The sequence below is a fragment of the Jiangella muralis genome, from assembly GCF_001270745.1.
GTDB classification, from domain to species: Bacteria; Actinomycetota; Actinomycetes; order Jiangellales; family Jiangellaceae; genus Jiangella; species Jiangella muralis.
Map to the genome: position 1 here is coordinate 1 of NZ_KQ434758.1, position 57671 is coordinate 57671.

Annotated in this window: 42 protein-coding genes, 2 tRNA genes and 2 pseudogenes (1 of these 46 running past the window's edge); 15 read left to right on the plus strand and 31 right to left on the minus strand. The window is 68.5% G+C overall.

Annotation, left to right across the window (positions count from 1 at the left end; all coding sequences use genetic code 11):
* Nucleotides 1-65: 65 nt before the first annotated feature.
* Nucleotides 66-281, plus strand: coding sequence for a DUF1963 domain-containing protein (locus tag ACW62_RS15000; protein ID WP_053204933.1), 216 nt, complete (start codon nt 66-68; stop codon nt 279-281).
* Nucleotides 282-684: 403 nt separating this feature from the next.
* On the opposite strand, the gene ACW62_RS15005 is transcribed toward ACW62_RS15000, so the two are convergent.
* Entirely contained in the window at nt 685-1353 is a 669-nt protein-coding gene (locus ACW62_RS15005) for an LppX_LprAFG lipoprotein (protein WP_169792062.1), read from the minus strand.
* A gap of 282 nt (nt 1354-1635) precedes the next feature.
* Nucleotides 1636-2547, minus strand: coding sequence for a hypothetical protein (locus ACW62_RS15010; RefSeq protein WP_157574770.1), 912 nt, complete (start codon nt 2545-2547; stop codon nt 1636-1638).
* Nucleotides 2548-2836: 289 nt separating this feature from the next.
* Between ACW62_RS15010 and ACW62_RS15015 the strand changes: the two genes are divergently transcribed.
* Complete coding sequence (locus ACW62_RS15015) at nt 2837-3202, plus strand: hypothetical protein (protein WP_053204936.1); 366 nt, start codon at nt 2837-2839, stop codon at nt 3200-3202.
* Here ACW62_RS15015 and ACW62_RS15020 read toward each other — a convergent pair.
* The 7 genes from ACW62_RS15020 to ACW62_RS15040 all read right to left on the minus strand — a co-directional run bounded on the left by ACW62_RS15020 (nt 3186) and on the right by ACW62_RS15040 (nt 14698).
* Nucleotides 3186-3803: a hypothetical protein gene (locus ACW62_RS15020; RefSeq protein ID WP_157574771.1), complete on the minus strand. Its 618-nt coding sequence runs from the start codon at nt 3801-3803 to the stop codon at nt 3186-3188. The two genes, ACW62_RS15015 and ACW62_RS15020, sit on opposite strands and share 17 nt — an antisense overlap.
* A gap of 180 nt (nt 3804-3983) precedes the next feature.
* Nucleotides 3984-4118, minus strand: coding sequence for an RNA 2'-phosphotransferase family protein (locus tag ACW62_RS36200; RefSeq protein ID WP_276202955.1), 135 nt, complete (start codon nt 4116-4118; stop codon nt 3984-3986).
* The gene (locus ACW62_RS15025) at nt 4115-4516 is read right to left on the minus strand and encodes a hypothetical protein (RefSeq protein WP_053204938.1); all 402 of its coding nucleotides are present in this window, start codon (nt 4514-4516) and stop codon (nt 4115-4117) included. The genes ACW62_RS36200 and ACW62_RS15025 overlap by 4 nt, the downstream gene beginning before the upstream one ends.
* A 767-nt stretch (nt 4517-5283) precedes the next feature.
* Nucleotides 5284-5754, minus strand: coding sequence for a hypothetical protein (locus ACW62_RS15030; RefSeq protein ID WP_053204939.1), 471 nt, complete (start codon nt 5752-5754; stop codon nt 5284-5286).
* A gap of 8 nt (nt 5755-5762) precedes the next feature.
* Nucleotides 5763-6065, minus strand: coding sequence for a hypothetical protein (locus ACW62_RS34060; RefSeq protein WP_157574772.1), 303 nt, complete (start codon nt 6063-6065; stop codon nt 5763-5765).
* Between the two features lie 168 nt (nt 6066-6233).
* Nucleotides 6234-6614 carry a hypothetical protein gene (locus ACW62_RS15035; RefSeq protein WP_157574773.1) on the minus strand — a complete coding sequence of 127 codons (381 nt, stop codon included), beginning with the start codon at nt 6612-6614 and terminating at the stop codon, nt 6234-6236.
* Nucleotides 6611-14698: a golvesin C-terminal-like domain-containing protein gene (locus ACW62_RS15040; protein WP_053204941.1), complete on the minus strand. Its 8088-nt coding sequence runs from the start codon at nt 14696-14698 to the stop codon at nt 6611-6613. The genes ACW62_RS15035 and ACW62_RS15040 overlap by 4 nt, the downstream gene beginning before the upstream one ends.
* Nucleotides 14699-15492: 794 nt before the next feature.
* Between ACW62_RS15040 and ACW62_RS15045 the strand changes: the two genes are divergently transcribed.
* Nucleotides 15493-15984: a hypothetical protein gene (locus tag ACW62_RS15045; protein ID WP_053204942.1), complete on the plus strand. Its 492-nt coding sequence runs from the start codon at nt 15493-15495 to the stop codon at nt 15982-15984.
* Here the strand turns inward: ACW62_RS15045 and ACW62_RS33175 are convergent.
* The 4 genes and pseudogenes from ACW62_RS33175 to ACW62_RS35255 form a co-directional block, all read right to left on the minus strand.
* Nucleotides 15973-16760: pseudogene (locus ACW62_RS33175) on the minus strand (transposase); the annotation flags it as partial. The gene ACW62_RS15045 and the pseudogene ACW62_RS33175 sit on opposite strands and share 12 nt — an antisense overlap.
* Nucleotides 16761-16885: 125 nt before the next feature.
* Nucleotides 16886-17473: a dihydrofolate reductase family protein gene (locus tag ACW62_RS15055; protein ID WP_053204943.1), complete on the minus strand. Its 588-nt coding sequence runs from the start codon at nt 17471-17473 to the stop codon at nt 16886-16888.
* 65 nt (nt 17474-17538) lie between these two features.
* Complete coding sequence (locus ACW62_RS36365; RefSeq protein ID WP_053204944.1) at nt 17539-18360, minus strand: AraC family transcriptional regulator; 822 nt, start codon at nt 18358-18360, stop codon at nt 17539-17541.
* A 224-nt stretch (nt 18361-18584) separates the two neighbouring features.
* Nucleotides 18585-19338: pseudogene (locus ACW62_RS35255) on the minus strand (IS110 family transposase); the annotation flags it as partial.
* Between the two features lie 326 nt (nt 19339-19664).
* On the opposite strand from ACW62_RS35255, the gene ACW62_RS15070 reads away from it, so the two are divergent.
* The gene (locus ACW62_RS15070; protein WP_157574774.1) at nt 19665-19895 is read left to right on the plus strand and encodes a hypothetical protein; all 231 of its coding nucleotides are present in this window, start codon (nt 19665-19667) and stop codon (nt 19893-19895) included.
* A gap of 501 nt (nt 19896-20396) precedes the next feature.
* Here ACW62_RS15070 and ACW62_RS15075 read toward each other — a convergent pair.
* The gene (locus ACW62_RS15075) at nt 20397-20654 is read right to left on the minus strand and encodes a hypothetical protein (protein WP_053204946.1); all 258 of its coding nucleotides are present in this window, start codon (nt 20652-20654) and stop codon (nt 20397-20399) included.
* Nucleotides 20655-22168: 1514 nt separating this feature from the next.
* Between ACW62_RS15075 and ACW62_RS15080 the strand changes: the two genes are divergently transcribed.
* Both ACW62_RS15080 and ACW62_RS15085 read left to right on the plus strand, forming a co-directional pair.
* Nucleotides 22169-26362, plus strand: a complete 4194-nt coding sequence (locus tag ACW62_RS15080; protein WP_169792063.1) for a LamG domain-containing protein — start codon at nt 22169-22171, stop codon at nt 26360-26362.
* A 48-nt stretch (nt 26363-26410) separates the two neighbouring features.
* Nucleotides 26411-28168 (plus strand): family 43 glycosylhydrolase, encoded by a 1758-nt coding sequence (locus ACW62_RS15085; protein WP_083459783.1) that lies wholly within the window; start codon nt 26411-26413, stop codon nt 28166-28168.
* A 245-nt stretch (nt 28169-28413) separates the two neighbouring features.
* Here ACW62_RS15085 and ACW62_RS15090 read toward each other — a convergent pair whose 3' ends face one another.
* From ACW62_RS15090 to ACW62_RS15110, 5 genes are read right to left on the minus strand one after another with little or no spacing between them, the layout of a single operon-like run.
* A complete protein-coding gene (locus ACW62_RS15090) occupies nt 28414-30105 on the minus strand; it encodes a glycoside hydrolase family 127 protein (protein WP_083459784.1) in 1692 nt (563 codons plus the stop codon).
* Nucleotides 30102-30875 (minus strand): carbohydrate ABC transporter permease, encoded by a 774-nt coding sequence (locus ACW62_RS15095; protein ID WP_053204950.1) that lies wholly within the window; start codon nt 30873-30875, stop codon nt 30102-30104. Before ACW62_RS15095 ends, ACW62_RS15090 begins: the two co-directional genes overlap by 4 nt.
* Nucleotides 30872-31747, minus strand: a complete 876-nt coding sequence (locus ACW62_RS15100) for a carbohydrate ABC transporter permease (RefSeq protein WP_053204951.1) — start codon at nt 31745-31747, stop codon at nt 30872-30874. Before ACW62_RS15100 ends, ACW62_RS15095 begins: the two co-directional genes overlap by 4 nt.
* A 4-nt stretch (nt 31748-31751) precedes the next feature.
* Nucleotides 31752-33038 carry an ABC transporter substrate-binding protein gene (locus ACW62_RS15105; RefSeq protein WP_083459786.1) on the minus strand — a complete coding sequence of 429 codons (1287 nt, stop codon included), beginning with the start codon at nt 33036-33038 and terminating at the stop codon, nt 31752-31754.
* A 26-nt stretch (nt 33039-33064) separates the two neighbouring features.
* Entirely contained in the window at nt 33065-36763 is a 3699-nt protein-coding gene (locus tag ACW62_RS15110; protein WP_053204953.1) for a DUF4082 domain-containing protein, read from the minus strand.
* A gap of 231 nt (nt 36764-36994) precedes the next feature.
* Between ACW62_RS15110 and ACW62_RS15115 the strand changes: the two genes are divergently transcribed.
* Together ACW62_RS15115 and ACW62_RS15120 are read left to right on the plus strand one after the other, a co-directional pair.
* Nucleotides 36995-38023, plus strand: coding sequence for a LacI family DNA-binding transcriptional regulator (locus tag ACW62_RS15115; protein WP_053204954.1), 1029 nt, complete (start codon nt 36995-36997; stop codon nt 38021-38023).
* 464 nt (nt 38024-38487) lie between these two features.
* The gene (locus ACW62_RS15120; protein WP_053204955.1) at nt 38488-39075 is read left to right on the plus strand and encodes a hypothetical protein; all 588 of its coding nucleotides are present in this window, start codon (nt 38488-38490) and stop codon (nt 39073-39075) included.
* Here ACW62_RS15120 and ACW62_RS15125 read toward each other — a convergent pair.
* Together ACW62_RS15125 and ACW62_RS15130 are read right to left on the minus strand one after the other, a co-directional pair.
* Nucleotides 39018-39734, minus strand: coding sequence for a hypothetical protein (locus ACW62_RS15125; protein ID WP_157574776.1), 717 nt, complete (start codon nt 39732-39734; stop codon nt 39018-39020). The genes ACW62_RS15120 and ACW62_RS15125 overlap by 58 nt on opposite strands.
* Nucleotide 39735: 1 nt before the next feature.
* Entirely contained in the window at nt 39736-40467 is a 732-nt protein-coding gene (locus ACW62_RS15130; protein ID WP_157574777.1) for a hypothetical protein, read from the minus strand.
* A 425-nt stretch (nt 40468-40892) separates the two neighbouring features.
* Between ACW62_RS15130 and ACW62_RS34750 the strand changes: the two genes are divergently transcribed.
* Both ACW62_RS34750 and ACW62_RS15140 read left to right on the plus strand, forming a co-directional pair.
* Entirely contained in the window at nt 40893-41165 is a 273-nt protein-coding gene (locus ACW62_RS34750) for a peptidoglycan-binding domain-containing protein (protein WP_053204958.1), read from the plus strand.
* 115 nt (nt 41166-41280) lie between these two features.
* Nucleotides 41281-43527 carry an AfsR/SARP family transcriptional regulator gene (locus ACW62_RS15140; protein ID WP_053204959.1) on the plus strand — a complete coding sequence of 749 codons (2247 nt, stop codon included), beginning with the start codon at nt 41281-41283 and terminating at the stop codon, nt 43525-43527.
* A gap of 177 nt (nt 43528-43704) precedes the next feature.
* On the opposite strand, the gene ACW62_RS15145 is transcribed toward ACW62_RS15140, so the two are convergent.
* The 5 genes from ACW62_RS15145 to ACW62_RS15165 all read right to left on the minus strand — a co-directional run bounded on the left by ACW62_RS15145 (nt 43705) and on the right by ACW62_RS15165 (nt 47593).
* Nucleotides 43705-44538, minus strand: a complete 834-nt coding sequence (locus ACW62_RS15145) for an alpha/beta fold hydrolase (protein WP_053204960.1) — start codon at nt 44536-44538, stop codon at nt 43705-43707.
* A 27-nt stretch (nt 44539-44565) separates the two neighbouring features.
* On the minus strand, nt 44566-44988 hold the full coding sequence (locus tag ACW62_RS15150) for a DoxX family protein (protein ID WP_053204961.1): 423 nt from the start codon (nt 44986-44988) through the stop codon (nt 44566-44568).
* 103 nt (nt 44989-45091) lie between these two features.
* Nucleotides 45092-45934 carry an ABC transporter permease gene (locus tag ACW62_RS15155; RefSeq protein WP_053204962.1) on the minus strand — a complete coding sequence of 281 codons (843 nt, stop codon included), beginning with the start codon at nt 45932-45934 and terminating at the stop codon, nt 45092-45094.
* On the minus strand, nt 45931-46896 hold the full coding sequence (locus ACW62_RS15160) for an ATP-binding cassette domain-containing protein (RefSeq protein WP_053204963.1): 966 nt from the start codon (nt 46894-46896) through the stop codon (nt 45931-45933). The genes ACW62_RS15155 and ACW62_RS15160 overlap by 4 nt, the downstream gene beginning before the upstream one ends.
* A 103-nt stretch (nt 46897-46999) precedes the next feature.
* Nucleotides 47000-47593, minus strand: a complete 594-nt coding sequence (locus ACW62_RS15165) for a PadR family transcriptional regulator (protein ID WP_053204964.1) — start codon at nt 47591-47593, stop codon at nt 47000-47002.
* 387 nt (nt 47594-47980) lie between these two features.
* On the opposite strand from ACW62_RS15165, the gene ACW62_RS15170 reads away from it, so the two are divergent.
* Nucleotides 47981-50644: an NACHT domain-containing protein gene (locus ACW62_RS15170; protein WP_053204965.1), complete on the plus strand. Its 2664-nt coding sequence runs from the start codon at nt 47981-47983 to the stop codon at nt 50642-50644.
* A gap of 31 nt (nt 50645-50675) precedes the next feature.
* Complete coding sequence (locus ACW62_RS15175) at nt 50676-51827, plus strand: hypothetical protein (RefSeq protein ID WP_053204966.1); 1152 nt, start codon at nt 50676-50678, stop codon at nt 51825-51827.
* A gap of 334 nt (nt 51828-52161) precedes the next feature.
* On the opposite strand, the gene ACW62_RS15180 is transcribed toward ACW62_RS15175, so the two are convergent.
* The gene (locus tag ACW62_RS15180) at nt 52162-52542 is read right to left on the minus strand and encodes a hypothetical protein (protein WP_053204967.1); all 381 of its coding nucleotides are present in this window, start codon (nt 52540-52542) and stop codon (nt 52162-52164) included.
* A gap of 286 nt (nt 52543-52828) precedes the next feature.
* On the opposite strand from ACW62_RS15180, the gene ACW62_RS36530 reads away from it, so the two are divergent.
* Together ACW62_RS36530 and ACW62_RS15185 are read left to right on the plus strand one after the other, a co-directional pair.
* On the plus strand, nt 52829-53038 hold the full coding sequence (locus tag ACW62_RS36530; protein WP_083459789.1) for a helix-turn-helix transcriptional regulator: 210 nt from the start codon (nt 52829-52831) through the stop codon (nt 53036-53038).
* A complete protein-coding gene (locus ACW62_RS15185; RefSeq protein WP_083459790.1) occupies nt 53035-54507 on the plus strand; it encodes a tyrosine-type recombinase/integrase in 1473 nt (490 codons plus the stop codon). Before ACW62_RS36530 ends, ACW62_RS15185 begins: the two co-directional genes overlap by 4 nt.
* Nucleotides 54508-54532: 25 nt before the next feature.
* Here the strand turns inward: ACW62_RS15185 and ACW62_RS15190 are convergent.
* The 4 genes from ACW62_RS15190 to ACW62_RS15205 all read right to left on the minus strand — a co-directional run bounded on the left by ACW62_RS15190 (nt 54533) and on the right by ACW62_RS15205 (nt 57279).
* A tRNA-Glu gene (locus ACW62_RS15190) sits at nt 54533-54605 on the minus strand.
* Nucleotides 54606-54693: 88 nt separating this feature from the next.
* Nucleotides 54694-54765, minus strand: a tRNA-Gln gene (locus ACW62_RS15195).
* A gap of 148 nt (nt 54766-54913) precedes the next feature.
* Complete coding sequence (gltX, locus tag ACW62_RS15200; RefSeq protein WP_083459791.1) at nt 54914-56443, minus strand: glutamate--tRNA ligase; 1530 nt, start codon at nt 56441-56443, stop codon at nt 54914-54916.
* 53 nt (nt 56444-56496) lie between these two features.
* Nucleotides 56497-57279 (minus strand): fumarylacetoacetate hydrolase family protein, encoded by a 783-nt coding sequence (locus tag ACW62_RS15205; protein WP_053204968.1) that lies wholly within the window; start codon nt 57277-57279, stop codon nt 56497-56499.
* 71 nt (nt 57280-57350) lie between these two features.
* Between ACW62_RS15205 and ACW62_RS15210 the strand changes: the two genes are divergently transcribed.
* A protein-coding gene (locus tag ACW62_RS15210; RefSeq protein ID WP_083459792.1) for a TRAP transporter permease crosses the window boundary here: on the plus strand, nt 57351-57671 show its 5' portion. The gene runs 1761 nt beyond the window's last position; only the first 321 of its 2082 coding nucleotides appear in the window; it begins with the start codon at nt 57351-57353; its stop codon lies off the right edge, out of view.

Genomic DNA, 57671 nt, shown 5'->3' on the forward strand with positions numbered 1-57671 from the left:
GACGTGCCATGACTTCATCCTCCAACTAATGAAGTCTCCGGACACCCCGGGGCGGTTCAGTCGAGATGGAAGTCGAACAACTGCGCCGCGGACTGGCTGGCGAGCCGTTCGCGTGGGACAACCCAGAGGTCCAATCAGCCGCCTCCAACTGGCAGTTGCTACTGCAAATCGCGTCCGATGACGACGCCGACATGATGTGGGGTGACGTCGGCCAGCTCTACTACCTGGTCTCCGACGCGGAACGGCCAGGCGAAGCGCTCTTCACCTGGCAGTGCGGTTGAGCTGAGACCGATGGGCATTCACATGGTCCTGGCAAGGAGCAACGTGCTGCGAATCATCGGGCGTCAGCGGCCTATGGATCTGCAGTGTTTCCGGTGGGCGCGTACCCGTAGAGCGGCCGTGTTGGTGTGCTGTCCGTGTTTGGAGTCTGCACGACGTCGAGTGCAAGGGCGGTCCGTGTCTGGGCCCTACGAAACCGCGGCGGGTCGTGCGGCAGCGAATCGCAGGCATCTGCCGCGATTCGGGGGGTCGCGGGGACGGGCCTTTCCGCCGCATGTAGGCCGCCTCGGCGGTGTGCACTTGCGCCGATGACGGTGCCGTCCGCCCTCTGGCCGTGCGCCTTGCGAGGGCGTGTACGCGTGTGACCCGCGGCGCTGGCGGGTGCGGCGGCCAACCACCGCTGGGTTAGCCGCCGCTCGGTGCCTCGATATCGACAGCCTCGTTCCAGTGGGTCGCGTTCATCTCGGCCTCGATCCCACCGAGCTCAAATTCGACGCGCCGCATGAGGTCGTCCAACGTCAGGTACAGCTCATAGGTGACCGTCTCCGGCATCCCCGGGACAACCGGATCGCCCTGCGCCTCGGATGCGGCGTCCGTGCTAACCGTGAGCGAGTAATGGCAGACCGGTTCGCCATCGATCTCGTCCTCGCCGACCTGTTCGACCCTCTCGAGGCCTGCACGCCAGGCTGTGAATGAGGAGGCGATATCCATGCTCGCCGCCTGGCTGCGCAGCTGGGCGGCAGCCGGATCGGAGCTGTCGAGCTCCTGATACCTACCTCCGCTGGTCGAGTCGGAGACGAAGAGGCGGCTGTCGACGACGATGAGCGCGAACTCCGCACCATTGGAGCGCATCGTCATGTCCATCTCAGCGCCGGTAGGCGTGTACGCGACGACTGCGTCGATGACGATTTCCTGCCCAGCGCCCGACATCTCCATCGCCACCCGGACCGTGGCGTCCGCCGGCAGCGCCGCCTCCATCGCCGGCAGGAGCGTCTGCTGGTCGTACCCGCAGGTCTCTTCCTCCGCGAGCCGATCACCGCCGCCTTGGCCCGCAGAGCAGCCTGCCAGTGCCATGGCTGCCGGCACCAACACTCCAAAGACAGCAATCCGACGCATCGATGCTCCAATCTCAGGGTGGACGCGCCTGCTGGCCGCCGGGGGTGCCGCACCATGGGACAGTTCTCAGTTGCTAGCGCAGGCGCGCTCAGGTGCCGCGGTCCGGTGCGAGTGGGTAGGCGTGTCGTTGGCCGCTGAGGAGCCGGAGTGCGGTGCGCCCTATCCGTCGATCAGCGGCGTCTCCAGCGCACAGTCGGCCGCGATCGTGAGGTCGAGCTACCAGCGGACTCCAGCGGCTGCTCAACCTAGCGAGTCCTCCAGGCACGACCAGTCTGCGATTTCGGGCGGCAGGGCTGGGTCGAACTCCGGAATGTCGGCGTTGATCAACCAGGTCGATCTGTAGATCGCGTCGTCCGGCACCTGGATCCCGGTAGCCGCCGCGGCGATGTCGGTGTAGTCGACGTGCAGCTCCAGCGGCCCGACGCCGGCCGGCAGAAAGGCGTGGCCGATGGACTCCGCGCCGGCGAGCGTCTCAAGGACGCCTGGGTCGGTCGCGGCCGCGCTCGTCAGTTGCAGTCCGGCTCCGCCGGCCACGGTGATCTCGTACAGCGTGCCGTCCGCGTCGACCCGGACCGGCTCCGGCTCGCCGACGATCGAGCTGAGCACCTCGAACGGTTCGACGTCCCGCGGGTCGACGGGCGCCAGCCCGAACTCGGCCAGGTGATTCCCCTCCGCGTCTCCCAGGTCGACCCACTGCGTCCCGCAGGCCTCCACCGCGGACGGATACCGTACGAGGGTCACAGTGTCGGTGGTGACGAACCGGATCCCGCTCCCCGGGGGCTCGTGGCCGAGCGCTTCAGTCACGGCGGCGGAGTTGCTGATGCTCCGATCATGATACGGAGCGTCACGATCGAACTGCACGATCTCGGTCGCCAGGTTGTTGACCTGGTCACCGTTGTCGGGGCCGAGCCAGTCGGTCTTCCGGTACTGGCCATGCCTGGCCGCGAGATAGGTCTCGACCTCCGCCCACGGCACCGCCGTCGGTGTCGGCGTGGTGACCGGCTCCGGCGCCGGCGTGCTCGGAGCAGCGGACGACGCGACGGTGTCGCCGTCAGTTCCGCACGCGCCCGTCCCGGCCACCAGGAGCGCGGCGAGTCCCGCCAGAAGGCGCGCATGTGCGCCCGATTTGAAATGAATCGAGGGAAGGTGCACCGGCACACCTTAATGCCAATTCGGTGCGGGTCAAGCAAGCGTGCTCGTGTGTGCGAAGACGACGATCTGGACGCGGTCGCGCAGCGCCAGCCTGCGCAAGGATCGCACCGATGTGCGTCCTCACCGTCGACCCGCTGGCGAAGACCGGGCCCGGCGATCTCGGTGTTGGACAGCCCGCGTCCAGCGCTCGCGCGGATCTACGGAGCCGCCTACCGCGCCCACGACACCCAGGACGAGGACACCGTTGATGACGACCGGGAGGAACCGTACGGCCAGTGACTGTGCCCGGATGGTGTTCCGGTGGTGCGTGCGCCAGGTGATGGCCGAGAACGTCGTTTCCAGACCACCGACGCAAACCATCGATCTGGTCGCCCAGGACGTGGATGGCGGCCACCTGCTGGTCATGGTTGAAGATCGCCGCTGTGGGGTGGACCTCAATCAGGAGTCTCAGCTACGAGAGAAGATCAACACCTACGCGGGCTATGTGCTCGACGGAAGACTCGCCCGGCGCGATACCGAAACAGCCGACGGGCCAGTAAGAACCCAGCTCGATTGCGCAGAGACGCCATCGGGCCGCTTCACCCGCATCACCGACCACGCCGCCAAACAACTCGCAGCTCACGGCATCGACTTCCAGGCTAATCCGGCGGGTTGACCTCGAATCGGTCCCGGAATGCTGCGATGAAGGAGCGAAGTTCGACCGCAGCCGCGTCGTCGCGATCACCGAGATCGGATTCGGCCGTATCAAGCATTCCCAGCGAGCGAGCCGATTCGCCGGCGAGCAGCCAAGCCGCCGGGCGCCGGTAGACGAGTTGATGCTCAAACCCCAGATCCTGGTCGAGGAACCGGCAAATCTCCGTGAGCGTCGAGCCTGACTCCATGAACGGAAGTCCGTATTTCGCTATCGAAGCGATGAGGCCTCCCACGCTCCCCGCCGGGTCCACGGCATCCAAGATCCACGCCCTGTAGTGCGATCCAGGCATGAGGTAGCCCAGAGGTGTGCTCACCGTCGGTGGCTGGTAGGCGTGGAACTTCTCTCCGCGCAACTCGGCAACGAGGCGCTCGATGCCCTGGTGCCGGATCCCCACGACCGGGTTGACTTCAACCGCACCGGCCGGGAGGTGCCGGCTGGCTCGGTTCAGGCCGAGCCAGCCGAGCACACCCTCGGCAACCTCACGGGTGAACACCATGCCAACGCGCTTCCTGAAGCCGAGAGATTGAAGCCGGATACTCACCTCGCTGAGGGCCGGATTCACGGAGCCAGGGGCCATGGCTGATACACCGTCCATACGGGCGTGGGTCCCATCGGAACTCCTGGCGTCAATCCTGCTGCCGCTGCGTTTCTGCCTCTCGGAACCGCCCCGCCCGACCGTGTAGCCGGGAAGCCAATCACTGGTTTCGGGGTCAGAGCTGCGCTGGGCCGGTCATGGCGCCGCCTACTCACGCAGCGTCGCCAGGAGCTGGTCGACCGGAGCCCAGCTCTCATCGTCCAACTCGAGTTCGTAGAGCCAGGGCTCGTAGCGAAGCGCGTGAGAGACCACGCGGGTCAGGTCGATGTCGCGCAACGTCACGAGGTCGCTTCCTCTGGAAGCCACTCACAGTCCTCAGCAGCGACCTCGTCTGCCCCCGAGCCATCGATGTAGATCAGGAAATGCCGCATCTTCCACTGGCCCCAGGTCTCGCTCGGCTCCGCGGCCAAGAGCTCACCGATCCAGTCGGACTGTTCGACCTCGACGAGCGCGCCGTACGCGTCTTCGACGTGCCAGGGAGTGCAATGACCCTCGGCCCGGAACCGGTAGGCCCGCACCCGACTGAACCGCAGACCGCCGGCGTACATCGCGCCGTTCCGCTCGTAGGTGCATCCCAGCTCGGCGTTCCCGCCGGGATGGGTGAACACGACGTCCTCGGTGTAGGCCGTCGGCGGCGGCGAGATCGGACCGATCACGCGCTTAGTGCCTTCGGCGTTCACGGAAGCTCCGTCCCATAGCTCGTCAGCCCGTTGCGACGCAGCTGCCCGGCGAGCCGCGCTTCGCATGCCGCTTGGCCGGTCTGATCGATCACGTTCCACCATGACCGTGGGATCCCCGTTTGACGTAGGAGACTCCGTCGTCTCCGCCCCGCGGCACCGGCGCCGGAGGTCCGCGACGAAGCCGAGTCCGGACGCACCCCTGGCTCGCGGCGTGGCCGACGCTCACAAGCCACGGGTATCCTCGCGCAAGCTGAGAACAGAAATGGCTGCGTCCCGCACGCGACTCGTCAGCTGCGAGCATGCGAACGACATCGACGTCCGTCCGGGGGTTTCGAGCGACCCTGACACGAACCGTGTCGTCCTGGTCTTCCGCGAGCGTCCTTAGAAGTTCTGCACTGAGCTTGCGCTTGCCCGCGACCTCCCAACGAACTTCCGGATCCGCGTCCGTAGCCAGCAAATCAAGGATCGAAGCCGGGACTGTCTTGTTGTGGGCAACCCAGCGCCTCATTTCAGGATGAACGCGGATCACGTCCAACCACACCTGTTCGGTGGCCTCGTCGTTGCTCGCACGTGCCTGCTCGACGGGATCGTCGCTTGTACGCAACTGGACGAATTCGGCGGCAGTCTGGATCAATGGAGGGCCTTCCAGGGGATGAAGGTTCCGATATTGCTCTTGTGCTTGCCGTGCCGTCTGTAGGCGGGTCGCGGCAGAGCAGCGTAAAGGGAACCCTCCACGATTCGGGGGAAGCTCACGGGGATCGCCGGCGTCAGCGCGGCACCGAAGCAAGGTCTGTGCCGGCGAACCGCAGTAGAACCTCCTTGCCATCCTCGTCCAGCACGGCAAGCACTTCGTCGCGCAACACGGCGTGTGCCACGACGCCTGGCAACTCCCATCTGGCGGTCTGTTGCCCGTCCAGCACACGTCGTATCGAGGTCTCACATACCAGCACCCAACCGCCGGAGTGCTCGAAGACGAAGATCAAGTCCTCGTCCGTGCTGACCTCAACCACAGGTTCATCGCTCCCAGCCTGCGGAAGACGAATCAGGTCACGAGCCGACCACACGTAAGACGCCCCGGGTCCGGACCCGAACGAGATCGGACGCCAGACCGGCTCCTCGAAGGTCCACTCGTACTTACCGTCCATCGTGATGGTGACCAGCGCACGAAGCGCCTCCGTCTCGGACACAGCGATGCGGAACCACCGGGAGCCGGCGACGAAGATCATTTCATCATCCATGACCAGACTCAGTTCGTCGGGAACGCCGTGATGAATCGGACCGTGCCGTCGTAATCCACCCCCCACGAGGCCGTGATGTCGAAGGTCCGACCACTCGGACCGGTCATTGGGCCACGAACGGTGAACTTCGTTCCGATCTGCACACCCACGCCGTTCAGCATAGGGACAGTACTGGAAGCGTTGCCGAAGTTCGCTGTGAGGTGGTTCCGGAGTGCAGCGCTCATCCCTGCTTCGTCGAAGCCCAACCGGTCAGCGAAGACTCCAGCCTTCCGCGGGTCCTTCACCAGATACCATGGCTTCCAGTTCGGCAACCAGGCATCTTCGTAGTCCTGTGGTTGTGCATGCCGTCTTTGGTGTAGCAATGCATCAGGCGTGGGACCTCCGAGGCATTTGAGACGCTGACCATCGTCACGGCGAGGAAGCCCACCCAGGACCCGCCGCCAGGAAGCGCTGACCCAGCGCAGCTGTGCCTGCCGTGCTCATTCCAGGAACTCCACGGTGGGTCGGGGTGCGACCACCTCGATGCGCCCGAAGTCACCGCTGATGGTGAATGAATTGTCCTTCACCTCGAACTCATCGAAAGAGCCGAGGTCGTGCTCGCCGGCCGCATCTGTCGCTGGAACCGCGCCTTGGCCGGTCCACGACAGAGCGGTCACGCTGCCGAAATGGATGAGGCCACGCCGATAGCAGTACTGCTCCCCAGATTGAGGCGCCTGATACAGCGGATGCGACTCGCGAAGGACGAAGTCGACTGCGATTGTGAGTGTTGATTCGCCGGTCTCGATGGAGAGCACCCAACTGTCTTCAAGGTAGATATCCTCGAACCCGGGAATCGACCAATAGTTTGTCATTTCACTCACCAGTCCCACTCAATCGGCGTGTGGTTTCCCACGCTTCGGCGGGTGACCAAGTTGCCATACGGGTCGACCCGGAGTCCGGCCGCGTTTCGCAGCTCGATGTGCGGATCACCACTTCCCGGAGCCCTTGGGCTGCCTCGCTTGATCGTGAGCCGCACGATGCCGTTGGCGTCGGTGTACTTCACCGGCCCAGCCGCAGTCTGGCTCCGGATCCATCCTTGCGCAACGCCGAACTCGTCGAGTTGGGACGCGGTAGCTCGACCTCCGGCCGTGAGTTGTCCCAGGGCGAAATCGGCGTCGTACCTCACCAATGCGCCGCCGCTGTTTGCGGCGGATCTGGGTAGGGCGCCCCCGGGTGGGCCGGCGAAGTGGCCGCCCGTGATGCCGACTTCTTGTGCGGCGGTGATCATTTGGTCGGCGACGAGTCGCTCTTTGAGGCCTTGGTTGCACAGTTCTGCCCCTTCACACCACGCCAGCAGCAGGTTGACGGTCTGCTGCTGGTCGAGTTGCTGTCCCCGCGGGATGCCGGCCTGGGAGCGGTAGTTCTGCGCGACGCCGTATTGGCCCATGTCCATGGCGATGGCGTCTGCGTCGGGCGCGTCGTCGCCGAGGTCGTAGCCGAGGAACCGGTTCTTGCCGTCGCCGCCGAGCATCGCGACTTCCTTCGTGCTGGTCTCGACGGCGGAGGCTGTGCCGCGGCCGCTCAGGGCGGCGCCACTGCAGGCGTGGGTGTCGCAGTAGTGGTGGCCGTCGATCTCGATGCCAGTGATGGGGTTGCCGCCGGCGAAGGCGTAGCGGTTCATCGTCCACGGCGAGGTGGCGAGGTTGAGGTCGGCGAGGGCGCCGTTGTAGTTGTCGCGGGTGAGGAACCGGTTCAACCCAGGGCTGTAGTCGCGGAATCCCATGTCGTAGGAGCCAGTGGCGGGGTCGAAGCGTTTGGCGTTGAACCGGTACACGTTGTACGGCTCCGCGCCCGGGTTGCCGGGGTCGGGTGCGTCGACGCCGGTAAACTGGGTGTCGTCGTCTTTGCCGTAGGCGGTGTAGCCGTAGGTGGCGCGGGTGTTGCCGGTGGTGTCGGTGAGGGTTTCGACGTCGGTGTGCGGGTTGTACCCGTAGTAGGAGTCCTCTTCCGTCGACCCGCCGCTGCCGGTGTATTTGATCTGGGAGAGCCGCTGGCCCCATGGCGAGTACTGGTACGACGTTTGGATCTGCCCGGCGACCTCTTCGGACAGCACCTCACCGGACAGCCCGAGGTAGGAGAACTCCGTGGTCTCCTCCCCCGCGGCGCCGGCGTCGGAGGTCCGCGAGGCGGTGCGGTCCATCGGGTCGTACGCATACGCCGTCGTCGACGAAGTGCCGTCGGACTCCAAGGACCGGTGTGAGGCGACCCGGTCGAACCCGTCGTAGGTGTAGCGCTCGACCACCAGGCCGGCGCTGGTGACGGTGTCGAGCCGCCCGAACGGGTCGTAGTTGTAGGTGCCGACCACCCCGGCCGACGAGGCGGTGAGCAGCCGGTTGCGGTCGTACACGAACGAGGTGGTGACGCTGTCCACGGTCTGGGAGATCACGTTCGAGGCGGCGTCGTGGACATAGGTCTCCGTCGACAGCGCAGAGCCGCTGGAGGTGTCGGTCTTCTCCACCCCGGCGACCCGGTCCCGCGGGTCGAACGTGTACGCATAGGTCCGATCCAGGTACGTGCCATGGCTGTCGGCGTCCATGGTGCGGGCCACGTCAGAAGTGCGGTTGCCGTTGGCGTCATAGCCGATCACGTGCGACGCGACCAGCGTGCCGTCGGGTTTGGTCTCCTCCTGGCGCTCGAGCAGGCCGTCGAGGAAGTAGTCGTAGGTGACGGTGTTGCCGTTGGCTTTCTCCTCGGTGGCGGTCTGCCCGCGCGGGGTGTACCCGAAGGTCGTGACCTTGGGGTCGGGGTCGGCCTCGGTGTCGCCGTTGCTGACCTGATCGACCAGGTCACGCACGTCGTAGCGGTAGGTGGCGTACTGGTCGTCGTGCTCGCGGGTGAGTGGGTTGCCGTTCTCGTCGTAGGTGTAGGTGGTGTTCTGGACGGTGCCTGTGGCGAGCTCCTCGACGGTCGCGACCTGGTTGAGGCCGGTGTAGGCGACCTCGTAGGCGTCGACCGCCGCGCCCGATCCGGCGTCGGTCAGCGACACCAGGTTGCCGTTGGGGTCGTAGTCGTAGGTGAAGTCCTTCGCCTCGGTGTCGGCCTGCCCGGTGGTGTCGCGCACCAGCTTGACCGCGTCAGCAAAGACCATGCCCGCGGCGGAGGTCCCGAGTGCGATGGTGTGTGTCCCGTCCTCGGTGAAGGCGTAGCTGCCGAGGCTGGCCCACTCGCCGCCGTTCTCGGCCTGGTTCACCGTCTGGGTGGCGGTCCCGCCGGCGTGGGTGATCTCGAACGGTGCGTCCGTGGCGGCGCCGGTGACGCCGGCCGGGTGCCGGACGAACACCTCGTAGGTGCCGTCGGCCGGGATCCGCAACGTCCAGGTGAACTCGTCGGCGCCGCCACCATGACCGGCGGCGTGGCGGCGGTAGTCGTAGCCCTGGAACCCGGTGCCGTCAGCGAGCACCGACCAGACGCCAGTCACGGCCGTGTTGCCGGTGTCGCTGTTGTCGGCCAGCACGACATGCTGCCCGACGGGGACGCCGTCGTCACCGCGACCGGAGAGCTTGCCGTCGGGGAAGTAGGTCCACGACATCGACCGGGACGACGATCCGCCGGCGCTGGTCGCCGTGCGCAGCGTCTGCTGGCCGAGGTCGTTGTAGTCGTAGGTCGTCGCGATGTCCCACGCGTCGACTGTCGACTCGACCCAGCCGTTGTCGAAGTGCGTGTAGGTGGTGGTGTTGCGGACGGTCTGGTTCTCCGACGGCGGCGCCGAGACCTCGGTGAGGTTGCCGACCAGGTCGTAGGCGTAGGTGACCGACTCGGGAGTGTTGAACCTCGGGTCGCCGGGGTCGTACGGGAAGACCTGCTCGACCGGCCGGTTCAGCTGGTCGTAGACGGTCTCGTGGACGAACGCGTCCGGGTCACCCGACTCGACACCGCGCGGGGTCACGACCCGGGTGCGGTTGCCGGCCTCGTCGTACTCGTAGCGGGTGGTCCGGTAGGTGATGCCGCCGGCGCCGTCGTCCTCGTGCGGGACCCGGACCTCACGCTGCAGCCCGCGCTCGTCGTACTCGACGAGGGTCGTGTTGCCCTCCTGGTCGGTGGCCTCCGTGACCAGCCCGTCCAGGTCGTACGCGGTGGTGCTGGTCTCGCCCGCCGCGTCAGTCACGGTGGTCGGGCGGTGGTTGCGGTCGTAGCCGGTGGTGGTGGTGACGTCGTCCGGGTCCGTGGTCGCGTTCTTGCGCGGGTCGACGACGGTGACGAGGTTGCCGACCGAGTCGTAGCGGTAGCTGATGACGTCGCCGTCGGCGTTCGTGACGCTGGTCAGCTGGTAGATCGGGTCGTAGCCGTAGCGGGTGACGAAGTCGTCGGGGTCCGACGGGGTCAGTGTGCCGTTCGGTTCGGTGGAGGCCAGCAGGTTGCCGACCAGGTCGTACTCGTAGCTGCCCACGCGGGCGGGGTCGCCGGCCTCGTCGGCGGGCAGGGTCGTGGTGAGCATCCGGTCGGCCGGATCGTAGCTGTACGTGGTGAGCGCGCCGTTGGGGGCGGTGGCCTCGACGACATTGTCGTTGGCGTCGTACACCGGAGCCGGGGTGACGATGTAGACCCCGGCGTCGGCGTCCTTGGGCACCTGCGACTCCCCCGGCCGGCCGAACACGTCGTATCCGTGGGTGCTGGTGTTCTCGTTCGTGTCGGTGACGGTCAGCACGTTGCCGCGGTCGTCGTAGGCGAACCCGGTGGGGTTGTCCTGCGCGTCGACGATACGGGTGGGGAAGCCGGTGGGCCCGTAGTCGCGGTACTGGGTGAGGTTGCCGTTGGCGTCGGTGGCGTCGAGCAGCTGCCCGAACCCGTCGTAGGCGTACGTCGTCGTGAAGTCGTCTTCGGTGGCCGTCGTCGTGCCGGCCGGGTCGGTCACCGAGGTCAGGTTGCCGACCGTGTCGTAGCCGAAGCTCCACGTCCGGCCCTCCGGTGACACCTTCCCGGTGAGGTCCGCGACGTGACCGTTGAGGTCGCTGCGATACGACAGCGTCGTGGCCGCCGTGCCGTTCGCGTTCGCCTCGGCGTCGGTGATCGACGTCGGATAGCCGGTGCCCGGGTCGTAGGTCCAGCTCGTGGTGGCGCCGTCGTCCTCCACCAGTTCCTCGACGTTGTGGTCGTCGTCCCACGTCAATGTCGTGGTCTCGTCGTTGGCGTTCGTCGCGGTCAGCGGCCGTCCGAACCCGTCGGTCAGATACGTCCCGTCGTTGCTCTTCGCGTCGGTGACGGTCGTGAGCACCTGCGCGCCCTGCGAGCCGTCAGGGTCGGTGTAGGCGAACGACGTCGTGCCGCCGGCCCGGTCGGTGATGCTCTGAAGCAGCCACTTGGCCTTCGGATCCGTCGTGGCCTCGAAGAAGGTGAGGTCGGTATCGTTGCCGCGCGGGTCGATCACCTCGACGAGCTTGGTGTTCTTGTTCGTGTTGTCCGCCTCGTAGACGAACTGGAACGTCTTCGCCTCGGGTGTGCCGTCCCCGTCGACCAGGCGAGCCATCAGACCCTTGTCGGTGTAGGTCAGACGGACGGTCCGGCCGGAGATGTCGGTGAGCGATTCGACCTGGTCGATGATCTTCGGGTTCGACAGGTTGGTGCCCTGCTGGACGGCGCCCGCGTCATCGACGTAGCTGTAGGCCTGGCCCTTGGTGAAGTAGTCGACGGTCAGCGTCTGCCGGTTCGACGGGTCGGTGATGTAGCGCAGGAATTTGATCGGCTTGTTGTTGGACTTGCGCTGCTCGTAGGTGAACAGCAGCTCGTTGCCGTTCTTGTCGCGCAGCGCGGACTGGGAGCCGTCGGCGTCGAAATAGAACTGGGTGCGATCGGGACTGGTCATCACCCAGGCGCGGGTCGGGTCGGAGTCGCCGGTGCGCTGCAGGTACAGGTGCACACCGGCCGGCGAGTCGTAGTCCCAGTCCTCCTCGTTCGCGCTGTCGTGCTTGTTCAACCGGAACAAGTGGGCGGTGCCGTCGCCGTCGGTGAGCGTCACCTGGGTCGGCCAGGCCTGACCGCGCGGGTGCAGGTCCAGCGGCGTGCCCATGCGCATCAGGCTCGAGGTGGCCAGCGACCAGCCGTAGCCCATCGACGACGCGGACGTGTCCAGGCTGTTGTAGCTCATCCGCACGAACGTCGAGACCCCACGCGACGGGTTGGCGAACGCGTCGTAGCTGAAGACGGTGTTGCCGGCGTGCACATTGGTCATCAGCGCCGAACCGGCACCAGTAGCAGTGCCGCTGTACTGGTAGAACTTCTCCAGCCCGAGCTCGTTCGAGGTCACGTCCTCGACCTTCGCCGACTGATCCAGCGCGGGAATGTTCTGCGTGTCGGAGATCCACTGCCCGCTGCCCTTGTTGCGCATGTCCCACTGCAGCGTGAAATCCTCACGCTTGTTGCTCGGCTCCAACAACTCCGGCGCCCGCACGGTCGCGTTCAACGTCACCGTCTCACCCGGCGCGAGATCGGCCGGCAGCGCCGTCTCCACCCGGTTCCCCGCCGTCGTGACATCGGTGCCGTCCGGCGCCGCCCAGTGATAAGACAACACGTGATTCGCCGCCGTCCACGTCTCCGCCGTCGTGTTCGTGACCGTGACCTCGACCGTGCGCTCCTCACCCGCCTCGGCCCGCACCGCCGTGTCCGGCGCGTAATAGGTGCCCTCTGCGGTCTTCTCCAGATAGGTGACCCGCAGCATCGGCCGCAGCTTCGGCTCCGACGCCAACTCGTTCGAAACGAACTCGCTCACGCCGTACTCCAACGCCTCGTTGCGCGCCTTGATCAGAGCGCCGAAGTTGGAGAGGAGCGGGCCGTTGACCCACCGCTGCACCAGGCCCGTGACAGACCATGAAAGCCACTTCGGGTTGTCCGTCGCGCTCGTCACCCAGTCGATGACGGCCGGGTCGTAGTCGCCGCCCGGCGTGGTCCACGGGTCGGGGTTGAAGGGCACCCTGGCCGAGTTCCACGTCGCGGTGGTCTCGTCCCAGGTGCGGGTCACCCGGTGCAGATCGAGGATCGGGCTAATCCCGAACGTCGACGGCTTCCACAACCGCAGGTCCGCGTACTGGACAGTTGCCCCGGTGGGGACCGCCGTCGCCAGGTCCGGGAACTTGATCAGCGCGCGGGTGGTGCCGAAGCTGCCGCCGCCGTTGCCGGCACCCAGCCACGGCTCACCGTCGAACACATCCAGGTTGCTGTTCGGGGCCCCGCTGGCGATCGTCGTGTCGACGGCCTGGCCCTGCAGGATCCTCGTGATCAGACCAGCCCTCGGCAGGCTCGCCAACTGTGTCGTGGCTGGCACCACGGTGCCGTCGACGGTCTTCACCGCGACCATGTAGTAGTAGGTCCTGGCGAACGGGTCCGGATCACCGGCAGCCGTCGGACGGGCCGTGGTGTCGGTGAACGACGTCGTCCCCGACGCCACCGGCGCCACCAGCGTCGCCGCCGACGGCGTGAACCGTTGATCGGTCGAGCGGTGCACCTGGTATTCGACCAGGTCGCTACCGGCATACGGCTGCCACGACAGCTCGGCCCCAGTCCCGTGGATCGTGGTGATCGGGTTCAGCGTGACCCCCGGGCGCCCGTAGGTGAGTACCAGCTTCGGCTGGTTCGCCGAGCCGCCGTAGACGGGCTCCGACGCCTCGTAGTAGGCGCCGCCGCGACCGAGCGTGGTTTCGTCCGCGACCCGCAGCATGAACCCGTGGTTCGGCTTCTGCCCGTCCACCCAGGACTGCACCAGATCACGCACGCTGAACTCGTGCCATCGGCTGCTTGAGTCGGCCGTCTTCGTCTGCTCCGCCCACTTGGTCAGCTGCACGGCGTCGGCGACCACCGTCCGCAGCTCCGGAACCGACCCGACCGTGACCCGGTGGCTGGTGCCGGCGTTGAAGTTCCAGCTACCGAGCGTCGCCCACACGCCGTTGGTGCCGGCGGTCTGGTCCACCGCGACGGTACTGGTGCCGCCCGCGTGCTGCACCGTGTACGGCGCATTCGTCGCTCGGCCCGCGCTGGCCACAAAGTGCGCGTCCACCTGATACCGGCCCGGCTCGACGATCCGCGGCACCCACGTGTACGTGTTGCCGGTCACTCCCGTCCTGTCGTACTGGAAGTCGTCGTTGATGCCCCACTGCGACTGCGTGGTGTCGGCCATGAACGGCCACGGACCCACCTGGCTGGTCTGGCCCGGATCGCCGTCGTCGACCAGCTCCCTCGTGAACGTCTGGTTGCCGAACAGCGTGGGATAGCCCGACCAGGTCACCGTCGACTCGTCCCACGCCCCGGGTGCGTCATACGCCTTGATCAGCACGTCATTGGCGTTCGTGTGATACGCCTGGTCGTACCAGACCCGCAGCTGCGCGGCGTCGATCGGCGTCCCCGCCGGCAACCAGGACAGGTCGAACTTCAGCAGGCTCCGAGCCCTTCCCGTCGAGTCCGTCCCCACGCCGAGCTGCCAGCTCGAGCCGTAATTCGTCGTCGGCGCCGCGGACCGGATCATCGCGTCCTGCCCCTGCGACGGCGACGGCTCCACCACGATCGTCGGGTCGATCACGACCGGATACACCCGCTCCGCATCGGCCAGCCACGCCGGATCCGCCGCGACGGTGATCTCGATGTTCGCGCCACGCTGCACCACCGACTGCGTGACATCCTCCGAGCGCACCGACCCGACCGGCGCGTCCGGGGTGTCGGTGCTGTCGAACATGAACGGCTTCGGGATCTCGAACACCGCCGGCCCCTCACCGCCCGGCCTGAAGAACCCGATCGAACCGTCCTCCTGCTCACGAGCCACCACGCCACCCATCTGCAGAGTGAACGTGAACGTCGCATCCTCCGGCGGCTCCTCGAGGACGATCTCCTCCTTCAACCCGGTCGACTCGACCCGGTACACCAGATCCGCAGTCCCGAACACGTCCGCATACGTGACGGAGTCGCCCTCCGCCTGCGGCGTCAAAGCCCGACCTTCGCCCGGCAGCCCCAGCGTGAGAGTCCGGTTCCCCACCTCGAAACGAACCAGCCGCTGCGAATCCGACCCAAAGAAGCTCCCGAACGTGTTCGTCGTGTTCCCGAGACCGAAACCCTCACGGCGCGACGTTCCGATACGCGTGTCAATGTCCTGCCAACGACCCTCCACGTCGCGGTAATGAACCGGATCCGTCGACAACTCCGCCTCAAACCGCCCATCGGACAACTCGAACACCTTCGTGCTCGCCGTACGTTGCTGCGTCACCTCCCGCACCCGTTCCGCCGGCGCGGCTGGCTGACGCGCCACGGGAGCACCCTGCGCCCGCGGTAGAGCAGCCTGACCAGCACTCTCGCCGTCCTGGTGTTCTTCCTCGGCGGCCGCCGGCAACGGCGTCAGGACCGATGCCGGCGAACCCGACACCAGCATCGCCGCGGCAACAACGAACGTGACCAACTGAGACAGGCGCGCAGACGTGCGCAGCATGAACCCACCACCTTGCCATCGCGGCTACGACAACAAGGGCGAGCCACCTGCGGGGTGGGAGACAGGCAGACTACTCCCCGGCCGACGGGTACATAGCTGCAACTCGTGACATAGTCGCCCTGACTGGTCGATACCATGTCATTTCGTATCACTCGGCGTCAAGACCTTGATACGAGCGGAGGCCCGCCCCCCGAGAACCCTTGTACCGCCGCCTGGTTGCCAGCCCGGGGGGTGCCCCTATGTCTTTGGTCAAGGGCAACGGGGGTGCGTTGGGTCGGTGAGCCGGGCAGCATGGCGGGATGGCTGATCTGCTGTGGGATGAAGTGAGTTCCTTCTTCGACCCGGACTTGATGGGGTCGTTGCCGGACGTGCGTGTCCCGGATGCCTCGGTGGAGGACTGGCAGGCGGTCCTCGATCTTGTCGTGGAGAAGGGCTGGAAGTGCCAGTACTCCGAGGGAGAGACGGTGCTTCCGGTGCCCAGGGCGGAGGCCGTGCTGTCCCGTCCGGCAGATGCCGAGTGCCCGGACCTGCGGGTCTGGCCGGCTGCCGATGTGTTGGCGATCTTCCGTTTTCATGCCGACGATGAGGTCGACTTCGACGTCGACCTGCGGGAGTTGCAGGGCCAGGATCGACTCGATGTGTTCTGCGGCTTCCTTCGGGAGATCGGGCGGCGGCTGGGCAAGCCGGTGCTGATGGACCCGGAGGGCGACTATGGCCATCCAGTGCTCGGCTTCGATGTCGAGGGCGATCGAGTCGTTCTCTCTTCGCAGACCCGCAGATCAGGTGACTGAGGCAGACGGCTGCGGTTCGTAGAAGGTTCCGTCACGGAGCATGGCGAACAGGACGTCAGCTCGTCGTCGGGCGAGGCAGAGCAGGGCTTGGGTGTGATGGCTTGCCCTGGGCGATCTTCTTGTCGTAGGAGGCCCGCGAGGCCGGGTCGCCCAGGGCTGCGAACGCGGAGAGGAAGAAGCGCGTTTGAGCTGCTTGGTTCCTCTCCTGGAGTGTTGTTCGCCTCGGATCGAGGAGCCCGAGCTCCGGGTAGCCGGGGCGAGTCCGGCGTAGGCGGCGAGGTGGCCGGCGGTGGGAAAGGTGCTGCCGTCGCCGACCTCGATCAGGATGCGGGCTCCGGTCCTGACGCCGACTCCTGGCATCGACGTCAGGACCTTGGAAAGAGGGTGATCCTCCAGGAGTTCCTCGGCGCCTTCGGCCGCAGTAGCGTGACCAGTCGCCGCCTGCCGGCCTTGCGGATCTGGGCCGGTGACCCGAACCGTTCCAGCAGCGTGAGGACGGCCGTGTGCTGCAACCGCGGCCCCAGCACACGTTCCAGCGACGGATGGATCTGGGTCAGCAGACTGTGCAGCCGGTTCGCGACGCGGGTGGCCTCGCCGGCCAGGTCGTCGTCGAATCCCACGATCATCTCCAGCTCGGCGATCGTCTCGTCCTCGCCGTCGATCGCCCTCAGCGTGTGAGGCATCGCGCGGGCCGCGTCCGCGAGGCGCCGGACCGATCGACGACTACCCCCGACTGGTCGGTCGAGATCGCGCGGAAGGTGCTGCGCCGAGCATCCAACATGCTCGCCGCCAATATGCGGCGTGTCGCAGACATCGGCGTCGCACGATGCCGCCCAACGTGGTCACGTATGACGGCGTACTCGCCGCGCGGTGGCTCCGGCCACCCGGTGTGCGTGCCCCCTCAGATCGGTCGGCGCACTCGGTAGCGCAGGTGGATCACCCGGTTACCCTGGACCATCACGTCTGGGTCCTCCAGCAGATGCTGCGCGGCGACCGACCCGAAATAGCGTTTGCCGGACCCGAACACCACAGGTACGACGTCCATGGCCACCTCGTCCACGAGCCCTGCGGCCAGCATCTGACCGCCGACGTCGCCGGCGGCGACCTCGACGATGCGGTCGCCGGCAAGGTTCTGCGCCGTGGCCATGGCGGCCTCGACGCCGTCGACGAACTGGAACGGCGCCTCGGATGGCCAGCCCTTGGGCGGCGGGCGGTGCGTCACGACGACCATGTTGTCGATCTCGCCCGGCGGCGTGCCGCCCCAGCCATTCGTCAGGTCGAACACGTGGCGACCGACGATCGTCACACCGATCTGGTCCCAGTACGCGCGAGTGTGGTCGTGAGACGCCTGCGACACCTTCGCTTCGCCGGCTGCGTCCAACGGGATGTCACCGCTGGACATCCAGTCGAACAGCGGCCCGACCTGGTCGTCTCCGTCCGCGATGAAGCCGTCCACGGACACCGTGCTGTATATGACGACCTTACCCACGGATGCTCCTCTGCTCGGGAAGTGCCCATGGTGGCAGGTCGGGAGACGTCAGGGCTTGTAAGAAATCAAACGGCCGGCAGCGGCCCGACATCGAGCGCATGGCCGGGATGTTCGCGCAGGAACCGCCGCCGGACATCGACGTACCGGGTCGGCGTCAGCCCCGTGAATGTCCGGAACTCGTGACCGAGGTGCGCCTGGTCGAAGTAGCCGGCACGACCGGCGAGTTCGGCCCAGTCGACCGGTCCAGCGGGATCGATGGCCAGCACTGTGGCAGCGAACCGGTAGGTGCGGGCGAGCCGCTTCGGCGTCACGCCCACCAAGTCCTTGAACCGGTGTGCCAGATGGGTGCTGCTCACGCCCGCCGTCGCGCTCAGGTCGCCGATCGCGACCGCTCCCTTGGCCGCCGCGATGACGCTGCCCGTGTGCCGGACCAGCCCAAGGCCGGCGGTCCGGCTGAGCCGTCGGAACAGCTCGTCCTCGAGCAGCGTCAGCATCTCGTTCGGTGAGGCCGCCGCGGCCAGCCGGTCCCGTAGCTCGGCGACGGCTGAGCGCCCCCAGACCTGCTCCACCATCACCGGCCGGTCGCATAGCTCCGCCGCAGGCATCGACACGAATGGCGCCAGGCCCCACGGCTTGAAGTGCACACCGACCGACTCTGTACCTGGAGGGTAGCCGAACTCGACGGCACGGGTGGGCATGGTAATCAGACAGCCGTCGGCATACCCCGCCGCCTCGACGTCGGCGCCGGCGCGGATGCGGAACGGCGCCCCGAGGTTGACGATGAGCACCGCCGACGGCATCGGCGGCAGCGTCAACCTCGGGTATGGCGGCGCACCCCGTAGGTGGTACAGGTCGTCGATCAACTCGTCCAGCGGCGGCCGTGGCACTCGGGACACGTACTCCACCGCCCCAGCATCGCCGACCGGGCGGCAACGGACGACCTCTGACGGCCATCTTGTTACACCCGTGCGCTTCCCACAGCACGGTCGAGATCGTCGAGCCGTACGGGTCAACGCGTTCGGCTCGGTCGCCGGCGAAGTCCGCGGCGACCGCCGCCCTGGAGCGTCGTCGACGGTGAGCGTCCGATACGTGTAATAGCAGTTCTTCCCTTCCTCCGTTGGGCGTGCCAAAACGTCGGACGTGGGAACACGACGGTGAGCGAGGCGGCAAGACTCCGGACGATCAGTGCGTCCGCTTCGGTCCCCGGGACCGTCACGGTCTGCTCGTCCAGGGCAGCGAAGATCTCCTCGACCGGCCACTCGGCCGTCCTCGGCGCCTTCGGCCGCAGTAGCGTGACCAGTCGCCGCCTGCCGGCCTTGTGGATCTGGGCCGGTGACCCGAACCGTTCCAGCAGCGTGAGGACGGCCGGGTGCTGCAACCGCGGCCCCAGCACACGTTCCAGCGACGGATGGATCTGGGTCAGCAGACTGTGCAGCCGGTTCGCGACGTGGGTGGCCTCGCCGGCCAGGTCGTCGTCGAATCCCACGATCATCTCCAGCTCGGCGATCGTCTCGTCCTCGCCGTCGATCGCCCTCAGCGTGTGAGGCATCGCGCGGGCCGCGTCCGCGATGATGAACGCGTCCTTCGCATCCGTCTTCGCCTCGCCGGTGTCGAGGTCGGCGATCCGCCGCATCGCAGACCTGACAGATAGGCGACCGGGCAGCCCATGTCCCGTGCGACCGCCAACGGCAGGGCGCCGATCGAGGCTGGTTGGTCGACCACGACCAGCACCGTCCGTGCTTGGCCTGGAGTTTCGCGAACAGTTCGCGGAGCTTGGGTTCGGTGTTGGGCAGGCGCTTGTCGAAGGCCTTCTTGCCGGCCGGGGTGACGGCGGTGGCGTGGTGTTCGCCCTTGTCGACGTCCAGGCCGAGGAAGACGTCGATGTCGCCGGTGTCGATCACGTGCAGGCCCTCCATCACGCTTTCGTCCGGCCTTGCCAGAGCACCGAGCTGCCACATCCACGTTACGGAGAGCTCTTCCGGCCTTGGGTGAAGCCGGTGCTCAAGCCCCTCACCAGCGGTCCGTCGAAGCCTCCGGACCCGGTGACACCACCCCCCGGATCATGAACAACAAGGGGGGAAGTCATGCCGGACCCGAAGGCCGGAGGCCCCATTGCGGAGCCACGAAAAGGGTAACCGGGGGACGACGGGTGGATCTGGATCAAGACGTCCGCAGTCGCCTCGCGGACGGCTTGGCGGCCGCAGCGCCGGCCGAGTGGCGACAGATCGCCCTGGACGTGACCGCGGCGGGCGACATTATCCAGACCCAGCTGTTGGTCAGACCCGTCGGCGGCGACGAGCGTGACGACCGCCTCACCATCGGCGACGATGTCGACGACCTGATCGAGGGCCTTCGCCGCGAGCACTTCCGCGACGGCCAACGAACCTGGCACAAGGCGCGGTCCGTCCTGGAGCCTGGCTGATCACGTCGTCCCTGTGACGACATTTCAGCGGGTCCGACTCGTGTCCGGGGATCGTTGCTCGCGGAACCAGTGGCTGTACGCCGAGCTCTGCGATGACCAGAACTGGCCCCCTACCGCCGGGCGGCACCGCGGACAATACTGGAACGCCGGTTCCGCCGGGTGAGAGTCGGATGACGACTCTGTTGAGAGGCCGGACGCGCCGTGGGAGGCCTAGCGCGGGGGCCTGCATGCGGCGGAACCGGCGCCAATCGGCAAGCAGCCCGGGCTCCAACTGCCACGGATCCGGGCCGTTCCCGATGTCTGCGTCAGCGCCCGATGCACGCCGCGTGGACCGCGCTAAGAACTCGTTTCAGAATGATCTCGGCGTGTCGGCTATGGACGGAGATTATCTTCGTCAGGCTACCGGGCGTGATTGAGGGCGAAGACACCCGTCGGACGGTGTCGGTATCAGTCCTGCGCTTTCTGGATCTGTCGCGCTCGACGTGGGTCCGGCTGAGCGGGTCACGGCTGACCGAAGATCGCCCGGAGGCTCTCGCCCGGGACCTTGGGCACCCTGTCGGCGGAGGTCAGGCCGTTCTGCTCCTGGAGGGTGTCGGTGAGCTGGGTGTAGCAGTAGCCGGCGAGACCGCTCGAGACCGTTGCCGCCACCAGCCCGCGCAGCCGCGAATGGAAATCCTCCTCGTCCTCGGCGTCGCCGTAGCCGGCCCACGATTCGTTGGTGTTGTTCGGATTGATCCCGCCGAATTCGGTGAGCACCATGGGCGATGCGGCCCTTCACCGTGCTTTGCGAGCAGGAGCCGGCGGTCGCCTGAGCGCTCGGTCAGGAGGGTATTCCGAGCCGCTTCGAGGCTTCCGAAGCGGCGGCGGAGGTCATCCGGGTCGTGGGTGTAGTCGTGGATCCCGACGACATCACCGGCGACGTACTCCCAGCCGTCGTTCCCGAGGACGACGCGAGTGGGGTCCAGCGCTTTCAGGAGTGCGTGGACGCCGGTGACGGCTGACCGTTGCGCCACGCTGTGCTCGAGGTGAGGGACACCCCAGCTCTCGTGAACGGCACCCAGGCGACGATGCAGGGGTGGTTGCGGTCACGTTCGACGATCTCGAACCACTCCTGCGGGAGCCGGCGCAGCGATCTGGGGCTGAAGACGTAGCTCGCCGCGGTGTCGGCCCAGACGATCAGGCCCAGGCGGTCGCACGCGTAGAGGAACAGGGGGTCGGCCCCTGTACGCCGAGGCCGAACTGATCAAGGACCTCGGGTTCAACGGGCTCCGCGTGCATCAGAAGGTTGCCCCATGGCGAAGGTGATTCCGCCGCCGTTGGTCGCGAGCAGGTAGCCATTCGTATTGCCGAAGTTCCTCTGCCAGTTGGTGCCGAAACGGCGGCTGACCTGCGGAAACGTCTTTCGGTGTATTCCAGCGTCAGCCGCCGCTTTTCGTTGGTGTGGGGCTCCAGTGCTGCTCCAGTGAGTGGACCAGGAGCGCCCGAGACCGCACCACCCGCTGAGTTATCCACAAGGACGGGAGGATGGTCACCGAATCTGTCGGTGCTCACCCGTAGTCTGGCAGTGGCAGCGGCAGCGACCGCTGCCGCGAGTTCACTTTTGATGAGGCAGACCCCGAGCGACCTTGAGCACCGGCAAGAAGATCGACAAGAGCGCATCGGCGATGCCGGCATCACTCTGATCCACACCCACGTCAGCGCGATGGGGCGGGCGTCCGTGACTAGCCGGCGCCAACGGTCCCGCGCTGCTGCCTCGAGAAGGCGCAGGTCAGGCGGATGGGGCTAACGTTCGCAGCATCCGGAATAGGCCGGTATCGGGAAGGGTCGAACCCGGAAGACAACGCCATCAGGGGCGTCGCCGGAGAGCCTGAGCCCGGGCACTGAGCACAGGAACCGGTGGCGTCGGATCGTGCCCTACGACGGCGCGAGCTCAGGGCGGTCCGGCCAGGTTGCGACGCCGGCTGCGTCGATCCAGGTACTTACGCGCCTAGCAGGCGAGCAGCATCCGGCACCCCGATCAGCTGCGAAAACACCCGCCTGGACGGCTTCGTCGCTGGATGCAGCTGCCGCCTGAACGGCACCGGAGGAATGACGTCGGGCCGTCCAGCCTGGCTCGGTCGACCTCGGCGACCGGGCAACGAACGGGCGATGACGGCACCGCCTTGCCGGGTCTTGACAGCACTGCACCCAGATAGAAAACTCTTGCATATCGAATCTATCTTCGAAATACCGGAGATGACATGTTGAGACGCTGGCTCTGCATCCTGTCCTCGATGGCGTTGCTCGCCGTCGTGGGAACCGCGGCATCGGTTTCCGGGGTGGAGGCGGCGACATCGCCGGCCCCGCAAGCCAGCGAACTCGTGACCTGCCCTGACCCGGATTCAGGCGACGACCGGCCGTATCCGGAGCTCGTCGCCGAAGCACAGCCGGACGCCTACTGGCGGTTGGGTGAGAAGGAGGGGACCCAGCTTCTGGACTCCTCCGGACATGATCAGCACGGGACCTACCTGGGCGGGTTCGCCACGCTGGGGGTGCCCGGTGCGTTGCGTGGTGCCGGCGCGGGAGAGTCGGAGGACACGGCGGTGCGCTTCGACGGCGGTTACGCCGAAGTGCCGTCGTCGGACACGGTCAGCCCGGAGGGTGCCTACAGCGTCGAGGCCTGGGTCCGCGCGGAGCGATTGCTGGGCGGGGACGGCCAGAGCATCGTGGAGAAGTACTCGGCACCGGCGAATCTCGGATTCGCATTGCGCCTCGATGGCGCCGGGCGGCTGCTGGCGTTCAACCTCGGCGCCTCGGGCAGTGCCTCGGTGACGGGCGAGACCGTGGTCAGTACCGGCAGTTGGCATCACGTCGCCGTCACCTACGACGGCGCGGAGCTGGCCGTGTTCCTCGACGGCTCACTGGACGCGAGCGCTTCGACGTCGGTCGCCCCGGCGGCCGGTCCGGCGACGCTGAAGATCGGAGCCCGTGGGGATGACGCCGCGCAGCGGTGGCCAGGCGCTCTGGACGAGGTCGCGCTGTACTCTCGCGCGCTCTCGCCGGAGGAGGTCGCTGCCCACCATCGCGCCGGTGTGCAGGGACCGCCCGCGGTCTATTCCCGTCCGGGGAACGGGAACTTCGCTCATTCGACGTTCGGGCCTTACTGGTTGGGCGAGGCTTTCACCGCTCAAGGGACGTTGATCTCGCGCGTTGCGACGTGGATGACGGTGCCGACTGACGCACCGATCCAGGCCGACGTCATCGAGGGGACGGACCCGCAGGGACCGGTCCTCGGCAGCGCACAACTGGCCGCCGGGGTGCAGGGCAAGGTGGAGGCCGACCTGGCCACGCCGATCCCGGTCACCCCGGGTGAGACGTACATCCTCAAGATCTCGAGCCCAGAATCCACCCAGGGGCGGGTCGAGCAGCAAGACGACGCCCCAGGCGGAGCGTTCTTCGAGGGAGGCGTGAGCCCGGTCGGCGTCGACATGGCCCTCGAGGTGGAGTACTGCCGGTCGGCGTTGACAACCGCTCAGCACCTGCCCGTCGACGACGACTTCGGCCCCGTGCACAGCGGCGCCCTGGCGGGCGAGTCGTTCAGCGCCCTCGACGGATCGGTGGCCAACGTGGCCGTCTGGACGCGCGAGGCCAACAACGGGCCGCTGACCGTGAACGTGCACCGGGATGACCCGGACGGAGCGGTCATCGGTTCGGCGCGGCTCTTCGCCGGCCCGGCGGGGATGCGAACGGTCTCCTTCGAACCTCCGGTGCCCGTGGACCCGGACGGGCAGTACGCCGTGACGGTGGCCGCGGGCGAGGCCGCGACCACCTCCGGCACGCTGGCGAGAAGCGAGAGTGATCCCGGTCGCCAGGGCTACAACGAAGCCGGGCTCAGCGATCTCGACCTGGCCCTGCAGTTCGATTTCGGCCCGCCTGTCGTGGACGATCTCGGCCCTGCGGAGTGCTCGAACCAGCTGGAACTCGACCCCGCGTACGTCGAGTCGGTGAATGCGGCTCTGCGCTCCGGACCCGACGTCTGGGGCAACGAGCTCATGGCCCGGCCCGAAGGCCCCACCTACGAGAACATCAAGGGATACCTCAAACCACTCATGCTCGTCGGCCAACCGGCGGGGAACGGCGGCAACCAGCTGACCGACTCAGGCGTGCATTACGTGCCGATGGGCACGCCGGGTGGAGCCGACGGATCGGGCGGTCCGATGGCGCTGCATGTGGCCGATGGCAGCCAGATCGTCTCCCACCGCGCCGACGGACGCAAGGCGACGTTCTACGTGGGCGAGGATGGGCGGGAACGCTATGGCCTGTGCCTGGCCGCGCTGTCCGAACCGCAGCTCGATGACGGGCTTCCCGTCCTGACCACGCGCTACCAGGACGTCGACGGCGTCGAGTACACCCAGGAGTCCTTCGTCGGACAGATCCCGTCGAGTGCGTCGCTGGGCAGTTACGTCCGTGTCACCGTCGACCGTGGCGAATCCGCCGTCGAGGCCGTCCAATTGCGGACCGCGTTGACCGACGGCCGGCTGCAGCGTGACGGTGATCGGCTGGTGCGCGATGGAGAAACGTACCTGGCGTTCAGCACAGGCGGTGAGATCGTGGACGGCGATCTGCAGCATCGTCTGGACCTGACCGACTCGCAGCCCGACGTCGTGCATCTCGTGCGGCCGATCGACCCGGTGGAGACCACGACACTGACCGCCGACAGCGCGTTGTTCGACGCGGCACGGGCCGCGTCCAACGACGCGTGGACCCAACGCCTGGGCGAGGGGGCGACATACGAGGTCCCGGAGCAGGCAGTGATGGACGCCCAGCGCAACCTGCTCGTGCAGAACCTGCAGCTCGGGTGGCGATACAGCTGGGGCAACCAGTACGAGACCCACTTCCCCGAGGGCAATCACGCCCAGGTCACCATGGCCGAGTACGGCTTCCAAGCCGATGCCAGGTCCGGGTTGCAGACTCTCCTCGGCCTGACGCACAACAGAAGCCTGCACTGGGAGCGCAGCGCGAAGCTGCTCTCCGCCGCGCGGTACTTCCTGCTCACTGGTGACCGTGAGTACGTCGTCGACAACACGCCACAGCTCAGCGGCTATCTCGACGAGTTGGCGAGCGAGCGGGCCGCGGATCCGAACGGGCTGCTGCCCAAGGACGAACTCAGCCACGACATCAGCACGAAGATGTACGGGACCCACGTCCAATCCATGGCCTGGCGCGCCTTCCGTGACATGGCGGCCGTCTGGCGCATGATCGGCCGCGACGACCTCGCGGACCGCTACCAGGTCGAAGCGGAACAGTTCGGGACCGCGCTGCGGGCGGCGATCGACAGCTCCGCGATCAAGGTCACGGACGACCAGACCTTCATCCCCGTCGCGCTGCTCGACGGAGAGCAGCCTTGGAGCCCGATCACCGACACGAAGCTCGGCTCGTACTGGAACCTGGTGATGCCGTACGTGTACGCGTCGGGCATCCTCGGGGACGAGCTGGAACAACAGGCGCTCGAGTATGCCCGTCAACACGGATCCTTCCTGTTGGGGATGCAGCGGTTCAACTACTATCCGACGGCCATCGGCGAGGTGACCCCCGGCGGGCTTCCCGGCTACCGGACGTCCGGGGTGGACAACCAATACGGGGTCTCGAGCACCGAGCTCCTGGCCGACCTGGACAAGCCGGACGACATCGTGCTGGCCCTGTACGGCAAGCTCGTGCATGGCATGACCCGCGGGACCTTCATCTCCGGTGAGGGCGAGACCGTCGGCCCGGTCGACGGCGAGTACTACCGCTCGATATATCTCCCGCCGGCAAGCTTCAACAACGACTTCTTCCTCACCGTGCTGAGGAGGATGCTGGTCCACGTCACGGAGAAGGACGGCAGCCCAGACGGCCTTCGCCTCGCCTTCTCGACTCCGCGTGGATGGCTGGAAGACGGAAAACAGATCTCGGTATCGGACGCCCCGACGCCGTTCGGCGACCTCGCCTACGCGATCCACTCGCACACCGCCGACGGGTACGTCGACGTCGACCTGCAGATCCCGAACGGACACCCGATCAGCGACCTGCAGCTCAGACTGCGGCTACCCGCCGGGCTGAAGATCACCGAAGCGCAGGTGGTGGGCGACCCGGACCAGCAGGTGGTCCCGTTCGAAGGTGACACCCTGACACTCACCGGAATGACCGATCACGTGCAGCTCCGCGTACTCGTGGACGATCCGCAGCCGCCCGCGTGCCCGGAGCCAGACCCGCGGGAGACCGTCGTGGTCGGCGACGTCGACAGCGGCGTGCCGAACCGGACGACCCCCAACGGCTGCACCATCAACGACCTGATCCGCGACGACGAGCCCTGGCCCAGCAAGGGCGCCTTCGTCCGGCACGTCAACGAGGTGCTCGAACCCCTGGTCGAGTCCGGCCTCATCACCGAACGCGAACAAGGCGCGATCGTCCGCGCCGCAACTCGCAGCGACGTCGGCCGTGCCGGCTAAACCCACGGATTAGGCCCCTCCGATCCATCCCCAGTGAAGGAGTCTGTGATGTCTCGTCTCGTCCGGTCATCTCGAACACTCTTCCTCACTCTGGTCGCGCTGGCCCTCGGGCTGGCCGGGTCCCTTCTAGCCGTCGAGCCCGCCATCGCGCTACCACCCGAGGTGCCGAAGAAGCTGGTCGCCGAGGATTTTCCGGATCCCGACATCGTGCGGGTAGGGAGCACCTGGTACGCCTACTCCGCCCAGAACTGGCGGCACGTTCCGGTGGCGAGCGCGCCGACCATCGACGGCCCATGGGCCGTCCGCGGTGACGCCATGCCCGGTGGTCCGTCACCGAGCTGGGCGCAGAGCGGGCGGACCTGGGCCCCAGACGTCCAAGCCAACGCAGACGGCACGCTGACCTTGACCTACACGGCGTGGCACACGGCATCGGGCCGGCAATGCATCGGCACGGCCACGGCGACCAACCCGCTGGGACCGTTCACCCCGGCACCCGCGCCGTTGATCTGCCCACTGAGTCAAGGTGGCGCCATCGACGCGAACACGTTCGTCGCCAACAACGGCACGCGGTATCTGCTGTGGAAGAACGACGGCAACGCGATCGGGATCCCGAGCACGTTGTGGCTGACCCAAACGGCGAACAACGGGACGTCCCTGGTCGGCAGCAGCGCCGCGCTGCTCACCAGCAGCGGGGTGATCGAGGCGCCGGACATGGTCCAGCGCGGCAGCCAGTTCGTGCTCTTCTACTCCGGCGGCAGCTACGAAGGATGCGGCTACGAGACCCGGTACGCCACCGCCAACAGCGCCAGCGGGCCGTTCTCAGTGGCCAGCCAACCTTTCATGACCCAGGGGAACACCGGCATCTGCGGGCCCGGCGGCGCGGACGTGGTCCACACGGCCGACGGACTGACCGGTGGCGAGAAAGTGTTCTTCCACGGCTGGGTCAACGGGGCCCGGCACCTGTACTCGATCGATCTGACCTGGATCAACAACCTTCCGGTCCAAGGCGGCAGGCGTGCGGTCTCCCTCGACGGCGACGCCCGCTCAGAGATCGCCAACATCAAGGCCAACGGCGACATCGACGCCTTCTACAACTCCGGCGGATTCGCCACGATGCCATTCGGCAGCTCGGTCGTCATCAGCAACGGGATCGCCGATCCCGCGCGCGTCCGGTTCGCCGACCTCGACGACGACGGCCGCGCCGAGCTCATCTACATCAACGCCAACGGTGAGATCGAAGCACGACACAACGACGGCGGCGCCGCCACGCTGCCATACGGGAACACGGTCCTGATCGGAACCGGGTTCACCGATCCCGCGCGCGTCCGCTTCGCCGACCTCGACGACGACGGCCGCGCCGAACTGATTCACGTCCTTGCAGACGGCGACGTGCAGGCGTGGCACAACGACAATGCGTTCTCCACCGCGCCGTACGGCAACTCCATCCTCATCGGGGAGGGCTTCACCGACCCGGCCCGGGTCCGGTTCGCCGACCTCGACGGCGACGGACGCGACGAGATCGTGCATGTCCGCACCGACGGCAATGTCGACGCCTTCCACAACAACCTCGGCTTCGCCACCATGCCATTCGGCAGTTCGGTCGTCATCGGCGAAGGGTTCACCGACCCGGCCCGGGTCCGCTTCGCCGACCTCGACGGCGACGGACGCGCCGAAATCGCGCACATCCGCACCGACGGCGATGTCGACGCCTTCCACAACAACCTCGGCTTCGCCACCATGCCATTCGGCAGTTCGGTCGTCATCGGCGAAGGGTTCACCGACCCGATTCGTGCTGCCTTCATCTGACGGCGCAGATCAGAGGGGGCACCGCTGGTCACCCTGATCAGCACAACCAATATCCGCACGAGTGTCGGGCTGCGCCCGGTGCTGCAACGTGGCAGCCGCCGCAGCCCGACACCCAGGCCGTGTGGTGCTGTCGCTGGCGATCGGTCCCGCCTCAGACCCGAGCCTGGACCGGCTCGCTGGCGCGTTTCGTCACTGGTTATCGGCCTCTCAGAAGGAGGGAGGTGGTCCGCCCGCTGGGGGGAACCTCAGTGGTGCAGGGTGCGTCGCGCGTAGAGCAGGCCCTGGAACCAGGTGCGGACCGTGCGGTCGTGGCGGGACCGGTCCGACCCGGCCAGCGGCGCCAGTGTGAGGTCGGCGGCGAAGCTGTCGTGTCCCGACGTCGCTGCGCGCACGCCGCCCGCCTCGTGGACGAAGGCGCGTTGCTCGCGCGGGTGCACCAGGAACCGGCCGCGCAGGACGTCGTCCGGCGGGTTGTCGGCGGTGCTGGCGGCCAGCAGCAGCGGTCCGCGGAATGCCGCCACGCGCGCCGTGGCGAGGTCGGGCGCTGGCAGGGTGGTGTTCGCGAAAGGCGGCACCGTCGCCTCGCCGTCGACGTCGAACCACTCGTGCTGAGCGAGCTCCACGGTCACGGTCGTGCCCGGCGGCGGCGCTGCCAGCCGGAGCCAGCCGTCGGCCGCGCTCGCCCGCGCCGGCGCGCCGCCCACGAGCAGCCGGCGCACCCCGGCCGTCGACGGCACGCGGACGTGCAGCTCCGCGGCCCGGAGACCGGGCCCGGTGGTCAGCTCGACGGTGTCGCCGTACGGGTAGTCGCCGGTCACGGTCAGCACCGGCACACCGGCACCGTCGCGAGCGGTCAGCGCCAGCGGCAGGTGCACCCGGACGACGTCGGCATCCGCGTCGACGGCGTGGACGACCAGGTGGCGCAGTGCGCGCAGCCCATGGAAGGTGCAGCACCACCAGGCCTCCGGCGCGTAGTCGCTCAGCAGCACGCCGTCCTCGCCGGAGAGCGTCTCGCAGCCGAAGTGGCCGGACGCGCGCTGGGTGTGCAGCAGTGCGTTGAAGGCGGCGACGACAGCGCGGTCGAGATACCGCGGGTCGTCCAGGAGCTGGTAGAGACGCAGGTTGAGCATCACCCAGTCGGCGATTCCGCAGCCCTCGGTGTTCGCGTCCCACGGCAGCGTGAGGCTCTCGGTCACCCCGCCGTGCGGCAGCAGATAGCGCTGCGCCACGACGTCGGCCCGCTCCTGCGCGTCGCGCAGCAGGTCGTCCGCACCAGTCAGGCGGGCCACCTCGAGCTGTCCGCGCAGGGCCAGCAGATATCCGTGCATGTGCGCTCGATCGGCGTCCGCGGGTAGCGCCTCGGCCAGGGTCCGCGCGGCGACGAGCGCCGGCTTGGCGCCGGACGCTTCCGCGTGCAGGGCCAGCGGCAGTACAGCCGAGAACGGGTCGAGCCGGAACTTCTGCCGGCCGGCCGCAACCACCCAGCGCAGCCACTGCGGGACGCGCGCGCCGATCCCGTCGGCCAGCAGGGCCGTCGCGGCGTCGACGGCGGCGCCGTCGGCCGCCCATCGCCGCGCCGAGAGCAACCCGTGCAGCAGCCGGCCGTGCCCCCACGCGGCACCCTGGTCGACCTGCAGGGCCAGCGCGGGCGGCCCGAAGAACCCATCGGGCTGCTGCGCGGCCAGCACCGCTCGCAGGACCGCCTCGGACTTGGCGCCGTCGACCGGGTGCCCGTCCGCGACAGCCGCCTCGACGGCGTCGAGGTACCGGCCGGACAGGTCGCCGCGGTAGTCCTGGAACAGCCGCGGCGAGCCCGGGTCCCAGCGCACGTCCTGGGCCACCAGCTCCACCGAGTACGGCGTCGACGCTGCCAGCTGCGCCGCGGCGGCGCCCAGGTGCGCGCGCAGCGATCCCGCCGAACGAACGTCCAAGGTCATTTGATCGCTCCTGCCGTGAGTCCGCGTTCGAAGGTGCGTTGCATGAGGGCGTAGAGAAGGACCACCGGCAGCTGGATCAGCACCAGCGCGGCGAAGATCTTCGGGACGTCGACGAAGAACTCGAGCTGGAAGCTCGCCGGCACGACCGTGACGGTGCGCATCTCCGGCGACACCATGAACATCAGCGCCAGCAGGAACTCGTTCCAGGAGTTCAGGAACGTCCAGATCCCGACCATGACCAGCGCCGGCGTTGTCAGCGGCAGGTACACGCGCCGGAACGCCTTCCAGGTGCTGGCGCCGTCCACCACCGCGGCCTCGAGCAGTTCGTCGGGCAGCCCGTCGTAGGTGTTGCGCAGGATGACCAGCGCGAACGGCAACGCCAGGGCGGCATACGGGACGGAGAGGCCCTGGTAGGTGTTCTGCCAGCCCAGCGTGGTCTCGATCTGCGTCAGCGGCACCAGGATCGCCGCCACCGGGATCATCAGGCCGCTGAGCACGAGCACGTAGAGCGCGTTGCGGCCGGGGAAGCGCAGCTTGCTGAAGGCGAACGCCGCCACCGAGCCGAGCACGAGCACCAGCAGCACCGCCCCGAGGGTGACGACGGCGCTGTTCAGCAGGTACCGGCCCAGACCCTGCTGCGCCACGACCTCGCCGTAGTTGTCCAGGCCGCCGTCGCGCAGCGACACCGTCACCAGCCGGGCCAGCGGCAGCATCCACAGCACGGTGACCGCCGCCACCACGGTCAGGCCGAGCCGTCCGCCGCCCCTCACCGCGACTCCTCCCTCAGATACCGCCGCAGTTGCAGCACGGTCATGACCAGCGCGAGCACGAACACCGCGGTGCCCAGCGCGGCAGCCCGCCCGTCCCGCCCGTTGAGCAACGTCGTGAGCAGCAGGCTCGTCGGCACCTCGCTGGCGTGGTCCGGCCCGCCGCGCGTCAGCACGTACACCAGGTCGAAGGTCTTCAGCGTGCCGATGACGCCGAGGATCAGCAGCGCGTAGTGGGCCGGGCGCAGCATCGGCGCGACGACGTACCGCAGCGTCTGCCAGCGCGATGCGCCGTCGAGCGCCGCGGCCTCGAGCACGGAGTCGTCCAGTCCCGTGATCGCCGCCTGGTAGATCGCCATCGAGAACCCGGTCCACATCCACACGTTGACGGCGGCCACCACCGGCAGCGCCGTCGACGGGTCGGCCAGCCAGGGATGCGCCAGCGCGTCCAGCCCGATGGCCCGCAGCGTGGTGTTGACCGACCCGTTGGTGGTCTCCAGCAGGTCGGCGAACAGGTAGCCGATGACCACCGGGGTCAGCACGACCGGCAGGAACAGCAGCGTGCGCAGCAGCCCGCGGACCAGGCCGCGGCCGCGCAGTGCCACCGCGAGCAGCAGGCCCAACACCATCTGCACGGGCACGGTCAGCACACCGAAGAGCAGCACGTTGCGAAACGCGAGTCGGCTGGCCCGGGTCTCGACCAGCCAGCGGTAGTTGTCCAGGCCCACGAAGCTGAGTGACGGGTCGAACTCGGTGTTGCCCAGGAAGCTGGTCTGCAGGTTCTTCAGCACCGGCCAGGCGACGAAGGCCAGGTAGAGGACCAGGGCGGGGGCGACGTAGAGGAGGCCACCACGCCGCCACCGCACCCGGTCCATCCCGTCAGGACGACTCAGCCGCATCCTGGACCCGTCCGGCCGCGTCCTCGGGGGTCGCCGAGTCAGTGGCCACTGCCACCAGCGCCGACCCCAGCGCCTCCGCCACCGACGGCGACGGCACCTGCCGGTAGCCGGCCAACCGTTCGTCGATCATGGTGACGATGGACGCCCGCGGCTGGGCGGCCGGCTCCGGCAGCTCGCTGGGCTCGCGCTCCTCGGCGGTGACGGAGAAGTCGAGGAAGGTGTCCATGAGGATCTGGCTGCCGGCGCCCGTGCTCAGGTACTCGGCCAGCCGGTAGGCCGCAGCCTTGTTGTCGCTGTCCTTGTTGACCACGACGATGCCGCTGACGTCGCCGGTGATGGGCGCGCCGTCGTCGCCGAACGGGAACGGGATGGCGTCGATGTCGAACGAGCCGACCCGGTCCAGCGAGTTGGCGTACATGTCCAGGTTCCAGCTGCCGTTGGCGAAGAACGCCGCCTTGCCCTGGGTGAACAGGTCATACGCGTCGTTGTAGGTGGCCGCGCCGACGGCGCCCTCCTGGAACACGCCGTCGGCGAACAGCCCGCCCCAGGCGTCGAACGCCTCGACCAGGCCCGGCGCCGTCCACTCGCCGGAGCCGTCCATGGCGGCGTAGAGCGCGTCGCTGTCGATGTCGGCGGCCAGCGCGAGGTAGTAGTCGACGACCTGCCAGGGGTCCTTCCCGCCGAGCGCGATCGGCGCGATGCCCTGGGCGGCCAGCTCCGCGCTCGCCGCCACCAGGTCGTCGTACGTGTCAGGAACCTCGACGCCAGCCTCGGCGAGCAGCGTCTTGTTGACCCACAGGAACCCGGCCACCCCGTAGCCGACCGGCAGCCCGTACGTCGTCCCGTCTGCCTGGGCGCGCGACAACGGCTCGGGCGCGTACACGTCGGCCCAGTCGTCGCCGTTCGACGCCGCCGCGTAGTCGTCCAGCGGCTCCATGTACTGGCCGAACTGGGTGAACATGGCGCCCGGTGACACCACGAAGACGTCCGGCCCCTCCCCCGCACGCAGCTGCGTCTGCAGCGACGTCTGGTAGTCCGCGATGGGCGCCAGTTTGCTGGTCACCTCGACGTCCGGGTTGTCCTCGGCGAACGCGGCGACGACGGCGTCGAACGTCTCCTGCGTCGGGGTCCAGGACTCGTACCGGACGGTGCCGCTGGCCGGCGCCGTGACCTCGGCGGAGGCACTCCCGGTCGAGTCGTCGTCGCTGCCGCATGCGGCCAGCAGACCTGCCACGGCCAGGCCGGCCGCGATCACTCTGAGTCTCATGATTGCTCCTCGGGTCTCGCGGTGGGTCACGTGTCGTACCCGACCGAGTCCAGGTCGAAGAAGAGGCGGTACTCCCCCGCGACGTTGACGACGTAAGTCACGTCGATGCGGGTGACGGCGTCGCGGTGCTCCCACGACGAGACGTCGACCGCGGCCGTGTTCCAGACGTTGGCCTCGTACTCCGACGTCGCCGAGATGCTCTCCTCGCCGCTGTGCAGCGTGATCGTCACCTCGTAACTGTCCGGCGACAGTGGCCACGCGCCGTAGCTGTTCACGTGCGCGTAGAAGGTGGACGCGTGGGACAGGTCCAGCGGCTGCTCCGGCTCGACGGAGATCGTCCGCGGATCGGCGTCGACCATGGGGCCGCCGTCGAACTCCAGCAGATGCGTACCCGCGTACGGCACGCCCGGGCCGTTGGCCATGGCAGGCACCGCCCTGACGCCGCCCACACCCGGGCCACCCTGCCAGCCCTGGGTGGTGCCGTCGTCGAAGTCGAACAGGAGGTTCGCGACGGAGACGGTGGCCGTGCGGGCCGAGCTCAGGCCGTCCGGCCCCGTGGCGGTGAAGGTCAGCCGCGCGTCGCCGGTCGGCGCGTCCGGCGGCACCTGCACGGTCACCGGCACCGTCACCGACGCGGGTGCGCCGTTGGTGGGCGCCTCGAACGGCTGCGGCTCAGCGGTCCAGCCGTCGGGCAGCTCGGCGGTCAGCTCGCCGGCCAGTGGCGCGCCGGCCTGGCCCCACACCGTCACGTCGAACGTGAGCTCCTCGCCGGACCGCGCCCGGACGGTGCGCGGCTCCACCAGTGTCTGCAGCCACGGCTGCGGCTCGCCGACCTCGCGGTAGCCGAACGTCACCGGGCCGTAGGACGTGGAGCCCTCGGCCGCGACCTCGAACTGCCGGCCCGACACCGCGCCCAGCACCGTGATGCCGGGGCCGGCCTCGACCGTCCCGCCCGCGTCGTACCAGGCGTCGCCGCCACGGGTCTCGCTGCTGACCACGTAGTACAGGCCGGGTTGCAGGGTGACCGGTTCGGACAGGGCCGCGGTGACGAAGCCGTCCCGGTCGGCGTCGCGGGTCATGTCGACGGCGGCGGACGCGACGACCGCGCCCTCGACGTCGACGATCTTGACCCGGTGCACGTCGGAGTTCCCGTCGGCCTTGAACCGGCCCAGGCTGGTGACCTCCACCGGGCGCGGGCCGACGGCAATCCTCATGCCCACCTGCTCGTAACTGTCCGAGCGGGTCGCGGCGTCGCCCGGGTCGTAGTCGCGCAGCGCCGGCTCGCCGTCGCCGGTGTCGGCCGTCGGCGGGAGCTCGCAGGTCAGGCAGCGCGCCCACAATGGGCCGCGGGTGCCGGCGGGTACCTCCGCCTCGACGGTGCCGTCGGGGCCGGCGGTGATCGTCTGCGGCCGGTCCGGACCGAGCGCGACCCGGTACTCCGCGCCCGGCTCCTGGTTCAGCCAGCGCACGGTCAGCGGGGTCGGCAGCGTGCCGCGTAGCGAGACCCGGAACGACACCGGGTCGTCGTAGGTCACGGTCAGCGGCACCCCCCGCCAGGTGTAGTCGACAGCCGACCCACTCATGGCGTCCGTGACGTACGGCGCCAGCACCAGCCGGTCGTATTCGGGCTGGAAGCCGTAGCCGTAGTGGTAGAGCCCCCACGCCGGCATGACGGTCGTCGGGAACCAGACGCCTGACGCCGTCTCGCTCAACGGCTTGTCGCGGTCCCACGCCGTGGCGCCGTGGAAGCCGTCGGCCTGGTAGCGCAGCAGGAAGCTCGCGGCGGCGGTCTGCAGCACCTGCGGGTCGCCCAGCAGCGGCAGTCCGGCGTAGTAGTCGCCGTCGGGCGCCCCGTACCAGCCGCCGTTCTCGCCGCCCTTGCCAGCCGTGCGCGCCGTGGCGCCCTCGACGTAGAGGTCGCGGACGTTCATGGGGTGCAGGTCGTAGTTGTGGGTGGCGTTCTGCTCCTCGACGGCCGCGACGATCGCCCGGCGGCGGTCGAGGCCGGCCAGGTCGGTCTTCAGCACCGCGGCGTTGACCGGCAGGTACAACGCGTCCTGGTTGCCGGTGCCGTACAGGAACGTCTGGGTGTCGCCTGACCAGAACCCGCCGTCGGCGACCTCGCGGTTGTAGTGCTCCTTGATGGTCGCGGCCAGCTCCGCCAGCTCTCCGGCCCGTTCCTGGTCGCCGAGCACGTCGCGCTCCAACGCGCTCCACCGGGTGAGCGCGTCGTAGAGCAGGGCGGTCGTGTAGCCGTTGAACTCGCCGGTCGAGCTCTCCCAGTAGTCGTTGTCGTAGTCGGCCTCGCTCAGCTCAGGGTTCACGTTGCGGACGAAGCGCGTCTCCGGGTCGGTCCAGTTGGTGATCAGGTGGTCGATGGCTCGGTCGACGCCGCCCTGCATTCCGGCGAGCCACTCGTCGTCGCCGGACAGCTCGTAGGCCATGGCGACGCCGAGGGCGAAGCCGGGCACCTGGTCGCCGTAGTCGTGGCCCCACGTCGAGCCGAAGCCCGGGTAGCAGCAGATGACCCGGCCGGACGGCTCGATCAGGTGGTCGCGGATGTCCTCGAGACCGGCCTCGAACGCGGCGATCGCGTTCGGCTCCGGAAACAACTGCAGCAGCTGGGCGATCCAGTGCATCTCCAGTGGCGGCACCTCGGACTGCAATTGCGGCTGCTCCGTCGACGCGCCCTTGTCGGCGTCCTGCATCATCCAGCGCGCGTAGTCGTTGATCGCCGCGCTGAGCGCCTGCTCGTTCACCCCGCGCAGCTCGCCGAGGTCGTAGAAGTCGTCGACGTCGGCGGCCGCCACCCGCAGCGTGACCTCGTCGGTCTGCCCGGCTGTGACCGCGACCGGCGCGAACACGGGGGTGCCGTTCTTCGTGGTCTGGTAGCCGTACCCGAGCGGGTTCGGGCCGGCGTAGCGCAGCCCGGAGGCCGACGTCAGCACCGCCAGGTTCAGCACCGCGCCGGAGTCCTCGCGCGAGCGCCACAGCTCCGTCGCGCGGCCGGAGTCGACGCCGTCGTTGCTGGTGGTGCCGTCGACGCTGAGCGCGATGCCGGTCGAGGGGTTGAGCAGGTCGTAGCCCACCTGCTCCTTCGACGTGCGGATGTTCGGGTCGACCCGGTCGCCCCCGGCCAGCCAGCTCTCCTGGTAGGTGTCCACCAGGTCGCCGCCCAGGGGGAAGTTGCCGCCGTCGCCGGGCCAGCGCAGCTGCTCGAACGCGTCCTCGGCGAAGCTGACCGCCGGTGTCCCCTGCTCGGTGAGGGAGGCGTCGGCGCGGTAGGTGCGGCGCAGCGTGTAGTCGAGTTCGTCGGCGCCGGCCCGGAACGTCCAGACCTCGTCGGCCACCGAGGTGGCGAACCGCACCTCGACGGTGTCGCCGGACACCTCGACGGCGGGGTCGGCGCCGAGGTCGAGCGACGTGACCTCGCCGGCCGCGGTAGTGACGGACGAGTACAGGCCGCGTGCGCCGTCGAGCACCTCGTGCCCGTCGACCTCCAGGCTGCGTACCGCCGCCGCGCCGTCGACGTCGAGCTCCGCGCAGTACCGGTCACCGCACATGGTCACCGTCTCGGCGGCGTCGTCGGCGGCCACGGACCATCCCGCGGCGTCCGTGCCGCCCGCGGGGTCGGGCGGGGCCGCGCCGGCCGGCGGAGCGGCGGCCGCCGCCGTCAGCACCAGCAGCGCGGCGATGGTGGAACGACCTGCCTTGCGGAGCGTCATGGCAACTCTCCTGTCAGGGTCCAGCGTCGGGAGAACGGCATCGCGGCTGCGATTAAACCGTTTCATATTTCGGCGAAACTAGCGCCCCGTTTCCGGCCCGTCAATACCCTGGCGGCGGGCGCCGGCGCCATTCGCCCGGCAATGAGTGCAGGTCGCTGGAGTGTTTAGCGCTGCCCACGGCATGGCATGATGTGTTCCGCGCCACCGATCGCAGGGGGTTGATCCGGTTCAATGACGAAGCAGAGTCGCGGCCGCCCGCCGACCGGGATCCGCGAGGTCGCCCAGCTCGCGGGCGTCTCGATCGGGACGGTGTCGAACGTGCTCAACAAGCCCGATGTGGTGGCCGAGCGGACCCGCGAGCGGGTGCTCGCCGCCATCGAGCGGCTCGGCTTCGTGCCGAACCGGGGTGCGGCCGACCTGCGCTCCGGGCGCAGCCGCATGATCGGCCTCGTCGTCCCCGACATCACGAACCCGTTCTTCGCCGAGGTCGCGCGCGGCGCCGTCGACGCCGCCGGCGAGAGCAACGTCGCCGTGGTGTTGTGCAACAGCGATCAGGACCCGGCCAAGGAGGACCGCTACCTCGACGTGCTCGAGGAGCACCGGGTGGCCGGCGTCGTCATCAATCCCGTGGAAGCGATCCCGGCACGGCTGGCCGACCTGCGCGACCGCGGCTCCAAGGTCGTCTGCGTGCACCGGTCGGTCAAGACCACCGACTATTGCTCGGTGGCGGTCGACGACGTCCAGGGTGGCCGGCTCGCCACCGAGCATCTGCTCGGGCTCGGCGCCCGGCGCATCGCGCTGGTCAACGGGCCGGTCTCGCTGCGCCCGTGCGCCGACCGCCGGCTCGGTGCCCGCCAGGCGATCAAGGCCGCCGGACTGCCCGCCGACGCGCTGACCGAGGTGCAGCAGCCGGCCATGACCATCAAGGGCGGCATCGAGGCGGCCGACCAGCTGCTCAAGGGCTCGCGGCGGCCCGACGCGGTCTTCTGCACCAACGACCTCCTTGCCGTGGGCGTCACCCGGCGGCTGACCCAGGCCGGCCTCTCGGTGCCCGGCGACATCGCCATCGCCGGATACGACGACATTGACCTCGCCGCCGAAGCCACCATCCCGCTCACCTCGGTCGGCCAGCCGAAGTACGGCCTGGGCTACCGTGCCACGGAACTGGTGCTCGCCGAGATCACCGCGGCCGACGGTCACCGGCACGAACGCGTTGCGTTCCACCCGCAACTGACCGTCCGCGAGTCCTCGCTGCGCTGACTGGGGGGTTCAGCAGCGGCCGGAGGTGTGAGCCGCCGTGCTGGATGACGATGTGGACGTCGCCGAACCTGCCGATCCCGTCCCCGCGTCCATGACGCTTCTATGACGAACGGCGGGGCGGGCAGGAGGCCGTAGAACAGTCCCGCGCCCCGAGTCCCTCAGCCGCCAGGTACGGCTCGCGGACGGACATCCGAGCCGACCCGGCTGACGCTGCGATTCAACGCACCGCCATCGCGAAGTCCCTGTCGAGGTACTTCCCGCCCTGGTCGGAGACCGGCAGCACGACATCGCGGGTCACTCGGCAGGAAAGACCCCGGACAGCACGACGGAGGCCCGGGACCCGGCCCCGCCGTCGTCCGGCGGCCTTGCCGTCGTGCGGGCACGCGGATCGGGTGGCAGACTGGTCAGAGGATGATCCAGGACCTCGAGATCCCGCCCGCCGAAGACGCCGGGGTGGTGTGCCCATGATCCGGGTGCCCCGCACAGCGATCGTCGGTATCGCTCTGCTCACGCTGGTGCTGCCGTCGAGCGGTTGCGACGCCGTCTCGATCACCCGGGGTGACGAGGAGACCGCGCTGCCGCCGGCGGCCACCGAGTCCGAAGGCACCGAGATCTGGGACCTCCGCTCCACGCCGGCACCCGAGGATGTCGGGATCGCCGGCGACGAGACGGCGGTCTTCGAGACACGGCCCGAGCGACCGATCCTGCTCCAGCTGCCCGACGGGGTCGAGCTGCGCATGTCAGCCCGGTACCTCGCGTTCCGCACGACCGGAGACGCGACCGACGAAACGGTCACCATCGACGTGAAAACCGCCACGAAACCGCTCGACGAGACCGCGGAACTCCTCATGTCCGTGCTCGAACAGCTCGGACAGCCCACCGAGACCGTCGCACCTTTCGAGGCCGACGCCGAAGCCGCGACCGGCACCGAGTGGGTACGCGCCGACCGTGTACCAATGCAGCTCGACGATCTCGAACTCGGTGTGGTCGCCCGCTACAACCCACACGGCGAGGCCGGGCTCGTCGCCATATCCGGCAGCTGGCAGCCCTGACCGACAGCGGCCAGGGTCACCGGGGTGCTGCAGGTGGGGTCGATCTCGCATCCGCCGGACGTCAGCCCGGTGACGATCTCCGTCAATTCGTCCCGGGACAGCGCGCCCTTGTCGCTGCGCACGACGAGCATCTGGAAGTCGGGGTCCGCGGGATCGTCGAGATCGACGATCGCCACCGCCTCGTCCCAGTGCCGGCTGAAGTTGGTGTGCTCCTCGTAGCGCTGCTCGAAGACCACGGCCTCGCCGACCCCGGTCCGCACCGTGGCCGGGTCGCTCGGCTCCGCCACGTCGTCGATGCTGCGATACTCGCCGTGGCGGCCGTTGCGTGGCATCGACGGCGAGTCCTCGCTCTCGCAGCCCGGCGAGAACGACTCGAGCGTGAGCTCTTCACCGAGCTCGTAGCGCAGTATGCGGCAGTCCTCGTCCTTGGGTGAGGTGTCGACGATCGCGGTGTCGATCCGCAGGGCGACCGGCACGTGCAGCGCGACGTCGAGGTTGCCGTCGTCGATCACGACGGGCTTCCCGTCGTCAGCGGCTGAGCCCCACAGACCGAGGGCCCGTGCGACGAACAGAACGACGAGCACCGCGAACAGGCCGCAGACCACCGCCACCACGATCCACGCCGTCCTGCCGGGCGCACGCACCTGTCCAATGCTCATCTCATTCCGCAACACTGCGCAGGATCTGCAGACCCCCGACCTGGCGCGCCAGCACGTCGGCCTCCTCGACGCTCGCGCCCTGAGCCACCGCCAACAACCGATCGGCCGGCACCCCCGCGGACACCGCGGCGTCACCATGCCGTCTCGCGTACAAGTCGAGCAGCGGCAACAGCACCTCCGGGGCGAGGACCCGACATCCCGCGGCCCGGGCCCGGACGGCCCTGAGTACGGGCATCGTCGGCACGAGGACGCAGGCGATCATCACCGCGAGGAACCCAACGGCGAACGGCACCCATGCGTGCGACGGGTCGAACACCGTCAACGCAACGACGACGGCCACGACCAGCAGCGCACCCACCAGGGCAAGCGCTCTCAGACTGCCACTGAACACCCCACGCGCACGCCCAGACGCGAACATCTTCCGGTGCACCGCGACACGCCCGATGCCTGCGAGCACCCGGACCACGCCGTCAGGATCCGCGACGATGACCGCCCCGACCTGACCCGGCGCGATCCGGCCCCACGCCCACCGCGCTCCGAGGCACAGCAGGATCGCCGCGAGCACCATCGCCCAACCCCACGGCAGAGTCAGCAGGAAGCCCGCAAGCACGACCGGGACGACCAGGAGCACAGCGATCCCGCCGATCACGATCAACCGCCCCTCCCCGGTCAGCCTGCCCTCACCCGCCGGGGCCACGGGCAGCTTCCGTGCCGCTTCCTGCGCCGGAGTCATCTCGCACTCCCCTCGAGTCGCGCGGCTCCTCCCCCGGGACCCGCTGTTCTCGCACCCGACGATAGACCGAACACGGTCACCGTCCGGCTCGGCGCCGGCGGCGGCCCGGCCAGCGACGAGCCGGCGTCGCAAGGTTTCCTCAAGGTCGGCCGTGGATCCTCGCCGCGACGCAGTCGACACGAGAGGACACCCAAATGCGAGCCAGAACGATCCTGACGGCCTTCGCCCTCGTGGCCGCGGCCCTGGTCGGCCATGGGTCAGCGCCGGACACAGCACAGGCGACGGCGCCGACGACGGCCCCCGCGTCGATCGGGCCCTGCAAGGGGACGACCTACTGGGCCGGGATCCGGGGCGGGGACTGGTGGGCGCGATACCCGACCACGTCAAGCGGCAGCTGGAACACGAATTGCTATCTCAGGGAGGGCATGCGCAACTCCGGCGTTGCGTGGGTCCAGTACGCCTACAACTACTGCTACGTCCGCAAGCAGCCCTGGCTGGGCTGGCCCGCGATCACCGAGGACGGGTACTACGGCTCGGCGACGGCGGCAGCGGTGCGACGCATCCAGCGCAACGAGAACTACGCAGGAAATATCTCCGTCGACGGCGTCTACGGCCCGCAGACCCAGCGCAACATGGACTGGCCGCACTACTACCGGGGCTTCACCGGAGACGTCACCTGCTTCGACAACACCTACTAGCGGGACGGAGCCCGACCGGCCGCGGTCGTCGGCCGCCTGCACGAACCCTTGCGACCGGAAATGACGTCGCCACTCGGCAGAGAGTGTGGTGGGATGTTCAGCTCACCAAGCCGACGTGCGGGAGGACGCCGTGCAGATCCGGCTGCTCGGGCCCGTGGAGGTCATCGACGGCGCGACCGCGGTCGACCCGGGTACGGCCAAGCAACGTCTGGTGCTCGCCGCGCTCGCGGTGGCGCCGGGGCGGCCGCTGCCGTTCGACGTGCTGGTCGACCGGGTGTGGAGCGACGACCCGCCCGCCCGCGCCCGCGCCGCGCTCTACAGCTACGTGGCGCGCCTGCGCCGCGTCCTCGCTCCCGCCGGCATCGTGCGCGAGCACGGCGGCTACACGCTGCACATCGGCGCGGAGCACGTCGACGTCGCCCGTTGGCGCCGCCTGCTGGAGCAGGCGAGGGCGCGGGCGGAGAGCGAGCCGGGCGCCGCCTGCGACCTGTTGCGCCGGGCCGAGCGTCTCTGGCGCGGCACCGCGCTGGCCGGGCTGACCGGCGACTGGGCGCGGCGGACGCGGCAGCGGCTGGCGCAGCAACGCTCCGAGGCGCTCACCGAGCTGGCCCGGATCGAGCTGGCCCGCGGCCGGCACGTCGAGCTGCTGGACGACATCGGCGGCTGGGTCGAGCAGCATCCACTCGCCGAGCCGCTCGTGGCGGCCCACCTGCGTGCGCTGGCGCGAGCCGGGCGGCGGGCCGAGGCGATCGACACCTACGCGCGCACCCTCGAGCGGTTCGCGGCGTCCGTCGGCGGCGAGCCCGGCCCCGGCCTGCAGCGCCTGCACGAACGGATCCAGCGGAACGATCCGACGCTCGAGGCGGACGAGCCGTCCGCCGCGGTCCCGGCCCCGGCGGCGGCGGCCGTTCCGCACCAGCTGCCACGCAGCGCGTCGACCTTCGTGGGCCGGGCCGCGGAGCAGCGGATGGTCGACGACGCGATCCTCGCGGGCGGCGGGGGAACGGCGGTGGGCGTGGCCGCGATCTACGGGCCCGGCGGTGTCGGCAAGTCGGCGCTCGCGCTGCAGGCGGCGCGCGCCGCGGCCGACCGGTTCCCCGGCGGTCAGCTCTACGTGGACCTGCGCGGGGGTTCGGCCGAGGCCGGGCCGACGCGGCCGCCGGAGGTGCTGGGCCGGTTCCTGCGCGCTCTCGGCGTGCCGCCGCCGGAGGTACCGGCCGACCTCGACGAGGCGGCCGCCCGGTTCCGGGCCGTCACGCAGCGCCGCCGCCTGCTCGTCGTCGTCGACAACGCCAGTGACGCCGAGCAGGTGCGCCCGCTGATCCCCGCCGGCGCCGGGAGCGCCGTCCTCCTCACCAGCCGCAGCCCTCTGACCGCCCTCGACGACGCCACGCACGTGCGCCTCGACGTCCTGCCGTCCCGCGCGGCGGGTGAGTTGCTGGCCCGCCTCGACCGGACCGGGCGCTTCGTCCGCGATCCCGCCGCGACCCGCGACCTGGCCGAGCTCTGCGGCCGGCTTCCGCTGGCCCTGCGCATCCTCAGCGCGCGCATCGCCGCCGTGCCCAGCTGGCCGCTACGGGTCTTCGTCGAGCGGCTGGCCGACCAGACCCGGCGGCTGGATCAGCTCGGACACGCCGACCGCAGCGTCCGCGCCTGCTTCGACCTCAGCTACCTCGCGCTCGGCGACAGCCGGGACCCAGACGACGCGCGGGCGGCGCGCGCCTTCCGTCTGCTCGCCCTACCCGACGGCACCGATCTCGCGGCCTCCGTCGCCACGCGTCTGCTCGATTTGAACGACACCGACGCAGCGGCGGCGCTGACCCGGCTGCTCGACGCCCAGCTGCTGCAGAGCCCGGTACCCGGGCGGTACCGCATGCACGACCTCGTCCGCGATTACGCCCGTGAGGTGGCCGGACGCGATGAGCCGAGTGACGAGGTCGCCGCCGCCCTCGACCGTGCCTGGACGTTCCTGGCCGCGACGGCCCAGCAGGCGGTGGCCGCGGTCAACCAGGCGTGGGCCGACCCCGACCTGCCCGCGTCGCCTCTGGACGACCCCGGCGCGGCGCTGGCCTGGCTGAACGACGAGACCGAGTCGCTCGTGGCCGCGGCCGCACAGGCCGCGGCCACGCGAAGCCACCACGCGATCCCGCTCGCGCTGAGCGCCGTCCGGCCGTTACAACTGCGTTCGGACACCAGACGGCTGGAGGAACTGTGCGCCGCGGCGGCCGAACTGGCCCTACCGAGGTGCCTGGTCATGTGCTGCGCAGGGCTTCGGTGGGCGGTACTGAGTCGGCCCGGAGTGCGGGGTACGACCGACGACGGAGCCGATGAGCAGCGAGTAGGCCAGGTCGAGTCCCACTGAAGCCCAGGTCAGTACGACGGCCCGGCCTTGCGTGGTGACGAGCACGCCCAGGATCAGGCCTGTGATGCCGCCGACGACATCAACCTCGACACCACCCGTCCGCCCCGTGTCCCTGGCGCGACGAAGATCTGCTTGCGCGGTGCCTAATCGGTCTTCCTGCAGCACCTCGCGGGCCCCTCAGCGTTCGCTGCTGAAGAACCGTAGCAACAGCGGGCCGACGGTCTGTGGGTCGACGACGTGATCCGGCCCCTCGAGGGTCTCCCGTTGAGCGTGGGGTAGTAGGTCTGCGAGCTCGTCGGCCGCGCGGTCGAAGAAGTCCGAGGGCAGGCCTGCCATGTAGGGGACCGTGATCGGTCCTCCGGTGGTGACCAGGACCGGTTGGGTGACCGTTGCCAGTCGATCGGCCGGCAATTGGTAGCGGTTGAGGAAGACGCTGTCGTGGACCAGCGTGGGCGCGAGGGCGACCGAATCCGCCCAATGCGCCGTCTGCTTGCCTGCCGCTTTCCTGGCCGCGATGTTGTCGTCGGAGGCGCCGGTCACGCGCATGAACAGTTCGAGAACCTCCTCGTCTCGCCCGGCGTCGAAGGCGCGTCGGGTGTCCGCGATGTACTCCTCGAATCGAGGGCGTATGTCGTCCCCGACCACGTAGGGCACCTCCCACACGGCGATCGTGTCGATGGCTGACCCGGCCGCGGCGGCTTCCAGCGCCAGCGCGCCACCAGAGGACGCCCCGAACAGGTGTGCCGAGCCGCCCGCCTCCGCGATCAACGCATCCAGGTCCTCGATCTCCCTTTCCACGGCGTAGGGCTCGGTGAAGCCGCTCGCGCCGCGTCCCCGACGGGCATAGTTGTAAACCGTGAAGTGCTCGGCGAGAGCAGGTACCAAGGGAGCGTTCTCGGCTCCGTCGTCCAGTCCGCCGCCTACCAGGACGACAGCCGGGCCGGTTCCCTTCCGGTCGTAGGCGATGGCGGTGCCATCGTTTGATGTCACGCGAAAGGCCATCTCGTTCATCTCACATCTCCGTTCGAGAGGTTTGTCTCAGCGCCTGGGCAGCGTGCCGACGACGGCCTCGGTGCGCGACCAACGCGCCCTTGCGATCACGGCCGCCACGACGAGACAGGCGAGCGGCAGCCAAGGGCTCTGCTCGAGCACGAACTGATCGGTGATGACAGCACCGGTCAGCAATGCCGCCAACCCGAGACTGGCCAGGCCCGCCAGAGCCGGGATCAGAAGTCCAACCCCTCCCGCGACCTCCAGCGCTCCGACCAGGTACCGGAGCCACTGGCCAGCCCCGATGTCGGCGAACATGTCCACCATGACCGGGTCGCCGGCGAGCTTCGAGATTCCGCCGCCGGCGATTATCGCCGCCAGGACGACTTGCAGAATCCAGACGCCGATGCTGCTCGCCCGCCCGGGCGTGTGCGCAACGGTTTCCGAGTTGTTCTTGGGGATGGTGCTCATGCGTCTCTCCTTGTCGTGTCCGGGCCTGGTACCGGTGATGGAGTTGGCCGAGTGGGCCGGGTTGTCGGAGTTGATGTCGACCAAGTGCTCGCGGTAGCGGCATCTACTTCTTGTTGCGGTAGAGGACCATGGCGATGGGACCGAACACCGCGACGAGAAGTACTGACGAGACGAGCACCCAGCCGATTTCCCCGGCGGGCACCGAGCCGTGCATCAGGCCGCGTACCACGGTCGCCAGGTGGGTGATCGGGTTGACCTCGATGACCGCCTGCATCCACCCGGGCATCGTCTTCGGATCCACGAAGATGTTGCTCACGAACGTCAGCGGGAACATCACCATCATGCTGACCCCCGCCACCGAGTTCGGCGTGCGCAGGATCAGGCTGAGCATCGTCCACAGCCACAGGCAGAACGAGAACACCAGCAGCAGCACCACCGAGAGCACCACCCCGACGGCGCCACCCTCCGGCCGGAACCCTAGGACCAGGCCGAGCGTGATCACGATCGCCGACCCGATCGAGTAGCGCATCACATCGCCGAGCAGAGCGCCGACCAGCGGCGACGGTCGCCACACCGGAAGTGACCTGAACCTGTCGAACACCCCCTTCTGGATGTCGGTGTTCAGCGTAATGCCAGTGTTCATGGTGATCATGACGTTCGCCTGCACCAGGATGCCGGGCAGCAGGAACTGCAGGTACTCCTGAGTCGACCCGGCGAGCGCGCCACCGAACAGGTAGGTGAACATCAGCGTGAACATGATCGGGAACATGGTCACGTCGACGAGCTGCTCCGGGACGTGTTTGATCTTCAGCAAAGCGCGCCAGCCGAATGTCAACGAGGTGAGCACCGGACCGGGGCGAGACGGCCGCTCGCCGGCCAACAGCACACTGCGCAGCGCGTCCTTGGTGACCGGCGCCGACGCCTGCTCCGCGGACATGGCATTCATGCGGCATCCTCCTCGGGTGTCTCCTCGGCGGCGTGTCCGGTCAGGGCGAGGAACACCTCGTCCAGGCTCGGCTGACCGAGCGCGAACTCGGTGACGTCGATGCCGCTGCGGGACAGCTCGGCCAGGGAACGGGCGACCCGCTCGGGGTCGGAGATGCGCGCGGACAGCGCGGCCGGGTCGGCGGACGGCTCGACCTGCACCTCGAGGACGCCGGCGAGGACCCGCTCTGCCTCGGCCCGCTGCTCGGGCGCACGTAGCCGTACGTGCAGCGAGCCGGCGCCGACCGATGCCTTGAGCTGGCCGCTCGAGCCCTCGGCGACCACCTTCCCGTGGTCGATCACCGTTATCCGGTCGGCCAGCTGGTCGGCCTCGTCGAGGTACTGCGTGGTCAGCAACACGGTGGTGCCCTCGGCGACCATGCCCCTGACGATCTCCCAGACCTGGTTCCTGCTGCGCGGGTCGAGCCCGGTCGTGGGCTCGTCGAGGAAGATCAGTTCGGGGGTGACGACCAGGCTCGCCGCGATGTCGATGCGCCGGCGCATCCCGCCGGAGTACTTCTTCACCTGCCGGTCAGCCGCCTCGGCAAGACCGAACGCGTCGAGCAGGTCGGCCGCCCGCTCCCTGCCTCGGCGGCGTGAGTAGCCGAGCAGCCTGGCGAGCAGCAACAGGTTCTCCACCCCGGTGAGGTCCTCGTCGACCGACGCGAACTGCCCGGTAAGGCCCACCCTGCTCCGCACCGCCCGGGCGTCACGCACGACGTCGTAGCCGAGCACTTGCGCCTCTCCGGCGTCGGGGCGCAGGAGCGTGGCCAGCATGCGGATCGCGGTGGTCTTGCCCGCCCCGTTCGGACCGAGCACGCCGTACACGCCCCCGGCGCTCACGGCCAGATCCACACCGGCGACCGCGTGGGTCTTGCCGAAGCTCTTCTTCAACCCTCTCGTCTCGATCGCGAGCTTTCCCATGGGTTCGATTCCTTCTCTCGGTGTTGCGAACGGATTGGTTGAGCTAGTCAAGTTTGACTACTTGGCCAGAGTGCACGAGGAGGAAACGTCTAGTCAAGGTTGATTAGAAGCGCATCTTGAGGGGATCGTGGACCGTTCGCCACGAACCCGGATCATCGGCCATGGTGTAGGCGCCCTCAGACAGTCGTTTGCTCAGGCTCTTCGCCCACTCCAGTTCGGTGCGTGCGTGTCCCGCCCACAGTTCGGCCTGATCGCGGACGTGTTCGGGAATGTCGGGGTTCGGGTTCTCCCACCCCTTGGCCTGCCCTACGAGCTCCGCTTCCAGGCGCGCGACCCGCTCGTTAACGTGCGCGATGGCATCTGTCCTGGTCAGCATGGGCAACATGGCGATGGACGCGTCGAGCATGGTGGGGTCATGGGTGCGCCGCAGACCGTCGCGGACCAGTTCGACTATCTCGTCACGTCCCCGAGCTGTCGCGCGGTACAAAACGCGCTCCGGCCCGGAGTTGCCCGGCTCGGCGTGTTCGGTGAGGAGGCCATCAGCCGCCGCCTTCTTCAGCGCGTGATAAATCGAGCCGGGCTTGATCTTGGCCCAAATCTCCGCACCCCAGCTCTGCAGTTCGGACCGCACCTGGTAGCCATGCGCGCCGCCGGAGAGGTGCACGATACCGAGTACCAGGAGCTTCGTCGCCGACATACGCCCACCTCCGCTCAATCTGCTCGGACTCGCTCCGCTTGCGCGCCCGCCAGGGTGGTGTCAACTCCCACCAACACTAGGGTGCCCTCCTGGTCCGGGTGGTGTCAGCACTGACCTACAAACGGTGCTGGTGGAGACCTCCAAAGCCACAACGGTGCTCCGCTGGCGGCCGACTGCACTCACAACTCCTCCGGTTAGCCCGCCATGAAAGCGGCAGGCTAACGAGTCGAGGAACAAGATCGGCCCTACCCCCCGAGAAGGGCGGCCGACAAGCCAAAGTCGCTCTGGTCGGCGCCCCGGCCGCACGCGAATTCTGCTGCCTCAAAGAACGCCCCAACGCAGGTGGGCTCGTGCGAGGTGTCGGCGTCGTGCGAGAGGATTCTGCGTGTGAGTGGCGTCGACACCGTCAGGGGCATCAACTACCAGCACTGTCATGCCCTGCTCGTCGCGCTCGATGTTGCGGCCGACCCGACCCCGGTGGGGATCCGGGTCGAGGGCACCGAGGACGTCCTGGACCTTGAGGTGCTCGGTCCCAGTCCTTTGGGTGGTTCGCCCGTAGTCGTGCGCGGAGCTCAGATGAAGTCCCGCGTCGCGCCCTACACGTGGGCGAAGGGCGAGCTGCTGAAGATCTTTCGACGTTGGGCTGATCTCACGGCCAGCAGTAACGCTGCGTTCGACTTCTTGACCGACGGCGAGCTGGCCGCTTCCGGTCACGTCGTCGTCGCCGCTTTGGATGCTGCTCGCCGCGGCGACCTTGGACTGATCGCCGGATTGCTCGGCGTCGCCGACACCGACCCGATGTGCAAGATCGCGGCCCGTGTACGCGTCGTCTCAGAACCCGGTTCTGTCGAAGCGCTGCTGCTCTCAGCCGAGGTCGAGGTCAGGGCTCGGTTGAGCATCGGGTCGCGGCACCCGGACGCCGAGAAGGAGTCCGTCGACCGGGTCAACGAACTGTTCCGGCTGATCTCCACCCGGTCAGGGATGAGCGACCCGGACGACCGGTTCATCAGCCGTGAAGAGATCGTTGCGGTCCTCGGCGCGGCGAGTCACCTGCCCGCCACCGACCGTTGGGAGAGCGCCCTGGGTGGCGAGTACCAGGCCGCTGCTGCCGCTCTTGACGTCAGTGACGAAGTCACCCCGACGCTTCGAGCCGGTTGGCAGAGCGAGGAGCTGCGCATCGAGGACCTCGACGGCATGTCCACGCCGCTCGTGCTTGCAGGCCGGACCGGATCCGGGAAGTCGACGTTGTCGCGCCTGTGGCGCCACAACGCCGCAGCCGGCGGCCGATCAGTAGTCGTGTGTCACGTGGAGGCGTACATCGCCGGCCGGCTCGATCGTCTCGTCGCGGACGCTGTCGGTGACTTGGTCGGGCGTGACCTGCCCCGAGTCGTGGGGCGACAGACGTTGGCCGACGCCAGCACGACCCTGGTTCTCGACGGCGTCTCCGAGGTGCCGCCGCACCTGCGTGGTGTGCTCGCTGAGGAGCTGCGGACCCACCTGGCCGGCGGCCACGGTGCCCGGGTCGTGCTGGTCGGTCGCGACGAGACCGTGTGCGCGAGCGTGTACCCGACCTCGGTCGCCGCCGGCCGGCTGTTCCCGCAAGCGTTCGGTCGCGAACAGCGCACCGAGCTGACCGCAAAGGCCCTCTGCCGAACCGCCGAAACGGAAGCAACACCGGCCCCCGACGCTGCCGCCACGCCAGCACAGCCCGGCGAGCACAGTGCGCCCGATGGGCCGGGTGAGGTGCCGGCGGATGAGTTCGACCGCGAGTGCGCCACCGCGTTGGCCCAGGTCGAGCACGCGCTCGGCGACGCGGCGGGGAATCCTATGCTGCTGCGGTTGGCGTTGGACCTCGTGGCAGACGGGGTGCCGTTCACCGACAGGGCATCGGTCTACGGGGGCAGTGTCGAGCGGATGGCCGCCCGAACGAATGCCGGTGACGTTCGGATCGCTTCGGCGATGCTGGGCGTGGTTTTCGCGAGGCTTCTCGACCAGGGCAAGCGGTACGCGAACCCATTGGAGTGGGAGCGACTGTTCAGCGAGGCTGCCGCCCTACTCCAGGAGCACGGCATCGCAACCGAGGTCGCGCAGATCCGTGAAGCGGTCGCGCGCAGCGGCCTGGTCAACGCGATTGTGACCGGTATCGGGACGACGACGCTGAAGGGTCCGGTCCACGACTCGTTCGCGGACTACTTCGCCGCACGTGCCCACGCAGACGGCCTGGTGAAGCTTCCGGCCGCGCTGGTCGAGAACGACGAGAACCGGGTCCTGCTCTCGGCACAGATGCTGATGCTCACTGACGCCGAGGTTCTGGCGGTCGCCGAGCACCTTCCGTTCACGCTGGTCCGGTTGAGCGAGTCCGACCACAACACGATCACCGACGACACCCCTGAGTTCTTGGCGAGGATCCTCAATGATGTGCTTCCGGACTCGGCAGCCGTGGGGGTGACCATGTGGCGGCGTCAGGACGGCACCCCGCTCGCCCAGGTCGGCACCGGCACCAGTAGTTGGGTCGACCCCGAGGACGCACCGGACCTGTTCGCCGGCGCGACCGTCGTAGCCGAACCGGGAGACGGTCCCGTCGCTGTCGCAACCCGGTTGTGGCGACTGGTGCTGAACCAGCGGCTCCGTCGCAGCAGCGACCTGCGGCCCCGCACGCCGCGGTCAAGGCAGGAAGCGTGCGATCAGCTGACGGCGCACACGGACAAGGTGGTCGCCGCGGCCGACTTCATCCTCGCCGAGGTCGCATCCCCGGTCGCCGCCGAACGGCTGGCCCAGACCATCGGCCCGTTGGGAATGACCGGCGTCGTCTACGAACGCGAACGGCGAGAATTCGGGCCTGACGGGTGGCCGATCAGGTTCCGACACACACCGGACACGCACCTCGTGCCCTCACCGGACGACTCCCCCGCACCCGACCGGACCCACGAAGAGGGCGACTTCACGGCGTGGGGAGACGTCGAGTCGCGAGTCTCCACGTCGCCCGAACGCGCGGCCGCGAAGGAGGTCCGTAGCGCGATCGTGAAGCTGACCCGCAACCACTGGCTATGACCCGGCCACCAACTTTCTGGAGAGAACCAGCATGAGCTTGGAGCACTCGACGTCACCGGACCTATGGAAGGCCGTGTGGCGACTGGCCGACGCGTGGTCAGAGACGCCGCTGGTGAAGGACTTTGCCGCCACCATGCCCCGCACCCAGGGATTGGAGAACCGTGGCGACAGAGCGACCGGCGTCCCTGCGCTCCTTCAACATCTCGACCTGAGCGCCGGGATGATGATGGCGAAGCCCCTGATGTTCGGCAGCCGCGTGCCGGTGCTGCTCGACCAGCCGCTGATGAGCCAAGGGACTCCCGCGGTCGACCAGGGCGAGCTCGACGCGTGGTTGACGATGGCAAACCGGATCGAGGCGGCGCACCGGATGACGTTGGCGTGGCTCCGCTCTCGACTGGCCGGGTACCCGATCCTGCGCGCACCTCAACTTGCTCCTGGGACGCCGCTGACGACGTTCGAGATGACGATCCACCACACTTGGACCAAGGAGGAGCTCGCCGCGGGGCTGAATCAGAAACCGGCACCGCCAAACGTTCCCGATCTCCTTGGCGCTGACGCTGGCGCGCCCCTAGAACTTGATGAGGCCGCCCGGGATCTGATGAGAACCCTCGAAGGGTCGCCAGCGTGGATCCGTTTCCACGACTCGCTGGACGGGTTGGACCAGGTTGGGAAGGTAGCGCTCCGGGAGGCGCGCCGCGAGCTCACCGAGCGGCTCTCCGAAGAGGCAGTAGACGATCACGAGGAACGTCTCGCGTTGCCGCGGGCCGAGTACCGCGGCCACACGACCGCCGAGGTCATCGACTCGTTGACCGGTTCGGCACGCGAGTACGCCGACGCGTTCAACGACGTCCACGAACTCCTCACGCTGGTCGCCTGCGACATCTTCGGGGAGCTGACCCTATTCGGCGAACCGTGGCCGGTGCCGGTGCTGAACCTTGAGACACCCGAGCCCGGACAGCCGATCGTCGCGTTCGAGGGCCAAGGTGCCGCCGGCTTTTTCCTCACCACCGGTCAGGTGCTGTGGCTTTCCAACGAGTCGGTGACCGACGCTGTCCGGATCGAGACGAAGTCGATGAAGTTCGACGTCGAAGGTTTGCGTGACCACTTCGAGGCACGCGTCCTCATCGGCACCGGTGAGGGGTGGCCGGTCTCGACGGTTCAGCTTCCGGACGCTGCTGAGTAACCAACGTACAGCGAGTATCCGACCCGGCGCCGAACGGCATTTCCCTGCGAGGGGCTTCGGCGTACCAACCCTTTGGCAAGCTCGGCCGCTCAGAAGAGTCACAAAATGACGATGGTGCTCAACAGCAACGGTCCGGCCGCGCAACGCGCTGATCTGCACGCATGCAGTGTCTTGCTGAGTGCTCACGCGACTACAGAAGTTGCCGTGGCGACTGCGTCATTCCGCCGCGAAGGACACCGTGCGCAAGCACGTCGGGAGTGAGCGGCGGCTCCACGAGGACGTGGGTGCGACATCGACCAACCGCCGGTCGACGACGAGGACCGAGCCACGGGGCCTAGCGCTCCCACGGGAGTTCGCCGCCCATGATCTCCTCCACCTCGTCGTCCCACAGGTGGAAGTTCTGAGGGCAGTGGCGGGCGGTGATCGCCAGCGCCATGCCGAACGCCTGGAGCTCGTTGTCCGCTTCTTCTCCCAAAACCAGGACCACTGCCCGCTGCTCATCCTCGGACAGGCTCTCCATGTCGGAGCACAACGCCTTCCCAACATCGTCGAGCTGATCTGCCTCGAAGCCCGACCATGCACCGACCCGTGTCAACTCGTAGTAGGTGCTGGCCTCGATGAGCGGTCCGTCGCCCGTCTGGTCCGGATCGTCGTCGGTCCCGCCGCAGCCGGCAAGTAGAAGCCAGCCGGTCATGACGCATGCGACCTGCCGCATGGTGCCCCCTTGGTTGGTGTCGTGATTCTGCGCGCAGGGCCGGACACTTCCCGGCTGAGGCGCCAGGTCGAGGCCGCAGGCCGTGACGAGCCCGGGACCGAGCGTCCAGTGAGGGGCGAGGCCAGATCGACGGGCGCGTCCCCGGAGGCGCCCGGGCGGGCCGACGGTCGCACTACCTGGTTCTCGTCCTCCAGCGTCGGCGCGCTCTCACCCCAGCACGCGCGGCCCACGCACCTACCTCTCGGACGCCCGGCGACTGTAGGTGCACAGAGAGGTATCGCCGACGATGACACCAGACCGTGAAGGGCAGCGTCAGAGGGAGCATCTCAAGGTCGCTGACATCTGCTCAGAGCTCGGCATCGCTAGGTCGACCTTCTACGACTGGCGGGCCAAGAAGACCGCTCCGCCGTGCATCAAGCTGCCCAACGGTGAGCTCCGCGTCCGCCGGAGCGATCTCGATGCGTGGCTGAACTCGCGGCAGGAGCCGCAGCCTTGAGCGCGACGACGTACAACGTTCGGATTCGGAAGACCAAGATCTACAAGGGTGCGCGGGTCACGACGTACTACGTGCGCTGGGCCGTCGACGGACGTGACGTCAAAGAGCCGTTCCGCACCGCGGCACAGGCGGAGAGCTTCCGTTCTGACCTGATGGTGGCTGCCCGCAAGGGTGAGGCGTTCTATGTCGATTCCGGCCTCCCGGTGTCTATGAAGCGTGCGGAGGCGACCATGTCCTGGTACCAGCTCGCCTGCGACTACGTCGACGCCAAGTGGCCCAGATGCGCGGCGACCACACGCCGCACGATCGCCGAGGCGCTCACCGCAGCGACATGTCTGATGTTCACCAACGAACGCGGCATCCCCGACGGCGTCCAACTGCGGGCGGCGCTGAAACGGTGGGCCTTCAACACCAACCGCCGCGACGACCCGAACCAGCCCGCTTGGGTGAGCGATGCCCTGCGCTGGTCGGCCAGCCACAGCAGGCCAGCCTCCGCCCTCGCCGACACCGACGTGCTGCGCCAGCTTCTCGACGGGCTCGGGGTCCGCCTCGATGGCGGCGCCCGCGCGCCCAGCGTCACATCACGCTGGCGGAAGATCCTCTACAACCTGGCCGAGTATGCGATCGAGCGGAAGGTGCTCGTGGCAAATCCGCTTCCCACCGTGAAGCAGCCGGCGCAGCGCATCGCCGAGGTCGACCGGCGCAGCGTTGCCAACCCGACCCAGGCACGCGATCTGCTCACCGCCGTCGCCGCCCAGGGCACCACCGGGCCGCGGCTCGAGGCCTACTTCGGCTGCCTGTACTACGCAGCCATGCGCCCTGAAGAAGCCGCCGACCTACGCCGCGACAATCTCGACCTCCCCGACCAGGGCTGGGGCTGGATCTACCTGGAAGCGGCCAAGCCCCACGCCGGTGGCGAATGGACAAACACCGGCAGAGCACGCGACGAGCGACCACTCAAACAGCGCGGGATCGGCGAGGTCCGCAAGGTTCCGTCGCCACCGGAACTCACCGCGCTGCTGCATCACCATCTCGATACCTTCGGGACCACACGCGACGGACGCCTGTTCGTCGGTGAACGCAGCACCGACCACCTGCCCGCGTTCACCGTGTTCCGCGTCTGGAACCGCGCCCGCGAGGCAGTCTTCGGCGCCGACGCGAAAAGCCTGCTTGTTGCGCTGCGCCCCTACGACCTTCGCCACGCGGCCGTCTCCACCTGGCTCAACTCCGGCGTCCCGCCCACCAAGGTCGCAACCTGGGCGGGGCACTCCGTGGACGTCCTGCTCAAGATCTACGCCAAGTGCATCGACGGCGATGACGAGCGGCACCGCACGATGATCGAGCATGCTCTCCAGCGGCCGGGACCGGCCGCAAAACTTGGCCACGTATTTGCCAAGAACACCCGTAGAGAGCCGCCCAGAGCCGTCGATGACCGGACAGACAGAAACGACCCCTCACCTACGTTCTAGCAGGTGAGGGGCCGTTTCCTCAGAGTAGCCCCGACGGGATTCGAACCCGCGCTACCGCCTTGAGAGGGCGGCGTGCTAGGCCGCTACACAACGGGGCCGTTGCGACCGAGGTCGCGAGGTGAAACTTTACCCGAGCCTTGCTCCGACTCCAAACCGGCTGGAGATCGTCGCGGGCCGTGCTGGGCGCTGGGGTACCAGGACTCGAACCTAGACTAACTGAACCAGAATCAGTCGTGCTGCCAATTACACCATACCCCACTGGATCGGGCGGGTTTCCCGCTCGACCGCCCGGTAAGGATAGCGGTCGGAGGGGGTCCGATCCAAACCGGCTGGACGGCCGCGCCGCAGCTCAGCGAGACGTGGGGAACATCACCACGAAACGGGCGACGACGCGGGCCGGGGCCGGTCAGCCGACCCGGGTGAGGGCGGCATCGAGGCGGGCGAGGGTGCGGTCGCGGCCGAGCAGTTCCAGCGACTCGAACAGTGGCGGCGACACCCGGCGCCCGGTGACGGCGACGCGGACGGGGCCGAAGGCGTGCTTCGGCTTGAGGCCCAGACCGTCGACCAGTGCCGAGCGCAGACCCGCCTCGATCGTCTCCGTCGACCACTTCTCCAGCGATGCCAGCCGGTCCCGCGCGGCGAGCAGCACCGGCCGCGCGTCCTCCGTCAGGACCTTCGCGACGGCGTCGTCGTCGAAGGTGACGGGGCCGGGGGCGAACAGGAAGCCGAGCATGCCGACCGCCTCGTCGAGCACCGTCATGCGCTCCTGGACGAGCGGAGTGGCGGCGCGCAGCAGCTCCAGCGACGACTCCGGGACGACGGCGGGCAGCACCCCCGCCGCCTGCAGGTACGGCACCATCCGCTCGGCAAGATCATCGGACGGCAGCCGGCGCAGCCAGACGCCGTTGATGGCCTCGGCCTTCTTGAGGTCGAACCGGGCCGACGCGGAGTTGACCCGGGTGACGTCGAAGGCGGCGGCCATCTCGTCCATCGAGAAGACCTCGACGTCGTCGCCGATGGACCAGCCGAGCAGGGCGAGGTAGTTGAGCAGGCCCTCGGGCAGGAAGCCGCGGTCGCGGTAGAGCTGCAGCGACGACTCGGGGTCACGCTTGGACAGCTTGCGGTTGCCCTCGCCGGTGACCAGTGGCAGGTGCCCGAACCGCGGCAGCGGCCCCGACGCGAACCCGATGTCGCGCAGCGCCTGGTGCAGGACGAGCTGGCGCGGCGTCGACGAGAGCAGGTCCTCGCCGCGCAGCACGTGCGTGATCCCCATCAGCGCGTCGTCGGTCGGGTTGACCAGCGGGTAGAGCGGCTGGCCGTTGGCGCGGACGATGACGTAGTCGAACAGGTTGAACCGGTCGACGGTGATCTCGCCGCGGATGAGGTCGACGAACGTGACGTCCTGGTCGGGCATGCGCAGCCGGAGGACGGGCTTGCGGCCCTCGTCGACGAACGCGGCGAGCTCGGCGGCCGAGAGCGACCGGCACTTGCCGTCGTACCCGCTCGGCTTCCCGGCCGCACGGGCCGCCTCGCGCCGCTCGTCCAGCTCCTCCGGCGTGCAGTAGCAGTGGTACGCGTGACCGGACTCCAGCAGCCGCGCCGCGGCGTCGGCGTAGAGGTCGTGCCGCTGCGACTGCCGGTACGGCGCGTACGGGCCGCCGATGTCGGGCCCCTCGTCCCAGTGCAGCCCGAGCCAGCGCAGCGCCTCGAGCATCGCCTCGTACGACTCCTCGCTGTCGCGCGCGGCGTCGGTGTCCTCGATGCGGAACACGAACGTGCCGCCGAAGTGGCGCGAGAACGCCGAGTTGTAGAGGGCGGTGCGGATCACCCCCACGTGCGGGTTGCCGGTGGGCGACGGGGAGTAGCGCACGCGGACGTCGGCGGGCGCGACGTCACCGAGCACCAGAGCGTCCGACGAGCCGGAGCCGTCAGTCACAGCAGATCACCTTGAGTTCTCAGTCAGAAGGTCGGATGGACGGCAGGCTACCGTCAGTCGGCGGCGACGACGGGGTTGGCGAGCACGCCGATCCCCTCGACGGTGACGGCGACGTGGTCGCCCGCCGTGATCGGCCCGACGCCGGCGGGCGTGCCGGTGAGGATGACGTCGCCGGGCAGCAGCGTGAACGCCGCGCTGATGTACTCGACGAGGGTCGCGACGTCGAAGATCAGCTGCGACGTGCGGCCGGCCTGCCGCTCCTCGCCGCCGACGCGGCAGCGCACCGCGAGGTCGGCGGGGTCGAGGTCGGTCTCGATCCAGGGGCCGAGCGGGCAGAACGTGTCGAAGCCCTTGGCCCGGGCCCACTGGTTGTCCGTCTTCTGCAGGTCGCGCGCGGTGACGTCGTTGCCGCAGGTGTAGCCGAAGATCACCTCGGACACGCGGTCGCGCGGCACCGACTTGGCGATGCGCCCGATGACGACGGCCAGCTCGGCCTCGTGGTGCACGTTGCCCGACTGCGGCGGCAGCACGATCGGCTCGTCCGGCCCGATGACGGACGTGTTCGGCTTGAGGAACAGCAGCGGTTCCGTGGGCAGCGGGTTGGACATCTCGGCGGCGTGGTCGGCGTAGTTGCGCCCGACGCCGATGACCTTGCTGCGCGGGATGACCGGCGCCAGCAGCCGCACGTCCTCGAGCGCCAGCTTCTCGCCGGTCAGCTGCGGCGTCCGGTAGAGCGGGTCGCCTTCGAGGACCGCGATGACGGTCGCTCCGCTGTCGTCCTGTCCCACCGCTCCGAAGCGTGGGTCGTCCCCCGTCGTGAACCTCGCGATACGCACGTGGGTGAGGGTATCTCGCCGGGAGAATCACCCTAGCCATGAACGGTGCGTCACACCTAGGGTCATGATGCATGACCGACGCCTCGACGACGCGGCACGCCAGCGGTGAAGGTGCGGACGTCGGCGAGCTGGTGGCGCGCTACGACGAGGAACTGCCGGCCCGCCGGTTGTCCGGCCGCGTGGCCCAGGCCGTCGGCGTCGCCTGCTTCGCCGTCGCCGTGTTCGTGCTGCGCCAGGTGTTCTGGCCGCTCAGCGCCGGCAACCAGTACTACCTGATGCTGTTCCTGGCGTTCGTGCTGCCGCTGGTCTTCCTCTGCTATCGCGGGGTGACGACGCGCGCGCGGGCCGAGCTCGCCAGCCCACTGGAGCAGCGCGCCGACAACCCCGGCCCG

Bases quoted from the DNA above. Each gene is read 5' to 3' on its own strand.
- ACW62_RS15000 (WP_053204933.1), top strand. From the start codon at position 66: ATGGAAGTCGAACAACTGCGCCGCGGACTGGCTGGCGAGCCGTTCGCG.
- ACW62_RS15005 (WP_169792062.1), bottom strand. From the start codon at position 1,353: ATGGCACTGGCAGGCTGCTCTGCGGGCCAAGGCGGCGGTGATCGGCTC.
- ACW62_RS15015 (WP_053204936.1), top strand. From the start codon at position 2,837: ATGGTGTTCCGGTGGTGCGTGCGCCAGGTGATGGCCGAGAACGTCGTT.
- ACW62_RS15030 (WP_053204939.1), bottom strand. From the start codon at position 5,754: ATGGATGATGAAATGATCTTCGTCGCCGGCTCCCGGTGGTTCCGCATC.
- ACW62_RS15045 (WP_053204942.1), top strand. From the start codon at position 15,493: ATGGCTGATCTGCTGTGGGATGAAGTGAGTTCCTTCTTCGACCCGGAC.
- ACW62_RS15075 (WP_053204946.1), bottom strand. From the start codon at position 20,654: ATGGTGCTCACCGAATTCGGCGGGATCAATCCGAACAACACCAACGAA.
- ACW62_RS15080 (WP_169792063.1), top strand. From the start codon at position 22,169: ATGGCGTTGCTCGCCGTCGTGGGAACCGCGGCATCGGTTTCCGGGGTG.
- ACW62_RS15085 (WP_083459783.1), top strand. From the start codon at position 26,411: ATGTCTCGTCTCGTCCGGTCATCTCGAACACTCTTCCTCACTCTGGTC.
- ACW62_RS15090 (WP_083459784.1), bottom strand. From the start codon at position 30,105: ATGACCTTGGACGTTCGTTCGGCGGGATCGCTGCGCGCGCACCTGGGC.
- ACW62_RS15100 (WP_053204951.1), bottom strand. From the start codon at position 31,747: ATGGACCGGGTGCGGTGGCGGCGTGGTGGCCTCCTCTACGTCGCCCCC.
- ACW62_RS15105 (WP_083459786.1), bottom strand. From the start codon at position 33,038: ATGAGACTCAGAGTGATCGCGGCCGGCCTGGCCGTGGCAGGTCTGCTG.
- ACW62_RS15110 (WP_053204953.1), bottom strand. From the start codon at position 36,763: ATGACGCTCCGCAAGGCAGGTCGTTCCACCATCGCCGCGCTGCTGGTG.
- ACW62_RS15115 (WP_053204954.1), top strand. From the start codon at position 36,995: ATGACGAAGCAGAGTCGCGGCCGCCCGCCGACCGGGATCCGCGAGGTC.
- ACW62_RS15120 (WP_053204955.1), top strand. From the start codon at position 38,488: ATGATCCGGGTGCCCCGCACAGCGATCGTCGGTATCGCTCTGCTCACG.
- ACW62_RS15125 (WP_157574776.1), bottom strand. From the start codon at position 39,734: ATGAGCATTGGACAGGTGCGTGCGCCCGGCAGGACGGCGTGGATCGTG.
- ACW62_RS15130 (WP_157574777.1), bottom strand. From the start codon at position 40,467: ATGACTCCGGCGCAGGAAGCGGCACGGAAGCTGCCCGTGGCCCCGGCG.
- ACW62_RS34750 (WP_053204958.1), top strand. From the start codon at position 40,893: ATGCGCAACTCCGGCGTTGCGTGGGTCCAGTACGCCTACAACTACTGC.
- ACW62_RS15145 (WP_053204960.1), bottom strand. From the start codon at position 44,538: ATGAACGAGATGGCCTTTCGCGTGACATCAAACGATGGCACCGCCATC.
- ACW62_RS15150 (WP_053204961.1), bottom strand. From the start codon at position 44,988: ATGAGCACCATCCCCAAGAACAACTCGGAAACCGTTGCGCACACGCCC.
- ACW62_RS15155 (WP_053204962.1), bottom strand. From the start codon at position 45,934: ATGAATGCCATGTCCGCGGAGCAGGCGTCGGCGCCGGTCACCAAGGAC.
- ACW62_RS15160 (WP_053204963.1), bottom strand. From the start codon at position 46,896: ATGGGAAAGCTCGCGATCGAGACGAGAGGGTTGAAGAAGAGCTTCGGC.
- ACW62_RS15165 (WP_053204964.1), bottom strand. From the start codon at position 47,593: ATGTCGGCGACGAAGCTCCTGGTACTCGGTATCGTGCACCTCTCCGGC.
- ACW62_RS15175 (WP_053204966.1), top strand. From the start codon at position 50,676: ATGAGCTTGGAGCACTCGACGTCACCGGACCTATGGAAGGCCGTGTGG.
- ACW62_RS15180 (WP_053204967.1), bottom strand. From the start codon at position 52,542: ATGCGGCAGGTCGCATGCGTCATGACCGGCTGGCTTCTACTTGCCGGC.
- ACW62_RS36530 (WP_083459789.1), top strand. From the start codon at position 52,829: ATGACACCAGACCGTGAAGGGCAGCGTCAGAGGGAGCATCTCAAGGTC.